Origin of the sequence: Limosilactobacillus fastidiosus, from assembly GCF_014145505.1 — a bacterium.
GTDB classification, from domain to species: domain Bacteria; phylum Bacillota; class Bacilli; order Lactobacillales; family Lactobacillaceae; genus Limosilactobacillus; species Limosilactobacillus fastidiosus.
Window position 1 is genome coordinate 57672 of sequence record NZ_JACIUZ010000011.1, and the last position, 57671, is coordinate 115342.

The window sequence follows — 57671 nt, forward strand, 5'->3', positions numbered from 1 at the left end:
TGGTTGAAAGCTGGCAGGTTAATTACCCCATAGATAACCGCAGCTAAACTAAGGACAACGATGATCGTCCCACCTTTCCATTCACGGTATTGTTGCCATGAATTAGCAAGGTAAAAACCACCCAAGATTAACATTAAGCCACCAAAAACAATCAAGAAAATCATTAATAATTACCCCTATTTTTGACACTAGAATTCCATTAAGGCCTTCATATCATAGTCCTTGATCTTCTCTCGACCATGAAGATCCTTTAATTCAATTAAGAAGGCACATCCAACAACGATTCCGCCCATTTCTTCTACCATCTTAATGGTTGCGGAAATAGTCCCACCAGTAGCCAAAAGGTCATCGACGACCAAAACACGTTGGCCTGGTTTAATTGAATCAGCTTCCATTTGAAGAGTTGCTTCACCGTATTCCAGGTCATAATTTGCGCTAACGGCCTTTCGTGGCAGTTTACCCTTCTTCCGGGCGGGCGCAAACCCAACCTGCAACTCACGGGCAATTGGGCATCCAACAATAAAGCCCCGTGCCTCAGGACCAACAACCATATCAACTTGCTTATCCTTTGCATAGTCACAAAGTTCATCAGTTGCCTGCTTAAAAGCTGCTCCATTAGCCATTAATGGTAAAATATCCCGAAAAGTTACTCCCTTTTCCGGAAAATCTGGAACACTCGCAACGTATTTGTAAAGGTCTAAAGTCATAAGAAAAAATTGTCTCCTTTAATGTATGTTTAGACAGTTCAATACCCATTTTGCCAGAGACTTACTATCGCTAAATAATAATACTTGTTCAGCTTTATACTGGGCGATGCGCCGCTGATATGGGCTTGTTTTTTTAATGTCAGTTTTATCCACGTCACTGACTGGGGTTAAAATACCATCTTTTATTGTAACAAATCCAGCCGCAGAAAACACTCTTAACATAAAAATTAGTCGCTCTGCATTAATCCTTAACCGCGTACTTAATTGATTCAACTGGCGGTTTAAATCAATCTGCGGTACCTGAACTATGAATCGATATAAGCGGGCAAATTCGTCCCGAACTGGCATCCCGTTTAGGTAAACACTGTGCGGTTGGAACAGAAATAAGCGGATTAATGCTGGGGCATCCTGGTCATTACTAAATAATTTTTCAAATTCTTCCAGACTGGGCGGACAGTCCACTAATGTTACTTGTTGCCCAGAAAAATCAGTCTCGAATGCTTCTTCTGGTGATAACGCCTGTCCGTTAGGAAGATGGGGTTGGATATTATCCCGCAACTTGTTATCAAAAGCAATGTAATAGCCTTGTTCATTAAAAAGTCGAGGGTTGAGTTTATTGGTTCGTTGATCGAGGATTACCGGACCATCAACACAAATATCCGCTAGCATTAACTGGACAGTCCGCTTCCCCCGCCACTCATTAATTGAAAGCTTAACTGCCAGATTAACTTGACTTGCAACTGTGGATTTTAGGATTGGAGCTAATTTCCCCTTTCCAAAAGCAATCACCGTAACTTTCGTCTGGCTATCACTTACCGTAAACTTTAGGTGTGAATTATCCTTTCCCATCGTTACAATATCATCAATCTGATCAGGTGCTAACTCAAAGATTGGTTGCTCGTTCCCCGGTCCAAATGGCGAAAGAGCCACCAATTGTTCATACAACTGCATATTGATCTCTACTGGACTAAGCTGACTAGCAATCTCTAATGGCTGTTTTTCCTGACCATCAAATTCCTGCTTCTGTGCTTCTTCAACTAGTACATTCTGCAGGGCTTCTAGATTACTAATATCAAAACTTAAACCACACGCAGCCGGGTGACCTCCAAACGATGTCATCAACTCCCGGTGACCATCCAATGCCGCATAAAGGTTAAAGCCATCAACACTCCGCCCCGAACCCTTGACAATTGAATGATCATCATTCGAACTAGCAACGATTACCGGCTTCCCAGTTTGTTCCATCAAGCGACTAGCAACAATCCCTAGCACTCCTTGATGCCATTCGTGACCAACTATTAAGAAGGCTGGTTGATCTGGGTCAAGTTGACTTAGTTGTTGTTGAGCCTCAACCATAATTTCATTTACTAATTCCTGGCGCTGATTGTTTGCCTGATCAACCATTTTGGCTAATTCTCCTGCCTGGGCTTCATCGAGGGTGGTTAAGAGCTTAACACCATCATTGGCATCCGCAATCCGACCCAGTGCATTTAGCCGAGGAGCAATCACAAAACCAATATCCTGATCAGTCAAATATTGCTCACTGACCCCAGCTTCCTTGATTAGAGCATGCAGTCCTGGTCGCATTCCCTGACGAAGCTCCTGAATCCCAGCCATAATCAACGGTCGATTTTCATCAGTCACCCTAACCACGTCAGCGATTTCACCAATAGCAACCAGATCAAGAAATTCTTCCGGAAATTCATCCATCAAGGCCCAAGCAACCTTAAATGCTACCCCTACTCCAGATAGATCAGCAAATGGGTAATCACTCCCTGGGTAACGAGGATGCACAATTGCATAAGCATCGGGTAGTTCTTCTGGCATTTCATGGTGATCCGTTACAATCACATCAATTCCCTGCTTCATCACTGGGTCAATCACCGCTTTACCACTGACCCCATTGTCAACGGTGATAATTAGCTTGGTCCCCTGCTCAATGATTCGCTGGTATGCGTCTGCATTGGGCCCATAGCCATCACGAAAGCGGTTAGGAACATAGTAATTAACATTTGCTCCGGCATCCCGAAGGACTTCATACATTAAAGCGGTACTGGTGATGCCATCCGCATCATAGTCACCATAAACAGTGATTTGTTCTTCATTTTCCACTGCTTGCAAGATTCGTTTAACTGCCCTATCCATATCATGAAGTTGATGTGGATCATGGATCATATCCATTGACGGCTGCAGATAGCTATGTGCCGCTTCTAAACTAGTAATCCCTCGCGCAACTAATAACCGCGCAATCACCGGGCTCACCGAGAGTCCTTGACTCAGCTGGCTAACTAGCTGCTTATCTGGTGCGGTTGCCTGTTGCCAATCATACTGTGCTTTTACCATTCAAACCACCATTCATTTTTAAAATCAAGAAAGAAGCTGGGAAAAACAAGCCATTTTTTCCTAGCCTCCCATTACCACGAGAGTCAATTACAGTTCTCGCTTATTTTGTTGAAAATCAAAGAACTTTTTAATCGCCCAGTCACCAATTCCCGGAATAATGCTATAGATCCAACTAAGACAACCCATGTAACCAGGAAGATTAATTTCGCGCGTTTTATAACCAACGTTATTCCAAATCTGTTTGGCAAGTTCATTAGGTGAAACAAACATCCACCTTGGCAGATGGGCCCGGTATTTTCCTTGTACATCAGCCTTCTCGAAAAATGGCGTATCAATTGGACCTGGATTAACCGTCAAGACCTGAACTCCATAATCAGCAACTTCCATCCGTAAAACATTATCAAATTGGTTTACGCCTGCTTTAGTTGCCGAATATGCAGCACTATTAGGGGTTGGAATCTTCCCGGCAATTGAACCAAGGTTAATAATTGCTCCATAGCCTTGATCCATCATTTGTCGGGCGACACAACGACTAATGTACATAAGGGCAAGGAGATTAACATCAGTCATTCTTTTAAAGGTGGTAAATGATTCACCGGTTGCTGGTGCAAAATCACCTAATCCCGCGGAATTAACAAGGACGTCAATTCCACCAATTTCATGTTGGATCCGGGATAATACAGTATCAATTTGATCAGGATCAGTAACGTCTAATTCATAAGAAAATGATGGACGACCAGACAAAATCAAGCATTGGTTAGCAACCTTTTCTAGACGCTTCTTGTTACGTGCGACCACAATAACAATCGCACCCCGACGAGCAGCTTCAAGGGCTAATGCTTTACCAATCCCACTGTCGCCACCAGTAATCAATACCACCTTATTTTTTAAGAATCGCAGTTGTTTGAACCTCTTTTTCATCTTAAAGGCCTCCTTGCCAATTATCTACTTTTTAAATGGTATATCAATAACATCAAAGTCGTTTACTACCCTAGTATCTCGCACAACGTCACGGACCTGGTATGCCAACTGGTAAGCAGCCTTCCCGGTATAACGCGCTGAAATATGCGTTAGTAATAATTTCTTTGCTCCCGCTTGCTTAGCAACTTCTGCCGCTTGAAGACTTGTTGAGTGGTAGTAATTATGAGCCATCTTCGCCTCGTTCTTGGCAAAAGTTGCTTCATGAACAAGGACATCTGCCTGATGAGCCAGCACGACTGCATTCGGTGTCTGGCGAGTATCACCAAGAATGGTAACGATGCGTCCTGGTTGCGGCTTACCAATGTAGTCTTTCCCGTCAACTACTCTACCATCATCAAGTTTTACCGTTTTACCCGCTTTCAACTGACCATAAACTGGTCCAGAAGGAATATGAGCTTGACGTAATTTTTCAACCTGTAATTCACCAGGGTGATCTGGTTCCTCGATCCGGTAACCATAGCACGCAATCTTATGGTCAAGTGACATGGCTGCCACTCTAAATCCACGTTCATTAAATAGCTCTTGATTATGATCGATCTCCACAAACCTTAATGGATAACTTAACCGTGACTCACTTACCTGAAGGGACGTCGTGACAAAGCGCTTAATCCCAACGGGTCCGTATATTGTGAGTGGTTCATTTCCGCCTTGGAACGACCGTGAGCTTAAAAAACCTGGTAGTCCAAAGATGTGATCACCATGAAGGTGGGTAATAAAAATCTTTGTAACTTTTCGTGGCCGAATAGTGGTATGGAGAATTTGATGTTGGGTTGCTTCTCCAGCATCAAATAACCAAATCTCATTTAGTTCTTCCAAAAGTTTTAAGGCAACACTAGTAACATTTCGCTGTTTACTCGGTGAGCCGGCTCCAGTTCCTAAAAATTCAAGCTGCATGCTCTTTCCTCAATTCCTTCTGATTTTTATTTATTATTGTACAAATTCAAAGACAAACTTATCAATTCGAACGGTATCGCCATCCTTGATCCCCTTAGCTCGTAATGCTTCATCAACACCCATATGGCGGAGTTGACGAGCAAACCGTAATTGACTTTCTTCATGGGTCAAGTCGGTCATCTTAAACAAGCGCAGAAGCTTTTCTCCACCAAGGACCCAAGTGCCATCTTCATCACGACTAATCGTAAAGGCGGCTTGATCCTTCTCTGGTGCTTCCGCCTTGTAGATTGCTTCAAGTTGTTCGTCATGACTCTCACTATCGAATGCTGGCGTCTTATCTAGCAGGTCAGCAGTTAATTGCATTAGCTGTTGAACCCCCTGATGAGTAACTGCAGAAATTGGGAAAATCTCAGGCTGCTTTTCGAGGGTATCATCAGCGGCTAGTTCTTTCTTAAAGGCAGCTAAATTCTTCTCGGCATTCGGTAGATCCATCTTTGTCGCAACAACAATTTGTGGACGTTTTAATAGTTCAGGATCATAGTTAGCTAATTCATGGTTAATCTTCTTAAAGCGTTCAATTGCTTGCTTAGGATCATCACTACTCATATCAACTAGATGCAGGAGGACCCGGGTCCGTTCAATATGTCGGAGAAACTTTAACCCAAGGCCAACCCCTTTAGACGCCCCTTCAATTAACCCTGGCATATCAGCCATTGCAAAGTCACGGCCGTCCGGTAAGAGTACCATCCCCAAATTCGGGACTAACGTCGTAAATTCATAAGCCGCAATCTTGGGCTTAGCACCCGTGACAACGGATAGCAAAGTAGACTTCCCAACAGATGGAAAACCAACTAGGCCAACATCAGCTAGCATCTTTAATTCAAGCTCAAGATAACGATCTTGTCCAGGTTCACCATTTTCCGCAATTTCTGGTGCTGGGTTTTTCGCACTTGCAAAGTGAATATTCCCACGCCCACCACGGCCACCTTTAGCGACAACTAAAGTCTGACCGTTTTCAACGAGATCACCAATGATCTTACCAGTATCCAGATCTCGAACCGTTGTCCCCTGAGGAACACTAATTATAGTATCCTCAGCACTTGGACCCGTCATTTGCTTGTTCATCCCGTTTCCGCCGTTTTTAGCTTTAAAAATTCGGTGGTAGCGGAAGTCCATCAGGGTTCGTAATCCCTCATCGACTTTTAAAACAATATTACCTCCATGGCCACCATCACCACCGGATGGCCCACCATTAGGTACGTACTTTTCACGCCGGAAGGAAACCATTCCGTTACCGCCTTTTCCAGCGTGAGCTTCAATTTTAATTTGATCAACAAAAGTGTTCATAAGTTGGTTTCTCCGTTCCTATGTTCTAAATACAAGTATATTGGAAAAAATTACCAGCGTCAAAATCAATCGTGACTACTACCCTTAGCCACGTCCGCATTTCCTTGAAGTGAAACCTTAATTAGTTGGGCTGTCTTCATGTTGATTCCTAATGAACGGATCTCTTCGACCGATGCCGCAGCTATTTTAGGAATTGAACCGTAATTCTGCAGTAACTTTGTCCGCGTCCGTGGACCAACACCCTTAATTGCGTCAAGTCGGGAAGCCATTGAATGTCGAGCATGAACGCGCCGGTGGAAGGTAATTGCAAAGCGGTGAACCTCATCTTGGATCCGCTGGACTAGGTAAAAGCCCTGACTTCGTGGATCAAGGTTAATATGTTCATCATGCTCACCAAAAAGAAGATCAGCTGTCTTGTGCTTATCATTTTTAACCATTCCAACTACTGGAATATCGAGGCCAAGTTCATTTTCCAGGACGTCCTTAACGGCATTCATTTGAATTTCACCACCATCCATAAAAATCATATCTGGCATCGGTTTATTTTCCTTCAACAGACGCGAATAGCGACGCCGAATTACTTCACGAGTACTTGCTGCTTCATCCGCGTGATCAATCACACTTTTCAATTTATACTTCCGATAAAGCTTCTTTGCTGGCTCCCCATCGACAAAAACAACCATGGCACTGACCGGATCTGCCCCTTGAATGTGTGAATGATCAAATGCTTCAATCTTGTGACCCTCCGGTAGACCAAGTGCATCTGTGATCTCTTTCATTGCCCCCGTTGTTTTACGGGTATCTAACTCAAGAAGACGGAACTTTTCATCAAGGGACAATTGCGCATTTTCACGAGCCATTTCCATTAGATCCCGCTTTTCACCACGTTCCGGCGTTCTTACTGGCACTCCTAAAATTTCACTAATTTCCTTATTTGGCAACCCCTTGGGTAGTAAAACTTCTTTAGGCAAGATATTATTTCGTCGATTGTAAAACTGAAGGATAAAACTAGTCATTTCTTCCACGTCAGTATCAACTACCGGGAATAATCTTTTTTCCCGTTTTATGAGACGGGCCTGTCGGATAAAGAATACTTGGATAGAAAGCCAGCCCTTATCCATATAAAAGTTAAAGAGATCACGGGGAGTCTGATCATTAGAAATAATCTTCTGCTTTTCAACGGTTACCTTTATGTAATGAAGTTGATCACGAATTTCAGCAGCACGCTCAAATTCTAAATTTGCGGCTGCATCATTCATTCGTTTTGTCAACTGCCGCTTCACATTGGCAGTATTTCCATTCAAGAAGGATTTGATTCGTTTTATCTGTTCATCATATTTTTCTTTTGGAACCATCTTAAAACATGCCCCCAAACACTGCCCCATATGATAGTACAGGCACGGACGATTTTGGAAGCCATTGCATCGCCGTAATGGGTAAACCTTTTGAATAAAATGCAAGGTTTCTTCAGCCGCATACACATTTGGATATGGTCCAAAGTAGTAAGCGCCATCCTTTTTCACTTGGCCAGTAATCATTGTTCGCGGATCACGTTCATTTGTGATCTTAATATAAGGATAGCCGGTTCCTCGTTTTAACTTGATATTAAAATAAGGCTGGTGCTTTTGGATTAACGTGATTTCAAGCAGAAAAGATTCCTTATTTGTTGAAGTAACAATCGTTTCAAAATCTGCCACCTCAGAAACCATCTTGGCAACTTTTCCTGTATGTGAACTCTTAAAGTAAGAACGGACCCGATTTTTTAAGTTTTTGGCTTTGCCGACATAGATAATCTGATCATTGATGTTTTTCATTAAATAACAACCAGGTTTATCTGGTAATAATGCCAGTTTATGTTCAAGGTGTTCACTTGCCATAAAGATTCCTCCACTTAAATTGCTAGGTATTAATTATACGTTAAATTACGGAGACAACGCAAAGGATCTGTCCACATAATTGTACTTTCTGGCCTTTTTATGCTAGAGTATGAAAAAACTAGAGGGAGTGTTAATAATGGGACTTGTTACTCGCCGAAGTACACAACTAGATAAGCTTTTTGATCAGTTTGCGGTTGACCCTAAAAAGACGAAGAAACAGCCAAAAGATTCCGCAAAGGATAAAGATAAAGCTGATGAAAAGGACGATAAGAAGGATTAAGAAAAAACATTACTATTAATATTAGAGGCCGGAAAACGAATTGTTTTTCCGGCCTCTTTCATATTAGTTCTGCTTTTTAAACCCCTGCGGATAACGCTTATTCAATTCCTCAATATTTGTCGTTGCCACTTCGTCAAAGGGAATATCAGCCCATTCTGCGACCTGTGAAAGGTACCAGAGAACATCTCCCATTTCATGAATCAGTTGCTGACGATCAAGTTTCCGTCCACGGAAAGTATAGTTTTTAACTAGATCAACGACCTGACCAGATTCACCAGCTAGTCCTAAAGCACAATTAGTTAACACCTGTTCATTACCGTAAAGCGTTCGCTTTGCCGCATCTTGATATTGATTAAAATCCATTTAGCATTATTCCTTCCTAATTTGCTGTTCAATCCAATCCCAAACTTGATCTTTCCCCTGCTTTTTTACCGCAGAAAAGAGAACCAATGGCGTTTTAGGCGTTAGACCTAATGTTTTAACAATATCATTTTTTACCCTATTTCGAGCATTAGGCTTAATCTTATCTATCTTTGTCCCAACAATTAATGTTGGAATACTATAATAGGCAAGCCATTGATACATTGAAACATCATCATCTGTTGGCTTATGGCGACCATCAACTAACTGAATTACTCCCCGTAATTGCTGCCGCGTTGTCAAATACTCTTCAATCATCTTTCCAAAGCGTTCCCGTTCTTTCTTAGAAACTTTGGCATAACCATAGCCAGGAACATCCACGAAGTATAATTGTTCTTCGACATTATAGAAATTCAAAGTTTGCGTTTTACCCGGTTGACTAGATGTATGAGCAAAGTTACGACGATTAATAAGGACGTTTGTTAATGACGATTTTCCCACGTTAGAACGGCCCACAAGTGCAATTTCTGGATAATCAGTTGTGGGATACTGTTTGGGTTCAACGGCACTAATTGTTAAATCAACATTATTGACTTGCACTAGCTTACACTCACCTTTCTCTAAATTATGAAGCTTCCTTTTCACCCTTCATAATATAACGTGGTTCTGTGTGTTGAGTTACGCAACGTTTATCGATGATTACCTTTTCAACATCCTTACGACTTGGTAAATCAAACATGACATCACGCATTACATCTTCAATAATTGAACGAAGACCACGAGCACCCGTATTACGCTCGATTGCTAATTGAGCCATTGCTCGTAAGGCACCATCAGTAAAGTTTAATTCACTTCCATCTAGACGAATCAACTCTTGATACTGCTTAACAAGCGCATTCTTTGGTTCGGTTAAAATCCGAACAAGGTCTTCTTCATCAAGTTTTTGCAATGCTGTCATTACTGGGAGCCGTCCAATAAACTCTGGAATTAACCCAAACTTTAACAGATCCTCAGGGATAACATGTTGCAAAATGTTCTTTTCGGTGACCTCGGCTGCCTCGTCCGAGTTAGTACCGAATCCGATGGTCTTATCCCCAAGACGTTCTTTAACGATCGTTTCAATTCCGTCAAAGGCACCCCCAACAATAAAGAGAATATTCTTTGTGTCGACCTGAATAAATTCTTGTTGAGGATGCTTTCGTCCACCTTGAGGCGGAACATTAGCAATTGTCCCTTCAAGGATCTTTAAGAGGGCTTGTTGAACCCCCTCACCGGAAACATCACGGGTAATTGAAACATTCTCGCTCTTTTTAGCAATCTTATCAATTTCATCAATATAGATGATCCCTTTTTCAGCTGCTTCAACGTCAAAGTTTGCGGCTTGAAGAAGCTTCAAAATGATATTTTCAACGTCTTCCCCAACATAGCCGGCTTCAGTAAGAGTGGTAGCATCCGCAATTGCAAAGGGAACATTCAAAATCCGCGCTAATGATTGGGCCAGGTAGGTCTTCCCCGAACCAGTGGGCCCAATTACTGCGATGTTACTCTTTTGTAATTCGGTATCGTTATTATCACCAGTTGTCATTGCGTTCACCCGCTTATAATGGTTGTACACTGCAACTGATAATGTCTTTTTGGCGTCAGATTGACCAATTACATAGTCATCCAACTTACTCATAATTTCTTCAGGGGTTGGCACCTTGAACGTACTGTTCTTCCGGTCTTCTTTAAGCTCCTGATCAATAATTTCTTGACATAGGGCAACACATTCATTACAAATGTATACCCCAGGTCCTGCAACAATTTTCTTTACTTCATCCTGTGACTTCCCACAAAATGAACAGTGGACTGAATCCATACCACTAGTATCTTCAAACATGGATTGTAGCCTCCCTATTAAATCTACTGGTCTTATAATAACAAATTTATATGATTAATTCGAATTATTAATTAACGAACACAGTCAAAGTTAAAAGTTAGAAGAAGGGACTGTAATGGAATACTCCACTACGGTCCCTTTTCTAAAAGTATTTAGCTGATAAGAAGAGATTACTTATCTTCCTTCTTGTCGTCAGCCTTTTCAACTTGCTTTGCAGAATCAGCAACCAAGTCAACGGCCTTCCGGATCTTAATATCATGGGTAAGCATGTCTTCAGACAAAGCATTCTTAACTTGGTCTTCCTTCATACCATATTGCTTAGCAAGATCACTAATTTCGTTCTTGATTTCCTCATCAGTAGCAGTCAACTTAGCATCGTCAACGATTGCTTCAAGAACAAGATTAGTCTTAACCCGTTGTTCAGCATCAGCAGCAAATTGCTTCTTCAAATCATCTTCCTTAGTACCAGTAATTTGGAAGTACATTTGTGGACTGATACCTTGTTGTTGCATACCAGCTAAGTATTGTTGCATTTGACGGTTAGTGTCTTCATCCAGCATTGATTGTGGAATGTCTTGGATTTCAGCATTTTCAACCGCTGCGTTAATAGCTGCGTCTTCAATTGCAGCCTTAGCTTGGTTATCCTTGTTATCTTGTAATTGCTTCTTAGTCTTATCCTTTAATTCGGCAAGAGTATCAACGTCTTCGTCAACATCCTTGGCAAAGTCATCGTCAAGTTCTGGCAACTGTTTTTCCTTGATTTCGTGAACTTTTACCTTGAAGATAGCATCCTTACCAGCTAATTCTTTAGCATGGTAGTCTTCTGGGAAAGTTACCTTAACATCAACATCATCATCAGTATTGTGACCGATTAATTGATCTTCGAAACCAGGGATAAATGAGCCTGAACCTAATTCAAGGGAGTAGTTGTCAGCAGATCCACCGTCAAACTTCTTACCATTAACACTACCCTCGTAGTCAATAACAACGGTGTCACCCTTTTCAGCTGGCTTTCCTTCCTTCAATACAAGTTCAGCTTGTTGTTGGCGCTTCTTTTCAAGTTCAGCATCAACATCAGCATCACTAACAGTAGTATCTTGCTTTGGAACTTCCATTCCCTTGTAGTCGCCAAGCTTTACTTCTGGCTTAACATCAACAGTAGCAGTCAATACCCAAGGTTGGCCCTTTTCCATGCTCTTAATGTTAATTTGTGGTTGAGCAACTGGTTCAATTCCAGCTTCCTTAACTGCATCACTGTAAGCTTGTGGCAATACTTTGTTTAAAGCATCTTGGTAAAGAGATTCTTCACCGTACATTTGATCAAAGATTTGACGAGGTACACGACCCTTACGGAAACCAGGAACAGTAATCTTCTTCTTGGTTTCTACGAAGGCTTCGTCAAGTCCCTTCTTAATAGTGTCGACATCAATTTCAAATGTCAAAGTACCTTTACTGGCGTCGCTATCGCGTTCCCATTTTGCTGACATTTTATTTCCTCCAATATACATCAGATTGACCAAACGCTAATCAGGCTGGTCTTTACATACTCTACTAGTTTACCGTACGTAGGTAGTAATTGCAACTAATCCAAGGATTCGATCAGATTAAAATTTAAAAAAAGAAAAAGGTCCGGAAATCCGAACCTTTTTCACTGAAACTAATAATTAAATTAGTCTAAGATGTCGGATACAACACCGGCACCAACAGTGTGTCCACCTTCACGAATAGTGAACTTAAGACCCTTTTCAAGGGCAACTGGCTTTTGCAATTCAACAGTGAATGTAACGTTATCACCAGGCATAACCATTTCTACACCTTCTGGTAATTCAATAGTACCAGTAACATCAGTTGTGTGGAAGTAGAATTGTGGACGGTAGTTTGAGAAGAATGGAGTGTGACGGCCCCCTTCTTCCTTGGTCATAACATAAACTTCACCCTTGAACTTCTTGTGAGTTTGGATGGAACCTGGTTCAGCAAGAACTTGACCACGTTCGATTTGGTCGTGTGAAATACCACGAAGCAATACACCAACGTTATCCCCAGCTTCACCAAGATCAAGAGTCTTGTGGAACATTTCCAAACCAGTAACAGTTGACTTAAGGATATCTTCAGTCAAACCAACGATTTCCACTTCGTCACCGACCTTAACAGTACCACGGTCGATACGACCAGAAGCAACAGTACCACGACCAGTGATAGTAAATACGTCTTCGACAGGCATCATGAATGGCTTGTCAGTAGGACGCTTTGGAGTTGGAATGTAGTCATCAATAACATCCATCAAGTGAAGGATAACCTTTTCTTGTTCTGGGTCACCTTCAAGGGCCTTAAGAGCAGAACCACGAACAACTGGAACATCGTCACCAGGGAAATCGTATTCGCTAAGCAAGTCACGAACTTCCATTTCAACCAAGTCAACCAATTCATCATCGTCAACCAAGTCAGTCTTGTTCAAGAATACAACGATGTATTGAACACCAACCTGACGGGCAAGAAGAATGTGTTCACGAGTTTGTGGCATAGGACCATCAGTTGCGGCAACAACAAGGATAGCACCATCCATTTGTGCAGCACCAGTGATCATGTTCTTAACGTAGTCCGCGTGACCTGGAGCGTCAATGTGAGCATAGTGACGCTTTTCAGTTTCGTATTCAACGTGGGCAGTGTTAATAGTGATACCACGTTCCTTTTCTTCTGGAGCTGCATCGATATCAGCGTAGTCTTCAGCCTTAGCCAAGCCCTTTTCTGATAATACCTTAGTGATAGCAGCAGTTAAAGTAGTCTTCCCATGGTCAACGTGGCCAATAGTACCAATGTTTACATGGGGCTTTGTACGTTCATAATGTTCTTTTTCAGCCATTAATGAAAACCTCCTGTGAATTTACAAGTATAATGCCAGTCATTTCAGAAAAACAACTGACACACCTTTATGGATATTGTACTACTTCTTTTCGCCAATGAAAAGATTAATCAAATGGCTCTCAAGAAGAATTCTATAACATAATATCAACTATCTGCCGATTTGTAAATAATTTAAATCATGTTTTTATTGTAATTTATCAATGAATTTGTTTAATTTCTTTTGCCAATGAATAATATGCTTGTTTTCACTAGAATATTCACCAGTTGTTGCTCTTTTTAACATTACCTTAACCCACTCACTAGGATCAGTAATTACTTCATCTATCAGGGGATTCAGAAGAATAGACTGGAGATCTAATTGGATTAACAAGGCCCGTAAAATCTGCGGATCAGTTTGCTCCAGTTGAGCTTTTAATATTTTTTGACACTCAATGATCAGTGAATTTTGATAAGCCGTTGGTAATTTTGCCGGAATAACCTGGTGTTCCTTTTCATCAATACAGAGCATTGCGATTTTTTCTTGACATTTAATCTGTTGCAAAATATTTAAAATATCTGCCTTAACCAGTTGCTGGGTAAATGGATCGCGAAGCAAGAATTTAGCACCAACTATAAAATCAGCTAGTGGAAGTTGGTCAGCTGCTAATAGTCGTTTCTGTTGTTCTACCAGTGGGTAGTCGCCAAGATGGTAAAAAGCACGAAGCTGATTTTGAACTGTCGCTTTAAATTCTTGGCGATACTTTGACTCGGTTTCTTGGACTAGGGGGAGAAGCTTATTAACAACTTCTTCAGGATAACGCAAAATCAGCGCTCGAGTGGAAATAAAATGCTGGGCTTTCAAACAAACTTGCACGAGAAAATCTAAATCGTTCGCAAATACCTGTGCAGATTGGACAGCAACCTGGTAGGCAAGCTTAAACTGATTCGAATTATAAAGTGCCTTGGTTGCCCCCATTATTATTTTTTCATCATCCACCTGGTCGCGCAGGTCAAGAAAAATTGCTGCAGCATCACGCCACTTATTTTCTATAGAAAGTTGTTTTGCTTTTTCGAATTGTTTCATTTGTTCAGAATTCATACTTTTTCACCTTTAAATTAAGAAATCAGGGAATCCAGCCACTAATGCCCAACTCCCTGATTTTAAGTTTCACCTATTCATTATTTTTGTTAGCTTGGTGCTTCCGTCCACGACCCCGACCATGACTTGAATGTCGCTTAACCTTTTTCTTGTTCTCTGGTTGGTTAGAACTATTTTCTTCAGTCTTTTGAGTTCCGTTCTTCTTTCGTGAATGTTGATTAACTTCCATAATCACCGGAAGAATTACCGGGTGTCGTTTAGTTTGGTCAAACAAGAATCGGTTTAACTTTTCACGCACATCTTGTTTTAAATGACCCCAATCAAACTCTTTTTGGTCTAGATTATCTTGAACAACCTTTTCAACCAGATCAGCACTTTGCTTCATCAATTGCCGATTCGTTTTAACGAAAACAAAGCCACGAGACGTAATTTGTGGACGCGCAACGATCTTTTTGTTCTTCCGGTCAATAGTTGCCACCACTACAAAGATCCCATCTTCTGATAAGACACGACGATCCCGTAAAACGATATTACCAATATCGCCAATTCCAGTACCATCAATCATAGTATTAGCAACATCAATATGTTCGCCAACATGAAACTTACCATTCTTATAAGTTAAAATATCTCCCTTATTAACAATAAAGATGTTTTCCGCAGGAATTCCAACTTCTTCAGCTAATTCAGCATGTCGATCTAATAATCGATATTCACCTTGAATGGGGATAAAGAACTTTGGCTTCATAAAATTAAGCATCAACTGTTCATCATTTTGATTAGCGTGACCAGATGGATTAAGGTCATCTGAGATAAACTTAACTTCTGCCCCAGTACGGTAAATCATATCCTTAGTCTTTTGTACTTCTGTTTCCTGTGCATATGAAGGAGTAGTTGTAACAAAAACTAAATCACTATCTGAGAGGCGAAGCTTAGGGTTATCACCATTAGCAATCTGTTGAAGGGACTTAATCGGTTCACCCATCTTCCCTGTTTCTAAAATGACAACCTGGTTTGGTTCTAGTTCATCAGCCTCTTCCATGCTAATTAACAGATCCTTAGGTAACTTCAACTTACCTAACTGCATTGCCGTATCAATAATCTGCTCGATATCTTCACCAGAAAGCACTAATTTACGACCAACCTTAACTGCAGCATTAATAATCTGTTGAACACGCATAATGTTTGAAGCAACACTTGCAACAATAATGCGACCCTTTTGATATTTGAAAGTCTCAAGAATATATTCACCAATATCCTTTTCTCGTGCTGAAGCACCAGTAATTCCAGCACCAGCAGAATCGCTTAACAGGGCTAACACTCCTTGAGAACCGATTTCAGCTAACCGTGCCAGATCAGTTTGGTACCCCGCACTCGCAGTCTGATCAAACTTAAAGTCACCAGTATAGACAATATTACCTTCGGGTGTTTCTAATACAATTCCCAAAGTTTCTGGAATCGTATGAGTTGTAGAGAAGAAAGAAACGGTAACATCATTGAAGTCAATTGCAGTTGATTCATCTACCACATGGAAGTCGTTAAACTTCTTAACTTCCTTATGGTTCTTTACCGCTAACTTAGCAAGGGCAATTGTCATTTCACTACCAAAGACCGGAACATTAAAGTCCATTAAGAAGTATGGCAATGCCCCAATTGCATCAGCATGACCATGAGTAAGGAAGACACCCACAATATCGTCTTTCCGCTTCTTAAGGTATTCCCAGTCAGGAATAACCACATCAATCCCCATTAATTCGTTTTCGGGATACTTTAGACCAGCGTCAAGAATGAAAATTTGATTTTCAACCTCAACCGCATACATATTTTTTCCATTTTCGCGTACTCCACCAAATGGAATCATTTTTATACTACTCATTTAGCGAGCTCCTTTGTTTAGTTTTACCTTAATTAGGCATTTTATCGTACAAAATCACTATATAATATTTTACCACAGAATCAGTAAAAATTGGAATAAGAGTAAGCGGAGCAAAACTTTAAAAAGAAAAAGACCAGGGATATATCCCTAGCCCTTCTTGATGTCTTACCGACGAAGACCCAACTTTTGGATAAGGTCACGGTAAGCGTTCAAATCAGTCCGACGTAAGTAAGCCAAAAGGTTACGACGGTGACCAATCTTCTTCATCAAACCACGTTGTGAGTGGTAATCATGCTTGTGTGTACGCAAGTGGTCGTTTAATTCGTTGATATCAGCAGTTAAAACAGCAACTTGTACTTGGGTAGAACCAGTGTCACCTTCATGAGTTGCAAATTCCTTGATAATTTGATCCTTACGTTCTTTAGAAATAGCCATGCTATTTTCCCACCTTTCAATTATTAATGCGCCAAGTTCTAAGTATTACGTCGGTGAGGATCGTAAAACTGAGAAGAGGCATAGTTTAAGTAAACCTTTAACAATATAACTAATTTTACATCAAGATGCAAGTCAATTATTCGAAATTCTTCTTTACTATTGCATTGAGCACCAGTCTTTTGTATAATGATAAATGTTGAAAATTCTGGTCAACTGAATATTGGGTAACGGAGGTGAAACTCATGCCAATTATTAAATCAGCAATTGAACGTGTTCGTACTAGCGAAAAGGCTGAAGCACGTAACGCATCCCAATTAAGCAAAATGCGTACTGCTATCAAGAAGTTTGACAAGGCAAAGCTTGCTGGCGCAGACAACCTTGATGATCTTTACAAGGCTGCTATCTCAGCAATTGACCGTGCCCACTCAAAGGGTCTTATCAAGGCTAACAAGGCTGCTCGTGATAAGTCACGTCTTTCAGCACGTTACGCTAAATAATTAATAAAATGAGAAGCAGGATTTATATCTTACTTCTCATTTTTTAATACTCAAAAACTCCTGAGCTTTAAAAGCATCAGGAGTTTTTTTCGATCTCAATTAAATACCAATATTTTGATTTTACTGTTGGCTATATTGGAGCATAAACAATTGGAATAACAGTCTGGGATCCCGTTGGGTTGTCTTTAACGCCTTTTCAATGTTGATTAATCCTAAATAAGCATTCTGTAAGGCAAGCAAACTAAATTGCCGAACAGTTCGCAATCCTAACTTTACCCTGTAAGGATGAACCCTTAATTTTTGTGCTAAACTCCCCTGACTCAGGCCATGCGAACTTAACACTTTAATTTGTAACAATAACCGGAACTGACTAATCAAGACCGCGTTAATTCTCAGTGGCGGTTGTTGGCCCGCAATTAGCTGATCATATAAATCAATTGACTGGGTTTGATCATGCCGAAGGACTGCATTAACTAAATCAAATACATTTTCATCGAGAGATTGTGGTACCAGATTTTGAACCGCTTGTTTAGTTATATGGTGGTCTTGGTATGTCAATAATTTCAACTTGTTTAAATTAGCATTCATTAATTCATAATCAGCATTAGTTCGCTGGACAAGTTCATCAATCGCTTCGTCATCAATCGTATACTCATCATCAGCCAAGCTATTTTGAACCTGTTGCCGAGCATGAACTTCATCTAAAGGAGCAGTATCAATCATTACCGCCACTTTTTTTAATTCTTTAACAATTTTTTTACGACCGTCTAGTTTTTCATACGGTGCGAGGAAAACTAAGATAGTTGAAGGCTCGGGATGCTGTAAATAATTACTTAAGGATTCTAGATCGTGATCAATTTTCGCGGGCCCCTTCTCCCCCGTAAAGAAGTATGGCTTATTAATCAAGACCAAGCGTCGTTCACCAAAAAACGGGGTTGCCATCGCATCATCAAGTGCTACGGCAAGTGGCGTAGTTTCCATGTCATAACTACCAACGTTCATCACACGTTCTTCTTCAGGAATTAAATTAATAAACATCTCCCGCACCTGTTGCAAAAGCACTTGTTGTGTTCCTAATGCAAAATAAACCATCGCAGGTGTCTTACTAGTTATTTGTTGTTTAAGCGTGGTAACATCCACCTGTACTCATCTCCCTTTAATTTTGTCTGCCAATGGCCATTAATCTTAGAATAACGGTACCGGATCATTCCATATTGCTGAGTCGAAATTGCCTTAATATTGTTTTTATGTAAAGTAAGTAACGTCTCCTGATTGGGATGACCATAACGATTTTGGCGACCAGCAGAAATAATCCCAATTTGGGGTGCTACTTGTTTTATAAACCGAGGATCACTTGACGTTTTACTACCGTGATGGCCTAACTTTAAGATATCTACTCGTAGTTCTGGATAATTACGAATTATTTCCCGTTCCCCATGACGATCAAGATCGCCCATAAACATAAAACTTAATTGACCAAAAGTACCTGCTAAAACCATCGAATCTTCATTATTCCCCTCTCCCTTATTAAAAGGATGAAGAACGTAGAGCTTTGACTTTGAAATCACGTCATCATTTTTTACCGGTATTATCTGTGGAACCTGCAAACTGTCCGTAGGCACTAGTTTAAGTAAAGTTCTTTGACGCTCCATTCCACTTGGTACCACCACTTTTTGCACCTTAAAATTCTGTAAAATTGTTGTTAGGTACCCAATATGGTCCACATCATGGTGACTAAGGTAAATTGTATCAATCTTGCTAATTCCACAGCTTTTCAAATAATTAACACTCGTTCTCATCGCATAATCACTTTGGGAACGCACACTCTGCCGACCAAACCGTAGTTTTCCACCCGTATCAATCATCTCTACCCGATTACTAACCGGGTAGCGAATAATCGCACTATCTCCCTGACCAATATCAACAAAGGTTACCTCACCAGATAACGGAACATGAATTCCCATAAACACAAGTAGATATAAACCACCAAGAACTAACAGGGGCTTTACTCGATAATGATCAATTAAAAATAGCGTCGCAAAAAATAATAACCAAGTAACAGCAGTCGTTGGTTTACCAAAACTAATCATTCCTGGCCAGTAACTAATTTCACCCAACAGCCACTCAAATCCCCTCAGAATATTATTAATTAATAACGGAAAAAGAGGTAAATAGTGAAATAAAAGTGCGCTAATAATTACTGCTGGAAAAATAAAAGTTGAAAAGACAGGGATAATGAGAAAACTACAAATAAACGTTAAAAGATGCACCTCATAAACAAATGCCAAAATAGACGGTAAACTGATTAAATTTAACAATAATGACTGACGAAAGCCATGGATATTATCTGGAATAACTTGCAATGCAAATGATAGTAAATAGCTCAACTGACCACCTAACGTTAAGAGGAGCCAAGGATCCACTATCAACCCACCAAGAAGACTGGTTGCCCAACCATCAAGCGAACTTAGGCGTGTTAGCCGTTGAAGCAATCCCATTTCAGCCATAATGATCGCTCGAACCAAACTAACGGAGCCGCCACCAATAATTAGATAAAAGGGTAGTACAATCATCAGCAGCCATTCAATATCCTCACGATTAAAGTGTAATCGGATCAAAACTTTTCTTAAGCAATCAGTCAGCAATACTACATGCATCCCCGAAATACAAAATAAATGTAACAGTCCCAAACGCTTAACATTTTTCATCAATTCTGCAGTTTGCGTATTTTTCATCCCCAGAATCAACTGCTGACAATAACCGGCAAGTGGGTGGGGAAAAGATTCAAAATAGTGATACAAGCAAGCACGTAAAATGTGGCATTTTTGAAAAAAATTTGCTTCTTGTTCAATTTCAATTTGGAGTTGTTTACACCTTACTTGATTATAGATATGAAACTGGTGATAATAACGTTGCGAATAAAACTGATTAAAATTCGTTGCCGGTTCAATTGGTCGTTCATCACCCGAAATCATCCATTTCATCGTGTTTGAGCACTGACAAATCTTTTGGGCTTCTCGCTCACTTTGCGGAAAGTAAACCAAACTTACTCGCTCACCAGTTTGGCAATCTGTTGCCTGAGCATTAATTAGGTTTGCTTTGATTGTTACTTGGTCGGGCAAGACTGTATATGCCTTACCGTTTACCTCACTTTGTTGGTTAACAGTTGTCACGGTACTCTTATGTAATTCATAAAAACATAGAAGAGACATTAGAACTATAGCCAAGCAAGTCACAATCAATACTAGCCGCTCACTCAAGCTAATAATTCGATATAAACACAAACAAAGAACAAGCAACAGCCAATAATAATGGTTAAGGATAATCACCGTTACTAATCCAGCAGTAATTGCTGGAAAAATAATCCGGTTATAAATCGTTACTCTTGCTCTGGATGAATGTACTGATCCAGAGCAACCTGTTCAAGGATATTATCGTCTAATTTAATTTGATTAAGGCTGATATTCTTTAACTCAATTAACTGCTTCGCATATTCGTCATTATGGTAATTACGAATATAGTTAATCTCTTTTATTCCAGCTTGCAGAAGGCTCTTTGTACATTGCAGACAAGGAAAATCAGTAACATACAGGCTCGCGCCATCAGTAGAAATCCCAAATTTAGCGCACTGCAAGATCGCATTCATTTCGGCATGAATTGTTCGTACACAATGGTCATTACGCAAGTAGCAACCAACATCAATGCAGTGAGTATCACCAGAAACGGAACCATTATACCCACCGGCAATTATCCGTTTATCACGAACTAAAACTGCACCGACAGATAAACGATTACAGGTGCTCCTTGAGGCCAGTAAAGCTGCCTGGATCATAAAATACTGATCCCAATCAATTCTCTTTTTCATTCTATCCACACTTTCCAAATACATTTGATGACTAGTATAACAAAATTAAAATCAAACTAAAAATTAGACTGCCAACATTGGCTTTAATTTAGCAACAGTTTTTTCGCCAAAACCATTAATATTTTTTAAATCATCGACAGAATTAAAATTACCATGTTCTTGCCGATATTGAAGAATCAAGTCTGCCTTTTTATTACCGATTCCTGTAATTTTACAGAGTTGTTCTTTCGTTGCAGTATTAAGGTTAGTAATTTCTTGACTACCACTATTCATATCATTATTTACCGTTGAGGCAGTACCCATCCCGCCCGCTAAAGTTGTTGGAACCTGCTCGCCTTTTCGCGGAATGTAAATAACCTGAGCATCCACTAGCTGTTTAGCCAAGTTTACTTGGTTCATATCTGCATCTGGTGTTTCGCGACCTGCTGCAGATAAAGCTTCATTCACTCGCGATCCCCCCGCTAAACGATAAACCCCAGGATGAGTAACAGCTCCCTTAATATCAACGCAAGCATCCTTTTTCCCTCTTACCGGCAATTCTCTTTGAGTCGATAAAGATTTTTTATTGGTAGTTGTAAAGGGATCCTCAATCTTATTTGATTGAGGTTGGCAGAGCTTTCCGCCAACAATAAGAATGCCCACCAAGGCAACTACTGCAATAATGATTTGCTTTCGATAATTAAGCCAGATTTCTTCTAAGCGTTCCATAATAACCTCCTACTAATAAAGAACGCAAAAAAGTATCTTCTGCACTTTATAAATCAAAAAAGGAATGTAATTATATTTCCCTTACATAATTAAAAATGCTACAACGCACTACGCAAAGAGGGCTTTAACGTTCGGAAAAATCCAAACGCTAAAGCCCTCTTTGTGCTTGCGGTAGTTCGAAAACAAACTAGCAAGCCAGTTCTGCTTCACTCTCTTTTCATATTTATGGATGGGTCTCTAAATACTTAACTGCATCAGTAAACGATGATACTGGAATAACTTTCATCCCTGGTGCAGCCTTCTCAGCTGTTTTCTTTGCCATTTGGTAATTTGTCATATGTTGTTCTTCATATTTAAGGAGTAACTTTGATGGTTTAACATACGGGGCAAAGAAAATTTTAGCGCCAGCCTTATGAGCAGCAATCACTTTCTTATCAATCCCGCCAATTTCGCCAATAGAACCATCCGGATTTATTGTCCCTGTCCCAGCAATCTTCCGACCGTGACGTAAGTCATGACCTGTCAATTGTTGATATATTTGTAAAGTAAACATTAATCCACCAGAAGGTCCACCAAGCTGTCCAGGATTTACCTTAATCGGAATCTTAGTATGAACTTTGACATTATCAGTCAAAACAATCCCAATTCCTGCCCGAGAACTAGCAATCTTTACTAAAGGCTTAGTAACTGTATGCTGATGCCCATCATGAAGGTAGGTAACTGTTAACGGAGTACCAATTTTTCGTTTAGCAATGTACTTCTGGAATCCTTGAGCAGTATCGAAGTGATGACCATTCACCTTTGTAATCGTGTCACCAACCTTAATATCATTCTTGAATTTTGAATTTTTTTCAACTTCAAGAACATAAATTCCCAAATAGCGTTTACTTACTTCTTGATGAGCAGCCTTATAGGCATTTGCAATCGCTTCATTAATCGCACTTTGCATATAAAAATCTTGAACCTTATTAAAAGTGGCGTTACTTTGGCCACCAGTAACATCTTGCTTATTTTCAATTGTGTTATAAGGTGTCATCTTAGCCCAAAGGTAAGTTATTGGACGCGCTTGTTGAAGGTAAACCGAGGTAATCATAAAACTCCCCTTCTGCCTATCAGGATGTCCCTTAATTTTAACGTAAGAACGTAAACTATCAGCAGTCCCTGGACTCTCAATATACTTGTTAAGCGGCCAAAATAAGAACCAGCCAATAAATAAAACGGCAAATAGTGTAATCAGTATTCGCCGCATAATTATCTTATCTTGTTTTTTCATTATGCTCCTTAACCCGCTTTAATTTTTCTTCCTTAATTCGTTGTTTTAATGCTTCGTTAATATTCTTCGGCAGGTAAGCAGAAATGTCACCACCAGAAGAGGTTACTTCCTTCAGGATACTACTAGAAAGGTGCTGATATTCTGGTTTTGCAAGGAAGAAAACCGTTTCACACTGATCATCTAAGAAGTTATTCATTGCAGCGATATCTCGTTCATATTGAAAATCAGTGGTATTTCTCAAGCCACGCATCAAGTAATCGGCACCAATCCTATTCATCAAGTCGACAGTTAGCCCCTCAGTTGTAATTACCGAGACATTATCTAAGCCAGAAACAGCCTCCTTAATTTGTTCAACTCGCTCCTCCACAGTAAATAATGGTTTCTTATTTTGGTTTGTCATTACGGCAACGGCTAATTGATCAAACAGAGCGCTTCCTCGCTTAATCAAATCCAAATGACCTAATGTTAGTGGATCAAATGTTCCAGGAAATACTGCAACTTTCATCTTATTTACCCTCTTTCAAATCGATAGAAATTTAACACTGTAATACCATAACTTTGTTTTTTTATAAACCTAAACGAATCAATGTCAATTGGCAAATTTGCTTCTTGGTTAGTTTCTGCAACCACTAACGCGTTATCATTCAAAAGGCCAAGTTCAGCCAACCGAGCCATATCCTTAACAATTTGCTGTTTAGCATAGGGAGGATCAAGATAAATCAAGTCAAACTTTTTCCCCTGTTTTTGGAGAATCGTGAGGGCCTTCCGTGAATCCATTTTTAAAACAGTAAATTTTTCAGGATGTTTTGTTACCTCAATATTACCCTTAATAGTCTTAATTGCTGGATAAGCACGATCAACCAAAACTGCATGTTCAATCCCTCGAGAAATTCCTTCGATACTAAGGCCACCACTACCGCCATATAAATCGAGACTAATCCCACCATTAAAGTAAGGACCAATAATATTGAACAACGCTTCTTTCACTTTATCGGTTGTTGGCCTAGTTGCCATTCCAGGAACAGCACTTAGTCGACGCCCACCGAAATCACCAGCAACAATTCTCATTTATAATCATCCTCATCATGTTGTTTATATAGTCCAGTTTGTTCTAGATCGGTTAATGTTGGATCAAGATCAGGACGGGCGGAGTCAACCACTCGCTTAATTGAACGAAGATGCTGAATCCGCTTTTTGACGTCCTCATAGGAATCCTGATTAACATATAGAACAGCATAGTGAAAGTGCTTTGAGGTATACCGCAATTGTCCGTAATGGTGCAGATTACGTAATACCCGATGTCCACTATAGTAAACGATCAGGGACCGTCGCTTAGTTAAGTTAAACACTGACTTTCCCTCCTTGACGAACACTTTTCCGTAATACTTTACGCTTATTCTGACGAATGCTAATATTCATGATCAACCCAACAGTAAATGAAAGAATCAACATACTTGAACCACCATAACTAATAAAGGGGAATGTCACACCAGTAATTGGCAGCAAACCAAGAACCCCACCAATATTAAAAAATGTTTCAATTAAGATGAACGTTGCTGAACCATAACATAATAGCATTTCATACATTGAATTGCTACGAACGCCTACCTGGATCATTCGACAAATAATTAACATTAACAATATCAAGATTACACTAACCCCAACTAGGCCTAGTTCCTCACTCGTAATCGACATTATAAAGTCAGTATTGGGTTCGGGAAGATACCCCATTTTCTGAACACTATTACCTAAACCAGAGCCAAAAACGCCCCCATTACTAATAGCGTAATAAGAATTAACTAACTGGCTTCCTGAACCAGAAGCATTCCCAAATGGATTTAAAAAGGCAACAAACCGTGCCATCCGATATCCGTGAATCAAACCATTTTCAACGGCTTTTTCAATCAATAAATAACCCATAATTGGAATAAACAGTAAAACACTAATCCCAAAACTCCAGCGAAAATCACAGGCTAAGAAGAGAACCGCAACGATCATAATATTAATAGCCATCCCACCAATATCGGGTTGAAGGGCTATCAGAAGTAAGCACAGAGCTACCACCAGCCACGGTCCCCCACCCGAACTAATAAAGTGAGTATTTCGCGCACGTACTCGTGCCATCCGATCTGATAAGTACAAAATGAAATAAACCTTACAAATTTCGACTGGCTGAATATTAATAACTCCAAGATTAATCCAACCCTTTGCCCCATTTACCGCATGACTCAACACGAGAACAAATAAAAGCATCCCTACCACAGCAAATGTCGAATCACGCAAAAAGCGTGGCGTTCGATAATGCTCTAACGAATAATTAGCACCAAAAACCAAACAACCAAGCCCTATTACGACATAGACTATTTGTTTAATCAGGTACGCAGTAGGCGATCCACCGTTCTGCATTTCAATTGCTGCACTGGAAGAATATACCATCACAATGCCAATCATACAAAGAACTAAGTAAGGCACCATTAAATAATAATCCCAGTAATGAAAGTTTTTCCAAACCTGAGAAAGATGAATTTTACGAATATGCTTAACTTTCACTATTGCACCCACCTAATTGAAAAAATTCTCTTTTATTATACACCAAAAACAAAAATAGTCCTGAAGGTGGTGCAAGAAGTCATCTTCAGAACTATTTTTAAAATAATATTATTAACTTACTTCCGTGAGGCAGCGCGACGACGCTTAGCATCCTTTTCACGGGCGTTAGTATTCAAAATCTTCTTCCGCAAACGAATATTTTCGGGTGTTACTTCACAGTATTCATCTTCGTTTAAGAATTCAAGGGATTCTTCAAGGGAGAAGTGGGTAGGAGTCTTAATGTGGGCCATTTCATCAGAACCAGCTGCACGAACGTTAGTCAAGTTCTTACCCTTAGTAATGTTAACCGTAATATCATTTTCACGGCTGTTTTCCCCAACGATCATTCCTTCGTAAACTTCTGTACCTGGATCAATTAATAATTGTCCCCGACTTTCAATTCCCATCATGGCATAGGTGGTAGCTTTACCAGCATTCATCGAAACAAGAGTACCCTTTTGACGACCAGGGTTCCAGTTCTTAATAACCGGAGCGTACTTTTCAAAAGTATGGCTCATAATTCCGTAACCACGAGTCATTGTCATGAATTCAGTTGAGTAACCAATCAATCCACGTGAAGGTGCCAAGAAGATCAAGCGGGTTTGACCATTGTCTCCTGGTTCCATGTTCTTCATTTCACCCTTCCGCTTGGAAAGACTATCAATCACTGAACCTGTGTATTCATCAGGCGTATCAATTTGAACTTCTTCGTATGGTTCACACATTACCCCATCAATTTCACGATAGATAACTTCCGGACGTGAAACTGATAATTCGTATCCTTCACGCCGCAAAGTTTCGATCAAAATTGAAAGGTGTAATTCACCACGACCAGAAACTGTCCAGGCACCTGGATCATCAGTATCTTCAACCTTTAATGATACATCGGTTTGTGTTTCACGCTTTAAACGATCTTCAAGTTGACGGGCAGTAACAAACTTACCTTCACGACCAGCAAATGGTGAATCATTAGTCCGGAAAGTCATCCGCAATGTAGGTGGATCAATCCGCAATGGTGTAATGGCTTCTGGATGTTGTGAATCAGCAACAGTTTCACCAACATTAATGTCTTCCATTCCTGAAACAGCAATCAAATCGCCGGCTTCGGCTTCCTTAATTTCCAACCGCTTTAGACCGAAGAAACCAAAAAGTTTAGTAACCCGGAAGTTCTTCTTAGAGCCATCAAGCTTCAATAAAGTAACGTTATCGCCGACCTTGATCTTACCACGGAAGACACGACCAATACCAATCCGACCAACAAAGTCATTGTAATCCAAGATTGCCACTTGGAATTGAAGAGGTTCATCAGAATTATCAACTGGTGCTGGAATAGTCTTAACAATAGTATCAAATAATGGCTTCATGGTATGTTCTTGGGTAGAAATATCAGAGTCATAACTTGAAGTACCGTTCATAGCCGAAGTATAAACAACAGGGAAGTCAAGTTGATCTTCATCAGCCCCCAATTCAATAAAGAGGTCAAGGACTTCATCAACAACTTCTTCAGGACGTGCACCCTTACGGTCAACCTTGTTAATAACTACAATTGGTGTTAAGTGTTGTTCAAGAGCCTTCTTTAAAACAAACCGTGTTTGCGGCATTGTCCCTTCAAAAGCATCAACAACTAGAAGAACACCATCAACCATCTTCATAACCCGTTCAACTTCACCACCGAAGTCCGCGTGTCCTGGGGTATCAAGGATATTGATTTGGTACTTACCATACTTAACAGCAGTATTCTTAGACAAGATGGTAATACCACGTTCACGTTCAATAGCGTTAGTATCCATTGCCCGATCTTCAATTGAGAAGTGCTCTGGCAAGGTGTCTGATTGTTTCAACATTTCGTTAACTAAGGTAGTCTTACCGTGGTCAACGTGGGCAATAATCGCAATGTTCCGAATGTCGTCACGAGATTTCAAGATTCGATCTTCCTTTCATCTTAACTCTACTCTAACAAGTTCAGTATACACTGTCCCGCGAGTGATTTCATAAAAAAACTGCGACAAATTAGTCACAGCTTCGACAACTATTTAGTAATTTGCCAAATATCCTGACAAACTTTTTTCGTTGCTACTAATACAGTGTTTGATGATAGCACATTAATCGGCTGGTCGTCAATTGTTTTCACTATCAAACCAAGTTCTTCTGCAATTACCCTTCCAGCAGCAATGTCCCACGGCTTTAACCTTGATGTATACCCACCAAGTTGACCTTTTAGGACATGAACAATTTCTATTCCTGCACTTCCGTACATTCTTAATCCAGCGGCTCTCCTTGCAATTTCCTGCTGTTGAAAATTATTTTTCATTAACTGCCAACCATTAATCGCAATGAGACTTTCATCAAGATGCGCATCGACCGGTTTTGCCAGCCGTTTATTATCCACATATGCTCCATGCCCTCGCCAAGCATGGTATAAATGCTTATTCATTACGTCCATAATATAGCCCAGTGTTGGTTGTCCATCACAATATAGAGCTAACATAATTGCAAAATGATCTCGTTGCTTAACAAAATTTAGTGTCCCATCAATCGGATCAATTATCCAAATATTGCCACTCAAATTTTGATCAAGTTGGTGCCGAAAACTCTCTTCTTCACCAACAATGCGTGCTGATGGATCGATATTCATAAGTTGGCTTCTCATCAGTCGTTCATTTTGCTGATCAACATTAGTCACTAAATCATCACTAGAAGATTTGGTATCAACTACCAGTGGAGCATTCATTCGTTTAATCGTCTGGTCGCTGACTAACCACAAAAGATTCTGTACTTTACGGTCAAATTCTTCTAACTCTTTATTATTTGACATCTCCATTTACTCCTATCTCCCCAGCCTGGTTCTTCTTTGTCATTTGCATAACTTTATATAATGAATAACCCGACACATCTTCAAAACGCTTTCCCAGTTGTTTTTCGTATGCTTTCGAATTTGCGACCTGCTTAAACTTTTTATACTGTTCAATCACGGTCTGACGATTAACACCCACTTCGTAGGCGTCCTCAACGATACGAAACATTCCAACTACTTCACTAATTTCTTTATTTGTCCAATCCGGATCAATTGGATAGGAATAGTTATTTTGTTTTACAGTCATTTTTATCACACCCTTTTCGTCGATCATAATTTACCACATATCTTATTTTAGCTTTAAACCCACAAAACACGCTACCTTAATGATAGCGTGTTTCAGGATTTTAGATGCTTTACAACATTCTAAATGTGAGTTGGCAATCCAAGGGCAACATCAGCCGCTTCTTGAATTGGTTCATTCAATGTTGGGTGAGGGTGAATTGTCAAAGCAACATCTTCAACATTCATACCGCAGTTAACAATTAATGAAAGTTCACCGGCTAAAGTACTTGCTTCTGGGCCGACAACTTGTGCACCAATGATATTCTTCTCATCTTTAGTGTAGATAAGACGAACAAAGCCTTCCGCTTCATCAAGCGAAACGGCACGTGCATTACCAGCAAATGGGAATTGTGAAGTAGCAACTTCGATTCCCTTTTCCTTAGCTTGTTCAGCATTCATACCAACCTCAGCTAATTCTGGATCAGCGAAGCAAACTGCAGGAACACCAACCCAATCGTTAGCAGTATTCTTACCAGCAATCGCACCGGCAGCAGTCTTACCTTCAAAGAATGCCTTGTGTGCTAAAGCAGGACCAGGAACAATATCACCAACCGCATAGATATGATCAACAGAGGTCTTCCCTTGCTTATCAACAACAATCTTGCCATGATCATCTAACTTAACTTTGGTCATTTCAAGACCAAAGTTATCAGTATTTGGCTTCCGACCAACTGAAACCATACAGTAATCAGCCGTCAAACTTTGTTCTTTACCGTCAACTTCATACTTGACAGTAACGCTATTATCATCTTGTGTGGAACTCTTTGCCATGGCATTAGTAATAATGTCAATGCCCTTCTTCTTCAGGTTCTTTTCCACAATCTTTACCATATCCTTGTCAAAGCCACCAAGAATTGAGTTGGAGCCTTCAAGGATGGTAACATGTGAACCTAAGTCAGCATATGCACCGGCTAATTCGGTACCGATGTATCCACCACCGATAACAACAAATTCTTTAGGAATTTCAGGAAGATTTAAACCACCAGTTGAGTCAATAACCCGACCTTCAAATTTAAAGCCCTTAATTTCTACTGGACGTGAACCGGTTGCTAAAATCAAATTATTCCACTTGATTACCCGACCGTTATCATTGTCCATAAATTGCTTTGGCCCGGTCTTCATTACTCGTAGTTGAGAATCACTGTCCATTACAGCTTCTCCATCAATTACTTCAACCTTGTGCTTCTTCAACAGCATTTCAACACCACGGATCATCCGGTCAACGACCTGTTTCTGCTTCCACTCCTGGGTCTTCTTAAAGTCAATTGTTGCATCCGTCTTAGAAATGCCATAAACAGATGAGTCCTTAGCCTCTTGTAAACGATGACCAGCAGCAATTAAAGCCTTTGATGGAACACATCCAATATTAAGACATACCCCACCCAGACCAGGTTCGCCTTTTTCAATTAAGGTGACCTTTTGTCCGAGTTCTGAGGCACGAATAGCAGCAACATAACCACCAGGTCCGCCACCTACAATTACAGTATCTTTTTGTTCAACATCAGCCATACTAATTATCCCTCCATCATTAATAATTCAGGATCTTCAAGGAGCTTCTTCAAGTAGTTCAAAGCTTCCGTAGCAAGGGCACCATCAATCAAACGGTGATCAACAGTTAATGACAACTTCATGTTGTGACCAACTACGATTTCGCCATCTGCATTAACAATTGGTTCAGTAGCAATGGTACCCATACCAAGAATAGCAACTTCTGGTTGGTTAATAATTGGGGTGAACCAACCACCACGCATTGAACCAATATTAGAAATTGTCATTGAGCCGTGAGCCATGCTATCTGGACTAAGCTTGTTATCCTCTGCTGCTTGAGCATTTTCAGAAATTTCCTTTGCAATTTCAAACATACTCTTAGAATCTGCATTCTTAATGTTAGGATTATACAGACCATGATCAGTACTTGTAGCAATTCCAATGTTGTAATAGTGCTTTTGAACTAATTCTTGAGTACTATCATCAATTGAGCAGTTGAATTCTGGGTACTTCTTCATCATCGCAATCAAAGCTTTAACAACATAGGGTAAGAATGTCAAGTGAATACCTTGTTCCGCAGCAATGGCCTTGTACTTCTTCCGGTTAGCCATCATTTTAGAAACTTCTGCGTTAGCGAAAACAGTTACCATTGGGCTAATCTCTACTGAATCACGCATGTTTTTCGCAATGATTTTCCGCATGTTAGACAATGGTTCCCGAGTTTCAGCGTCTTTACCAGCACCTTCATAAGGCTTGATCGTATTACCGGCCGCTGGAGCACTAGCAACAGCAGCAGAAGTGTTAGAGGCTGAAGCGGAAGCAGCCTTACCAGCATTACCGTTGAAGTTATCAATATCAATCTTTAGTACTTGACCGTGTTTACCAGTGGGTTGTACCAAGGAAATGTCAACACCCTTATCACGAGCGTATTGACGTACTGAAGGCATTGCCATAACTAGCTTGTTTGGTTTAGCTAATGGCGCTACCCCGCCCTTCTTAGTGGCTGACGCCGGAGCGCTTGAAGCTACAGAAACTTCACTTCCAGCTGAAGCACTTGATTCTTCGGCCGGTTCATCTTCAGCATCATCAGAACCGTCTTCTTCAACGTTAGTGCTTACGCCATCCTTGCCATCATCAATGATTACAAGATCGTCACCTTTTTCAACGTGATCATCTTCCTTTGCTTCAATCTTCTTGATTGTACCGGAAACGGGAGAAACAAGTTGAGTGGTTGATTTATCAGTTTGAATTTCTACTAATGGGTCACCATCTTTGACTTTATCGCCTTCCTTTACTAAGAAAGAAGCGATGTCCCCTTCGGTCAAACCTTCACCCATTTCAGGTAGTCTAAATTTATAAGCCATATTGATTTAACTTCCTTTCTTAATCAGTAGTGTATCCACTGCGATTAATAATTAACAGCTTGTGTTGCGGCATCTTCAATGTCATCAGCACCAGGAAGCCATACATTTTCTGCTTGTGGGAATGGGTAAACAGAGTTTGGAGCAGCTACACGAATAACTGGAGCATCCAAGTACATGATGGCACCTTCAGAAATAGCAGAAGCAACTTGTGCGCCAACACCAGCCATCTTTTGTGCTTCTTGAACGATTACTACACGGTGAGTTTTCTTGATTGATTCAAAGATAGTATCAGTATCAAGTGGATAAAGTGAACGAAGGTCGATAATTTCAGCAGAGATATTCTTCTTAGCAAGCTTCTTAGCTGCTTTTTGTGCTTCAGAAACTTCACCACCATAAGCGATAATAGTTACATCGCTACCTTCTTGAACAACATTAGCCTTATCCAACGGAACAGTGTACTTCTTGTCAGGAACTTCGCCTTTAACAGAACGGTAAAGACGAAGGTTTTCAAGGAAGAGAACTGGATCATTATTTTCGATAGCGGAGATAATAAGTCCCTTAGCATCATATGCTGAGCTTGGTGCAACAACACGAAGTCCCGGAATACCTATGAAGAAGTTTTCAAGATCATCCCCGTGCAATTCAGCAGTATGAGTACCACCACCGTATGGAGTACGAATAGTGATTGGCATATTTTTGGTACCATCATATTGGAAACGTACACGTGACATTTGTGCAGCAATTGAGTCCATTGCTTCAAACGTGAAGCCCATGAATTGAATTTCTGGTACGGGACGCCAACCAGTTGCGGCTAATCCAATGGATAACCCTAAAATACCAGATTCAGCTAATGGTGTACTAAACACCCGATCCTTTCCATACTTTTCTTGTAAGCCGTTTGTAGCACGGAAAACACCACCATTTTTACCAACATCTTCACCAAAGACCAAGGTCTTAGGATCTTCAGACAAAGCAATGTCAATACCTTCAGTAATAGCTTTGATATAAGTCTTTTTAGCCATGATTACTTCGACTCCTTTGCTTCGTACTTCTTAATTTGTTCTTTAATATCTGGAGTTGGAACTTCAAAGGTCCGCTTAAGCATATCAGTAACTTTTTCTGGTTCTACAGAATCAGCTTCCTTCATAGCCTTCTTGAAGTCTTCCTTACATTCTTCAGCATACTTAGTTTCCTCATCTTCAGACCAGAGACCCTTCTTAATTAAGTACTTACGAAGTCGAATCAACGGATCCTTATCGAACCATGAATTTTCTTCTTCCTTGGTACGGTAACGACTAGGATCGTCACCAGCGGAACTGTGAGCACCAAACCGGTAAGTCAAGGTTTCAATTAGTACTGGACCATTCCCGGCAGCAGCAAATTCACGTGCTTCCTTAGCAACTTCGTAACATGCCAAAACATCCATTCCATCAACCTGAACACCTGGAATACCAGCTGCAACACCTTTTTGGGCAATAGTTTGGGCATACGTTTGAAGCTTCCGAGGAAATGAAATTGCCCAACCGTTATTTTGAATGATAAATACGGCAGGAGCTTGGAATGCCCCTGCAAAGTTCATCCCTTCATAAGTGTCACCTTGGGATGAACCACCTTCACCGGTATATGCATAAGCAACGGTATCCTTTTCACCATTCTTCTTAATACCAAGCGCACCACCGGCCATTTCAACCATTTGGGCACCGATAATAATTTGTGGACGTAATGCACGAGCATCGAATAGGTTACCCTTTAGGTGCCCCTTTGACCAAAGGTACATTTGAGCAACAGTTGCACCATGTTGAATTAATTGAGGCAAGTCACGATATGCAGGGAATAAGAAGTCATTCTTCTTAAATGCAGCCGCTGTCCCCATTTCTGAGGCCTCTTCACCCCAAGTTGGAGCATAAAATCCTAAACGACCTTGCTTAGAGAAACTCATGGTTTGTTCGTGAAGTGCACGTTCCCAAACCATCTTTTTCATTAAATCAACTAGCAGATCATCACTGAAGTTAGCCATTAAATCCTTGTTAACAACATTCCCATCATTATCGAGGATTTGAACAGGTTTTGCATACGGAGCGCCTTCTTCAGCCTTAATCTTTGCAAAGTCAACAGCTTTGGTATTGGCCATTATCAAACATCCCTTTCCAAATCTAATTAACATTATCGTAAGCGATCACTTACCTTACTTACATTATTTAGTATAACGCTCTTTCAATATTATACAATCGCTTTCATTCGCTTGTTTTAAATAATCAGACTAAAATTTTATTAATTTGTATATGCTTATATTTAAGATGATTGGTTTAACTTTACTTGTTTTATATATTCTTTTACTTTTGGGTGAAATTTTTATTCAATATTAGTTTGTGATAAACTACTACTTGTTTGAATTATAATAGTAACAATAACAATTAATTTGGAGGATGATCATTGTGTATTTAATGAAAGATATCGTTCGCGATGGTGACCCTGTCTTACGTAAACGTGCCGCAAAAGTTGAATTTCCATTATCAAAAGAGGATCAAGAATTTGCTAAGCGTGCTATGAAATATCTTGAAGTAAGCCAGGATCCAGTATTGTGTGAAAAATATAAACTCCGAGCTGGTGTTGGTTTAGCCGCTCCCCAAGTTGGCATCTCAAAACAAATGGCCGCAGTTCTCGTTCCATCTTTAGATGAAGATGACGATAAGCCTTCTTTTAAAGACGTTATTATTAATCCCGTTATTGTTAGCGAATCTGTACAGTACGGAGCACTAACAGAAGGTGAAGGTTGTCTTTCTGTCGATAAGGATGTTCCTGGTTATGTTCCTCGTCATGACCGAATCACGTTACGTTACCAAGACGTTAATGGAGAAACCCACCAAGTTCGGCTAAAGAATTACCCGGCAATTGTTTGTCAACATGAAATTGATCACCTTCATGGCGTTCTTTTCTACGACCATATCAATAAGGAAGATCCATTCAAGGCGCCTGACGATACTATTATGATTAGCTAAAATAAAGAGAACGATAATTTTAAAGTACCCTAGAATTGTTAGACATAATCTAATAATTCTAGGGTTTTTTTGAAATATTCAGCTAACTTCAAATTTAAGGTTACACAAGATTATTTAGACAATTCACTAATTGAAAGTTTCTTTAATCTTTTGAAACGTGAATGTTTGAATCGATTAGTAATCACTTCAATTGATCAGCTTAAAAAAGTTGTCAGAGACTATATACAATGATTCAACAGTAAACGAATTTCATTAAACAAAAATGGAATGACACCGAACGAATATGTTCAATCTCATTCCACTTATTAAAATTACATAAAACTTCTAACTTTTTAATGGCACTTCATTTCACCAATCTCTTTAATTTTATTAAAAATCAATTTTAAGTTTCCGACTTATTTGTGCTGATCTAGGCGCTGTAAATCTGCAATGTACTCACGAGTTGCTTCATTTAAAACATAAGCAACATCAATATGCAAAATATTTTCATAAGTCCACCAATCAGTTACCTTAAATATGGTTGAATTCTCTTTATATGCCGAAATTTTATTCTTTTTCGCATACTCAATTAGCTTTTGCTCAAGAATATTCTTACTAAGTTGCTTTTTTGTTAGGTGGTATTTTGCCGGATCAAAATGAAATTCAAACGCAAGAACACCCTTTCCCCAAACATCTGCAACAATCTCAGAAGAAAGGTTAAACGTTTGACCGCTTAATTGACCGAGACAATCGTTTACTGCCTCATTAGTTACTGACTGTGCTCGTTTTTTTAATATCAGAGTTGCACGATTAATTAGTAAGCGATGAACAACAACATAAATAATAATTACGGCAACAACCACTAAAAGAACTAGCCAAAAAAATGACATAAGCTCATCCCATTTCTTAATTATATTTAACTTAATCATACCATTTTCCAATTTTTAGTAACACAATTGATTAGATGTGCTAAAATAATTTAAGTAACTAAAGTTTAAATTAAATAATAAGGAGCATTTTACAGTATGACTTTTAAAGTATACTATCAACCCGATGCAACTAAGCGACCGGTTCGTGAAAATACTCAATCATTGTATATTGAAGCTGACTCAGAAGCCCAAGCTTTACTATTGGTTGAAGAAAATACTGACTACAACATCGAATTCGTCGAGCAATTAGACGATAAAGCTTTGGAATATGAAAAACAAAATCCAAACTTTAAGATTACTAAATTCTAATTGCTAATTAAGACAGTCGGGAATTCTCTCGGCTGTCTTTTGCTTGATATTAAGGGAGGTCTAATTATGCATTATGAGATAATCCTAAATCCGACTGCAGGAAATGGGAAAGCTCAAAAAACTTGGAACATTCTCCGTCCTTCCATCGAAGGACAGTTAGATTATTCCCTCCATCAAACTAGCTACTCTAAACACGAAGTATTTTTAGCAAAGAAGATTTCCACAAACTCAAATAAAAATACTGTTGTTATCGTGATTGGTGGGGATGGTACTCTTCATAACGTTCTAAATGGCCTAATAAATGCCGGAGCATCATTTCCTTTATCATACATTCCTGCTGGTACTGGTAATGATTTTGCACGGGGCTATGGAATTTCATTAAATCCTGAAAAGGCTCTTCAGCAGATTCTCTCTACAACAGAAGCGCGAACCATTACGATTGGTCATTATTTTGAGTCAATCAAAAAAGAAGAAGGCTTCTTCTTAAATAATATTGGAATTGGTTTTGATGCCGCAATTGTTAGTCGGACTAATTCATCTAGTACAAAGAAAAGGTTAAATAGGATCCGCTTAGGTAGCCTTTCATACTTAAGTAAGGCCTTTGGTGTCATATATGACCAACAACCTTTTCAGTTAACTCTTCAGGAACAAAACCATCATTATATCTTCCCTAAGGCTTTTATTGTTGTGGCAACTAACCACCCTTATCTGGGAGGCGGTTTTCAAATCGATCATTCCGCAAAGATTGAGGAAGATGCTATTAATATGGTTATCGCTGAACGAAAAAATTGGCTTCTTACTCTTTGGGAAGTAATTCAGCTTGCACGGGGTAAACTAGCTGAATCACGATTTGCACAACGATTTCATGCTAATAAGCTCCACTATTCTACGACTTCTTTAGAGTTTGGTCAGATTGATGGTGAAAACATGGGAAATCGTTTTTATGATCTAACAATTAACACTAGTCATTATCGGTTTTGGCAGGATCCATTAAAATAAGTTAGTATACAAAAAATTACTGCATAGTTGATAACACTATTAACCTGTTGTTAGTATAGACAAATATTCCTCTGTATCAACGTAATAAATAAAAAGAAACCAGGCAAAACCTAGTTTCTTTTTTACTATTATAATTAATCTTACTTAACTGTACCAGCAAAACTTGGTGCAAAGTTAGGACTTAAATTATATACAGCCACATTTGTTCCTGGTTTAGCGGCAGCAGCATATTGGTTATTTCCCACGTAAATACCAACGTGGTATGTGCTCCCATGATTACCCCAGAAAAGAAGATCTCCTGATTGAGCTTGACTAGCTGGCTTTGAGTTAACATAACTTTCCATTGCAACGGTGTTATGTGGTAATTGCTTACCTTCAGCGTTTGCGTATACATATTGAACAAAGCCTGAACAATCCATTCCACTTAATGAATTACCACCCCATTGATATGGAACGCTATTTGAATTAGCAATCTTGCTTGCCAAACTTACCACTGAACCTGAATGTAAATCAACGTTATTTTGAGTGGTAGTTTGAGGCTGTTGTGAAGCTACTTGGCTTTGTTGTGGCTGTGATTGTGTTTGAACAGTAGCTGAACTGTTAGAAGTTTGGTTCTGGGCATATGCCACTTGTTGAACAGCAGGTTGTTGTGAAGCAGTACTACTATTTGCGGTTACTTCTTGACTAGCACTAACTGCTGAAGCTTGACTTGCCTGTTGGTTATTAGTGACAGGAGCCACTGAACTTTGTTGACTAGTAACAGCTGCTGAATTATAAGCTGCTGCATTTGTATCACTTGTGTAGGCAGTTGCAGTAGAGTTGGCAGCTACTGTTTGTTGACTAGCTACCGGTTGGCTTGCAACCGCAACCGTTGAACCTTGCTGACTAACAACTGCTGAGTTATAAGCTGCTGCATTTGCATCACTCGTGTAAGCAGTTGTAGTAGGGTTAACAGCTGTTGCTTGTTGGTAAGTCCCTTGTTGATATACGGGCGTTACTTGTTGTGAAGCAGATTGTTGAACTGGGGTTGTTTGCTGTGGTTGATCCTGTTGAGCACCATTTCCTGCGACAGTGTAAGACTGCGGTTGAGCGCTTTCTGTACTTGACTGGATTGTTGCTGAATCAGCACCCTTTCCTTCAACCAATAGTTGTTGACCAACATAAATTAGGTCTGGATTCTGAATATGATTCCAGGAAACAAGATCATTAAGAGTAACATTAAAGTGAACCGCTAATTCGCTTAAAGTATCACCACTCTTAACTACATAAGTACCATTATGTGCTGTTGAAGCAGACTTAGCTGCAGATGATGAAGACACCATTGGAGCCAATGATAACTGGTTATTGTTCCGAATAGCACTTGCTGAAGAACTCATTGATTCAGGTTGTTCAGTGCCTGCATTATTATTCTTAGCCTTTGCTTCAACAGTATTATTTGCTTGGGCAGTTAAAGCAAAAACACTTAATGCCCCTACTGTCCCAGCAACTAATCTTTTTGATGAACTATACTTATGTACCTTTTTTACCATACAGAAACATCCTCTCAAATAAACGAAAAATAATTGCTAATTACTAATATTAGATTCAAACTTCTTTAACCATATCATTTTTTTAGGAATTCTTGTACTAATTTTAACATTTTTAAAGATTTTATTTTTTTATTAAGGCAAAATAATGTGATAAATATTACAAAAAAGTTATTTTACTTAAGTTTTATTAAAGACGAGCGTAAATTCAAGCTGTTCGTCTTAATTCATTGATAGAATAAAAATAGTTATAGAAGGAAGTGATTGCATGGTTTGGATATACTATCACACTAACGACCCTTCAAAACGAAAAGCAGTTAAATGGCTTACCGCTCACCGACTATCTGTAAATGAACGGAACATTGAAAAGCAATCATTAACTCAATCAGAGATTTTTAACTTGCTGAGTAAATCAATTAACGGAACTGCGGACTTAATTTCCAGTCGTTCTCGAGATACCAAAGCTCTCAAGTTAACTTCTGAAAACCTAACAATTAACCAACTTGTAAAAACGATTCAGAAGAATCCCCACGTTTTGAAAAATCCGATTATCTGTGATGAAAACAAGTTAGTAACTGGTTTCGATCAAGAAAAAATGGGTATCTTTGTTTCACAACAAGAGCGTAGAGATGAGCTTGCAAACCTATTATTGAAACACAATCTCCAAACAAGCCATTTTGCGTTTCCTTTTTAATCGAAATGGTTTAAATATGCAATTATAATAATATTTAATTACATTGGAATATATAAAAGAGATCACAAGTATTCAAAAATTGAATACTTGTGATCTCTTTTACTTTTAGGACGATATACTAGCTTGAAATTTCTCCCAAGTTATCCGCTCTTCTAAAATAATGCATGAATTGACTGGTGATTATGAACCCGCACTATTGCTTCCTTTAAGAGCTCTGCAACAGAAAGACGCCGAAGCTTCTTAAATTCTTTTTCAGCAGGTAAATTGATTGTATCTGTAACCCACATCTCTTCAAGCGGCGATTCTTCTAATACTCGAGGAGCATTTCCAGATAAGACAGCGTGGGTTGCAATTCCATAAATCTTCTTCGCTCCAAACTTTTGCAACGCCCTTGCAGAAAGATTCATCCGAACCCCAGTATCAACTATATCATCAACGATAATTGCGACCTTATCTTTAACATCACCAATAACATATTCAGGAACTTCCTGATCAGTTCGTTCGCGAACTTCATCATTCCGATTATCAACAATCGCAATTGGTGCCTTAATTTCTTCTGCAAATTGTCGGGCCAAACTAACCCCAGCATGATCAGGTGAAACGACAACAATGTCATTACCAAGTTCTCGCTCTTGGACATACTTTGCAAACAATTTGGTAGCCTGTAAATGGTCAACTGGAATATCAAAAAAGCCTTGAACTTGAGCAGCATGCAAGTTAATCGTAATTAGCCGATCAATGTTATCCATTTCAAGCAAGTTAGCAATTAATTTTGCGGTGATTGGTTCCCGACTCCGCGCTTTGCGGTCTTGCCGCGCATAACCATAATATGGCATCACAACATTAATCTTTTTGGCACTCGCCCGACGTAAGGCATCAACCATAATCAATAATTCCATCAGGTTAGTATTAACTGGATTAGAAACTGATTGAATCACGTAGGTTTCACAACCACGAACACTTTCATCAATCGTAACTTTGATTTCCCCATCAGCAAAATGACTAATTGAAGCCTTGCTAAGAGGTAACCCAATTTTATCAGAGACACTTTTAGCTAGTGGTTCATTAGAGTTTAAGGCAAATAAGCGAACATTTTTCGCATCTTTTATTTCAGTCATCGTTATTCTCCTCAAGATAAAATCAACAATACATTGTTATTATCGCAAGTTTTTCTATCCGGTGCAAGCTGAACTATTTTTTAAAATCAGTTGGTCTTATTCCATCCATCCCGATCATCGGATCAATGGTCCCTGCTTTAATTAATGTGGGAGTAAGGATCTTTTCCTTCACCTTACCAGGTTCAGCTATTTTCACTGACCCTGGGTGTTCATTATCTTGTTCTTTACTTTGATCAGTTTTAAATTGATCTTCCGTCCCTTGCTCAAGGGGTGATTTTAATTCTCCATGATGATTCCAAACATCTGTTAATCGTCTCACCAAACTAGTTTGCCGGTTAACAGATTGGTTGTTAATTGCTGTCACAAATGCATAAGTTTCACCAACCATAATCAATTTATCCGCAGCGCGGGTAATGGCAGTATACAAAAGATTTCGTTGGAGCATCCGACCAAATTCGTGTACTAGGGGTAAAATTACGATCTTAAATTGACTCCCCTGAGATTTATGAATTGAAATACTATAAGCTAAGCGAATCTGTGACCACTCTAACCGACCATAATTAACCTCGTTTCCGTCAAAGTCAATTGTTATTGAGGAATTCTTTTTACCCTTAGTTCTACCATTTTCAATTGAAGTAATTCGCCCAATATCTCCATTAAAAACATTATTTTCTGGACTATTAACTAATTGCAGGACTTTATCACCAACCCGAAAAATCTGACCACGAAATTCAATTTCTTGTTTATCAGGAATTGCAGGATTATAAACTGACTGTGAAAGGTCATTAAGACGATCAACCCCTGCTGCCCCACGATACATTGGCGCAAGAATTTGAAGATCATTTGCGTCATACCCACGTTTTTGGCTCATCTCAATAATTTGCTTTACAACTTCTGGAACCTGTTGTGAATGACATGCAATAAACGATCGATCTGCCATTTTAACTGTCAAATCACTAGGGATTTTTCCCTCACGAATGGCGTGAGCTAGCGGAATAATTGTTGAATCAGCTGCCTGTCGGTGAATCTTTTTCAATTCGATCCGTGGTAAATCAGTAAACGCTAACAAGTCATGAAATACCTGACCAGGACCGACTGACGGTAACTGATCCTTATCACCAACAAAAATAACATGCATTGACGTTGGGATCGATTGAACCAGGACCTTAAATAGTAAGGTATCGACCATTGACATTTCGTCAACAATTAATAACGAACCTTCAAGATCCTTTGCATTTAGCTCAGTTGGCATTTCACGTCCATTTAATCCCAATAACCGGTGAATTGTGCTGGCTGGTAAATCAGTTGCTTCACTCATTCTCTTTGCAGCACGGCCTGTTGGGGCGGCCAGTAAAATCGGAAATGCTTTTTCTTTATATTGATTTAGATCGAGTGCAATATCATGCATTTCAGCAAATGCTGCTACTACCCCTTTAATGATCGTCGTCTTTCCAGTTCCTGGTCCACCAGTAAGAAGCATTACTTTAGATGTTAGAGCGGTTTTAATTGCTTCGATTTGAACGTCGTCGTATTTGATTCCTGTCTTAACCGGCAACTTTTCTAAAATTGTTGCAACTTGTTGCTTATTTTTTGAATTGTTATGTTTCTGGGAAAGGCGGTGCAGATTTTCAGCAATTTGCCACTCAGCTTTATAAAGGTTCGCCGGATAAATCCGCTTCTCTTCGTATTGAATGGTACCTTCTTTTTCCATAGTTACAATCTGCTGGGTTACTTTAGCTGTCGAAATTGGCTCACTACTACTTTCAGCAAGCAACCGTATGCTCTCTTGAAGCAATGGCTTATCACTTGTATAAGTATCCCCACTTGCCATCGTTAAATCATTAATTGCTTGAATAATAGCAGCTGAGATTCGACGCTCATCATCCGAAGGAATCCCCATTTTAATTGCAACTTGATCTGCTCGTTTAAAACTAATCCCGTCAATATCTTGAACAAGCTGGTAGGGATTTTCACTAATAACATGGAGAGTTTCATCTCCGTATCGGTCAAAAATTGCGCTACTTAGATTACTCCCAAAGCCAAGATCATTCAGTCCAATAATAATTTGGTCCATTCCTTGGTTAGCATTGAGATTTTCTACAAGGCTGGTTCGTACTACTTCACGTAGTTTTAAACCATCCAAAACATGTGGATCAGCATTAATTTTATCAATTGCTTGAATTCCTAAATGATCAACAATTTTTTCTGCGGTCTTTTTCCCCACTCCGGGAAACTGCTTACCAGAGAGAAAGTTAATAATTCCTTCTTTACTCGTTGGTTGATTGGCATGATATGAACTTGCCTGAAATTGACGCCCATATTTCGGGTGGTCAACTAGCTTTCCCTCAAATCGATATGTTTGGTCATCACGCAAATCACCAAAGCTCCCCGTAACTGTTATTTCACTTTCTTTCCAGTCAAAATTAGCATCTTCTACCGATACCAAAAGGACCTTATAAAAAGAATCAGGACTATCAAATATGTCTGATTGAACCTGACCAATAAAAAAAGATGACTCTTCTGGCGTCTCAAATAAGTTAATTTCTTCTGCCATGAAAGTCATCCTTTCTCCAATCATTATTTATCATTTTGTGGTTTCTGAGTTGCTTGCAATGTCTTTTCAATTTCTGCAATTCGTTTTTCACTCTTCGTGTAGTAATCTAAATCAAGTTGTCGTGCCTGATTTAGATAATCCTTATACGGTTCACCAAGCACCATTGCTACTAGCCCACGATTAAATTGTGTATCAGCCCGACCAGGATGACGCTTAAGAATTGCATCGTAGTATGAAGCGGCTTGTTTAAATTCCCCTAATGCTAACAATGCGTCGCCTAATGCTTGATTAATCTCCGGATCTTCTGGGCGTAATTCATGAGCAGTCAAGCCATAAGCAACCGCTTGCCTATACTGCTTTTTCTTACTGTAACTTTGGGCTAGCATTAGGTAAGAATCAGCCTTTAACTTCTTATCATCAATCTTGTTATAAAGTTTAATGGCCTGATCAACTTTTCCCACTTCATAATACAAATTTCCGAGACCATAATTTAACAAGTTTTGGGCTTCCTGATCATTTTTCGCTTCAAAAATCCCTAAAGCCTTCATAAAGAGCTCTTCAGCCTGGGCATAATCTTGAAGACGAGTCAGCAATGAACCAAGATCATAGTAATTATTAGCTTTTTCAGGGTGCTCATCAATTGCAGTAATCAACTTATGGACTAAACGTTCAGTTTGCTTTTTTTGTTCTTCACGGTTAGTTTGCTGTTCAGTCATTGAAATTCACTCTCCTCAAATTGTATCAGTTGGATCGACACTGGTTTTATGCAGGTATGATGTATCATTCCATTTTTCCAATTCGAAATTTTCAGCATCATCAGTCGTTAAAATAGTTGTTGAGGTATTACTAAGGCCTCCCCGATCTTTAAGGTGGGCCATTGGAGTACCAATTAATGCATTAATACTAGCATTTAGGGCTGCTCCATGCGAAACAATTAAGATTGACCCGTGCGGATCATTACGACAAAATTCTCTAATCGCTGTGCCCATCCGGTTAATAACTTGTTCGAAACTTTCACTTTCTACAATTGTACTATCATACTTATCAGGGTGATGACGGAAGTTTTTAAGTACCTCAGGCCACTTTTTAGCTACTGCATCAAAATGCATTCCCTCCATCTTTCCCAAATTAAATTCTTTTAATCGACTATCAATTGTTAGTGGGACTGGTCGGTTAAGATATTGTAACAATGTCATTGCAGTCACCCGGGCACGCTTCAATGGGCTTGTATATATATGATTAATTGGAACATTATTCAACGATGCAGCAAGCATTTCAATCTCTTCATAACTTTGATCAAGCAATGGAGAATCACCATTTGCCCCTTGGTAACGAGATTCAAGATTCCATTGAGTTTTTCCGTGACGGATTAAATAAACTTTAGTCATACTATTCGACCTTTTTCCTCTATTTTAACAAAATATCGTCATCATGTTTCAAACTTTTCTAAATATATGTATAGGGAAGTCTACCCTATATATTAATAACGGTAACTCCCCTGATTTGCACTAATTTAATTATGTTTTTTAGACGTATTGGCAAAGGCGATCATGATTGTAAGCTCGATCAATAATTGCGCTACCTAGACATTCTTCATCATTATAGAACACTACTGCTTGACCTGGCGTAATTGCTCGTGCTGGATCATCAAAAGTTACGGTTACCATTTGTTCATCTTCAGAAAGGTGAACTGTCACCCCAACATCTTTTTGTCGGTAACGGAACTTTGCAGTACAGTGAAAATCTCGACCATACCGACTTACAACATCATCAACCCAATGGATATCACTCGCTTCCAAGTGAGTTGCATAAAGATGTTCGTTTTCGTATCCTTGACCGACATAAAGAACGTTCTTCTTAATATCCTTGCCAATTACAAACCATGGGGCATTGCTCTTCTTATTTCCCCCAAGGCCAAGGCCCCGACGCTGACCAATAGTGTAATACATTAAGCCCATATGTTGACCGACAACCTTTCCATCGACAGTTTCCATATTTCCAGGTTGGGCCGGAATGTACTGGCTTAAGAATTCACGGAAGTGCCCATCTTCACCAATAAAACAAATTCCAACTGAATCCTTCTTTTTTGCTGTTGCTAAACCTGCCTCTTCAGCAATTTGCCGAATTTCTGGTTTAGTGTAATCAGCTAACGGGAAAAGGACCTTATCCAATTGGTGGTAGTCCAATTGACTTAAGAAGTAAGTTTGATCCTTATTCTGATCCTTAGCCCGCATTAAATGCATTCGTCCATCACTATCACGCTTTAAATCGGCATAGTGACCAGTAGCAACATAGTCAGCACCAAGTTGGTTTGCATAATCAATAAAGGACTTAAACTTAATTTCCTTATTGCAGACTACATCAGGGTTAGGTGTCCGTCCCTTCTGATATTCAGCAATAAAGTATTTAAATACCCGATCCCAGTATTCCTTTTCAAAGTTTACGGAATAATAAGGGATCCCAATCTTAGCAGCTACCTTTGCAACATCCCGGTAATCTTCTGTTGCAGTACAAACACCATTTTCATCTGTATCATCCCAATTTTTCATGAAGACACCAATGACGTCATATCCTTGACGCTTCAATAACAGTGCGGTGACTGAGGAATCTACTCCCCCACTCATTCCTACAACAACTCGCTTACGGCGCTTTTCGGCCATTATATATCACCATCATTTCAAATAGATTCTGGAACAATCTACGATAGAAGGTCGCATGTTACCAGTATGAACTATTGTATCAAAGCTTGCTAATTACTGCACCTATTTAACGTCATTCTTAACAAAGACATCTCGTTGTAACATTTCTTTAAGAATAAAGTGGTATTGTTCAACAAATTCTACAGAACGTTGGTGGTTAAAAATATTAATTTTTCGTGTTCCGTTACCAGTAATCGTTTCCATCTTAAACCCACTTAGGTCACTATTAATTAGGATCCGTAACTTTGCAACTGGGTTAAATGGGTTCTTGGTATCTACACTACCCACATACTCAAAATTGCCCCGCTTAGTTTCTTCAAAGCCCAAATCTATTAATGTGTAACGTTTTATCTTAGGACTTAATGAATAACGGTCAGGATCGCCCTGAAGTTGAATACTTTTTTCAAATTCCATTATTCCTCAACTCCCTTAACTCTTTTAACTTTGTGGACAATTTCTGCAATTGCATCTGCCAACTCTTTAACATCTTCCTCAGTATTCATAATACCGAAACTAATCCGAATTGACTCACTAATCCGTGGACTTTGCTTACCAAACATAGCGGTTAAAACATGTGACGGTTCAATACTTCCGGCTGTACATGCTGAACCACCAGAAACGGCAAAGCCAGCTAAATCGAGATCCGTTTGTAAAACGTACGTTGAAATTCCCTTAATCCAAAGGTTTAACACATGGTTAAGGGAATTTTGATCCAAGCGACCATTAACTTCAAAATCTACTCCAGCATCCGTTAACCGTTGAATAATCACTTGTTTAAAATGAAAATAACGCTCCTGACGTCGTTGCTTTTCTTCCGGAGTATCAATCGAAACAGCCTTAGCAAAAGCAGCAATTGCTGGAACATTTTCCGTTCCCGCACGCCGTTTTGTTTCTTGATCTCCCCCACGAACAAAACTAGGGAAATTGATTCCTTGACGACGATAAAGGAAGCCAATCATCTTTGGTCCATTAAGCTTATGGGCCGAAGTCGAAAGCATATCGATATGATCCGCCTTAACGTCAATTGGTAATAAACCATAAGTTTGGACAGCATCGGTATGAAACCATGCTTGGTGATCTTTTAAAATTTCGCCGATCTCATGAACTGGCATCCGACTACCAACCTCATTATTTCCCATCATAATTGTGACAAGAATTGTATCCTCACGTAAAGCATTTCGAAAATCAGTTAGTGAGATTTCACCATTTTCATCTACAGGCAAGTAAGTTATTTCAAAGCCTAGTGACTCAAGGTAATGTAGCGGTTTTAAAATAGCTTCATGCTCGATCGCGGTAGTAATAATATGTTTCCCTAACTTTTGCCGGGTTAGTGCAGTTTGGATCACAGCTGTGTTATCACTTTCGGTTCCTCCACTAGTAAAGATAATTTCATCTTCACTTGCATTAATACTTTTAGCAATTACCTGCCGACTTTCATCCATCACCAATTTCGATTGACGACCATATGAATAACCAGTTGAAGCATTTCCCCAGCTAGTAGTCATTTGCCTTGTCATTTCATCTATAACTGGCTTTGTCATTGGGGTGGTCGCAGCATTATCAAAATACTTCTCACTCACTTTTTTCACTACTCCTCATTTAAATCATTAAAAAGTTGTAACAGCATTTTTGCGGATCGCTTACCAGCATCGATAATAAATTCATCAAAACTAACCCCCGCATCTTCATCCCCAACGTCAGACATTGCACGAACAACAACATATGGAATACCATGATCAGTAGCAACTTGACCTACGGCAGCCCCCTCCATTTCACTTGATAATGCTTCAGGGAAGTAATGGAGGATCTTTTGAATTGCATCCTTGCTTGCAACAAACTGATCACCAGAAACAATCAGCCCACGTTTAACAGTTAATCCGGTCTTTTCACCAGCTGCTTCAAGAGCCTTTCCCCACTTTTCAGAAGCCTTAAATCGTGGTTCTTTCCCTGGTAACTGACCATATACATAATCAAAGACTCGTGCATCAACATCATGGTATGCAGTCTCACTTGAAATAACAATATCACCAACATGAAGATTTTCACCGATTCCGCCTGCAGAGCCAGAATTAATCACGACATCTGCTCCACAATCAGTAATTAAGTGTTCAGTTGTAATTCCGGCTTCAACCTTACCAATTCCGGATTCAACCAAAGTAACATTCTGGTTATCAATTTGGCCAGAATAGTACTTTTTCCCACCAATCTCCTTAACAGTTTCGTTTTCCAATGCTGCCGTTAATTCCTTGATCTCTTCTGGCATTGCGCAAATAATTCCAAACTTCATACTTTTCATTCCTTACTTTACAAAAAATAAAATTAAATAAACGATAATAATTGCGATCACTAAAGCAACGATTGCAACGTTTAATCGTCGTCGTAACCGGTGCATTTTCTGTTCACTTGTCAACTGTTCTTCCTCAATCTTTTGGGTAGCCCGTGATTGGGAAGAAAACGTTCGGCGTCTTTCTTCACTATCGTCACCCTTACTCTGTTGACGATACTGCTGACGCGTCATCCGTTCACTATTACTATTTTGCGGATCCATACTCACGATTACTCATCCCTTGCCAATAATAGATTGCCATAATTGTCTTGGCATCTTCAATTTCTCCCACATCAATCATCTTCAATGCTTCGTCAAGAGTAACCTTTTCCAATACTAATTGTTCATCACGATCCTGAGGTAACTTTTCCTTCACAGGAGTTAGATCTGTTGCTAAATACAACGTCATAAATTCATCAAGAACTCCAATCGAGGTATAAAATGAGGAAATCTTTTTGATTTTCCCAGCTTCAAAACGGGTTTCCTCATTCAATTCACGCTTGGCTGCATGAAGAGCATCATCACTGTCACGTGAATCTACTTTTCCTGCAGGAATTTCTAAAGTAGTGTTATGAATTGGTGAACGCCATTGCTTCTCCAATATCATTTTGTGGTCATCCGTTAGAGCTAAAATTGCTACCGCTGGAACATGGTGAATAATCTCCCGCTGCGCCTTTAAGCCCTTTGGTGTTTCAACTTCCTCAACGGCAACTTTAATTACTTTTCCATCAAAAACGGTTTTTTCACTTAAGGTTTTTTCTTCAAAATTCATTTTAAAAACCCCGCTTACTTAAGCGTTGAACATGTGCCGCTTGTGATCCACGTTTTCCTTGAACAATTACTAAGGAAACCTGTTCACCTGGAGTTAAGATTCTTAAACCGCGACCATCAATCCCTGTATAGTGAACAAAGATTTCCCCTTCATTAGGAACGTTGATAAATCCCCAACCTTTTTCACGATCAAAACTTTTGACTGTGCCTTGTAACATTAATTTCACCTACAAACAAAAATACCAAGCAACATAAACGTCACTTGGTATTTTACAACGCTAATCAAGGTTTGTCATTGATACACGACTATTTTTCTAAGCCTTCATCAACTGTTTCTGGGAAGTTTTCCCGAACCACCTTAGCACAACGAGCACAAAGGGTTGGATATGCTGAATCTGAACCAATATCTTCCTTCACCATCCGACAACGTTGACAAGTTTCACCTGGGGCAACACTAACCTTAACGGCGACCCCATCGTTATATTGATCGGCATCTTCACCTGCTTCATCAAGAGAATGAAGAACTAATTTTGAAACGCCAAATAATAATTGAACATCTTCATTCAGACTCTCTAATAATTCCTTATTATGGTCATTAACGTAAAGGTCAATCTGTGCTTCTAGTGATTTACCAATCATTTTGACATTCCGCGCTTCTTCAAGACTCTTTAATACATGAGAACGAACTTCCATAAATTCTGACCACTTATCCAGTAAACCATCTTCACCATCAAAGTGACGAACTTCAGGAATCTCCGTTAATTGAACAAAATCTTCAGGTTCATTCATGTAGCTCCAAACTTCTTCAGCCGTATGAGGGAGAATTGGAGTAAGTAACTTAACCATTGTCACTAGGATGTCGTAAAAGACAGTTTGCATAGAACGACGAGTCTGTGAATTCTTTGGTTCAATGTAAAGAACATCCTTAGCAATATTCATATAGAAGGCTGATAAGTCATTATTAACAAAATTAATTAATAACCGGTAAGCATCAAGGAAGTCGTAGTTATCAAAATCAGCCCGCATCTTCTCAAGGAAGTGGTTTAACTTAACCAGCATGTACTGATCAACTGAACTCAAGTATTCATATGAAACTGTATCTTCACTAGCATCAAAATCACTGGTATTGGCAAGTAAGAACCGGAAAGTATTCCGTAGCTTACGGTAAGCCTCGGAGATTTGTTGGAAGGTTCCCATTGAAACCCGAACATCAGCAGAAGTATCAGCACTCATTACCCAAAGACGGATAATTTCAGCACCCATTTGTTGAACAACCTTGTTCGGGTCAATAACATTTCCTTGGGATTTGCTCATCTTATTGCCTCGCTTATCAAGGGTAAATCCTTGAGAAACAATTGACTTGTATGGTGCATGACCTGAGCAAACAACACTAGTAATCAAACTAGAATTAAACCATCCACGGTATTGATCTGAGCCTTCAAGATAAAGATCTGCTGGATATGTTAAGTAATCACGTTCAGTTAACACTCCTTGGTGAGAAGAACCAGAATCAAACCAGACATCCATAATGTCAGTTTCCTTGGTAAACTTTCCATGAGGTGAATGCTCGTTAGTGTAGCCTTCTGGAAGAAGATCCTTTGCATCCCGTTCAAACCAAACGTTAGAACCATACTTTCTAAAGAGATCAGCCACATGGTTAATGGTTTCTTCTTCCATAATTGGTGTCCCATCTTCAGCATAGAAGATTGGGAGAGGAACACCCCAAACACGTTGACGAGAAATTACCCAGTCACCACGGTCTTTGATCATGTTACGCAAACGAACTTTACCCCATTCTGGGTAGTACTTAACGTTTTCCAAAGCATCTAAAATATTTTGGCGCATCTTTTCGATGGAAACAAACCATTGATCCGTTGCCCGGAAAATAATTGGTTTCTTTGTCCGCCAGTCAAATGGGTAGCTGTGCTTTAGTGGTTCTTCAAGGAGGAGAGCATTGTTATCTTCCAACTTTTGAAGCGAAATATCATCAGCCTTTTGATAGAAGACACCATCAAAGTCATCACCATTTTCCTTTGTTAATACCCCTTGATCATTAATAGGAGCAAAAATTGGTAAATCATACTTCTTCCCAAAGTTGTAGTCATCATCACCATAACCTGGGGCAGTATGAACTAATCCAGTACCTGCATCAGCAGTAACGTAGTCTGCCACTCCAACTAATAAATCGCGATTAAGGTATGGGTGTTGAGTAGTTAAACCTTCAAGTTCCTTACCCGCTAAGTGCTTAACTACTTTATAATCTTCCCAGCCAAGCTTTTCAGCTAAACCATCAAGTAAGTCAGTAGCAACAACAAATTGTCGTTCATCATTTGCTGGCTTAATAACAGAATAATCAAACTTAGCATTCACGGCGACCGCTTCTGAAGCTGGAATAGTCCATGGAGTAGTCGTCCAAACTACTAAGTAGGTATTATTATCAAGAACGCCCTTACCATCCTTCACTTGTTCAGCAAAGAAGGCTGTTTTAGCAGTAACATCATGATATTCAACTTCCGCTTCAGCTAATGCTGATTCAGATGACCATGACCAATAAACAGGTTTCTTAGCTTGATAAAGAAGTCCCTTCTTAGCAAATTCACCGAAAACATGAATTTGAGCAGCCTCAAATTCCTTATTCAATGTTAGATATGGGTGATCCCAGTCGGCACTAACACCTAACCGCTTAAAGTCAGTTCGTTGTTTATCAACTTGTTCCAAAGCGTATTTTCGACAAAGATCACGGAACTCAGTTAAACTCATCTTTTTCCGGTCATAACCAGCCTTAGTCAATTGGTGTTCGATCGGTAACCCGTGAGTATCCCATCCTGGAACATATGGTGACCGGTACCCACTCATTGATTTATAACGAACGATAAAGTCCTTTGAAATCTTATTCATGGCGTGGCCAATATGAATATTACCGTTGGCGTATGGAGGACCATCATGAAGAATAAACGTTGGTTTCCCCTCATTTAATTTTTGCCGTAATTCATATACTTTATTTTCTTCCCAGACACTTTCACGTTGTGCTTCTGTGACTGGTAATTTCCCGCGCATTGGGAATTTGGTTTTACCCAAATTTAAGGTATCTTTAACCCGCATATGCAATTTCTCCTTCCATCTTTTTTATAATTAGTAAATAAAAAAACTTCATCCCTAATTGGGACGAAGTTTTTTCGTGGTACCACCCGTTTTCAGGATATTTGACTTTCCAAATACCCCCTCAATCATTGATTAACGGTAATGAACCGATCTAACTTAAAAATATCAGCTAGATTACTCAGGACCGATCAAGCAACGCAGTACTAAATGTTAGCCTCACACCTTTTGCTAACTCGCTGAACCGTTCGTGCCTTGCTAATGCCCATCAACGTTTTACTAATTATTTCTATTTAATTTTCAACAACTAGTTATTATCCGGGAAGACAACAACCGTATCTCCCTCATCTTGATTACTAGACTTTGTAGAAGCAGAATCAATACTTGTAGACGATGAAGCTTCACTACCTTGTGCCAGCATCGAATTAAGATCGGTTGTAGAATTGAGAGATACTGTTTTCGCTGAATCAGTGGACACGTTTTCAGTATTCTCCTCTGGTTGAACCCCAGCCTCAAGATCTGATGTAGCAACTGATTCTGAATTCTCACTTTCTTCAATTGCAACACTTTCTGAAGTAACTTCTGTAGAGCCAAGTGTGCTTTCCGGTTCAAAATTACTAGTTGTAATTGAGGTTGATTCTACACTCTCACCCGAATTATTGTCAAGACGAGTTCCTAAAATATTTTGAATTTCACCATATTTGTTAATATCATCATTAGCTAATAGCTTATCCCATTCAGCACTCTTAACAACTTCCAACTGTGACTCAAGCATTACCTGTAAACGTTGACGGAAGATTCGGGTTTGTTTCTTTAGATCACTGGTCTCAGTGGTTAACTTACGAGTTCCTTCTGCAGTATCTTCAACGATTTGATTAGCTTTTTCATTAGCAGTTGAAACAATATCAGTTGCTTGCTTTTGTGCTTCACGAACCATAATATCCGCTTCACGTTTAGCATTATTTTTTACCTTATCCGCGGCTTCCTGAGCAACTAAGATTGACTTATTCAATGAGTCTTTTAACTCACTAAAGTACTTTAACTTACTTTCATAGGCCTTTACTTTTTCCTGTAATGTCCGATTCTGTTCAGTTAATTCTTGAACTGTTTTTGCGACCTCCTTAATGAAGTCGTTCACTTCAGTTGGATTATAACCGCGCATCTTAGTATTAAATTGAATTTGATTAATTTCGTCTACAGTTAAACTCATCAGTTTTTCCTCCATCATGTGATCTTAATTAAGCATGAATTATTGATAAGGTAATTCGGTGCTTATTTTTCCTAGTAACGTTCCCAATTTGATCTATTCGCAAACGCCCCGCATGCCTTACGGATAACATATCATGCTCACCAACTAGGTAATCCGGCTTTTGCATCATTTCCCAATTAATTTGAACAAACCCGTGTTCCAACAATTGTTTTGCCCGATTACGAGAATAATTGAATCCAGCAGCAATTATTGAATCAATTCTTAACGATGAAACTGTTGTTGTTAATTGTTCCCAATCATCTTCTGGCTCGATTAATTGTGCAAAAGAGATTAGATTCCACTTAACCTTAATCTTACCAACATGATCAATGCGCTCACGTACAAAACGAGCCATTTGATTAGTTACTACTACTTGCCACTGACTCCCATCAGTAACAATATCTCCGAACGTCGCCCGCTCCAATCCTTCACCTAATAGCGTACCCATTATCTGCCGATGGTGTAACTCAGCAAATTTTTGTGGGTATATAACTTCCAGACAAGTTATTTCAAAATCCTCTGCTTTGGGCTCATAGTAAGGGGGAAAGAAGAGTACCCGCTTCATTTCCGCATTTTGCCAGCCTCCAACCGATGTCATCTTAACATCCTCATTACCATTAACAAGTGTTTGGGCAATATATCGCTGTCGTGGGTTAAGAAATGGCGTAAGTACAGGACGATATTGATCCCCAGCTTGGACTAGCCAATCGTTAATTTGATCAATAATTGGTCCTTCATCAGTCCGGAAATGTTGTTTTATATTTAATTCATCCATTTTTCCTCAAAGCATTATGGTAATTGCTTTCAAACCATATTGAACAAGATAAAGGACAAAGATCGCAATAATTGGCGAAAAATTGATTCCTCCTAGTAGTGGGATAAAATCAAACCACCTCATGTAAGGTTCTACCAACTGATTAACAATCTCGCCTAAACGACTTCCCCGTGCATTCGGAAACCACGATAATAAGCACCAAATGACAATCACCAAAATATAAATATCAATTAGTTGATAAATTACCCAGGCTAAAAAATTAATAATTGCCATTGTAAGCTCCCTTTATATTAAATCTTATCTGTATCATTCTTGAGGTTATCAGACAAGTTACCAGAAACCTCAAAATTCTTTGGTGTACAAAGGAAAATCTCTTTTCCAATCCGTTTAATATCACCACTAATCGCAAATACGGTTCCATTCAAGAAATCGACAATTCGACTCGCTACTTTTGCATCCATCTGGGAAAAGTTAACAATTACTGCCCGATCATTTAATAATTGATCGGCAATCTGTTTAACATCCGCATAAAGTCGTGGCTCATAAAGGGCAATCTTACTTGAACGTTGGCGAATACTATTCATTGAAACGACTTTATTATTATCATTTTGTGAAACTGGTGCTTGTTCATCATAGTATTCATCTTGATTATCAGAATCACTGTCACTGAAGAGACTCTTAAAAAGGTTAGTTGCCATCTTGTTTCCTCTTACTTTCCTAGAATTGCGAAATGGGAGATGCCCTAAAACAGTGCCTCTCCCCATCACTAGCTATAATTATTGACGACGGTTCTTAAAGAATGGTGGCGTTGACAAATTATCATCGTCATCATCAGTTGCAGCAGAGTCATCGTTAAAGACGTTAAATTCTGGCTTCTTAACATGCGAGAACTCATTATCTGTCTTTTCGTTTGAATCATCAATTCCTGCAGTTGGATCATTCCAACCATCAAATGGATCTTCAGAACTAGTAGTCTCCTTTGGCTTGCTATCTTCATTCTTTGGTTCATCACTTACAGGAACTACATGTTGCGCCTTCTGAGCTTCTTTGCTCTTCTTAGCGTCAATCCCTGTAGCAATTACAGTAACCCGTACTTCATCACCAAGAGATTCATTTAATGACATCCCAAATGAAATATCAACGTTCGTACCAGCTGCCTGCTTAATTACATCAGAAGCTTCTTGAGCTTCAAACATTGAAAGATCTTTACCACCAGTAATATCCATTAACACATGTTGAGCTCCAGAAATTGAAACTTCAAGAAGTGGTGATGAGATAGCCTTCTTAGTTGCTTCGGTAGCACGGTTCTCGCCAGTTGCACTACCAACACCCATCAAAGCAGAACCTTGATTAGACATTAAGGTCTTAATATCAGCAAAGTCCAAATTGATATAACCTGGAGTAACAATTAAATCAGAAATCCCTTGCACACCTTGACGAAGAACATTATCTGCTTCCTTGAACGCCTCCATCATTGGGGTCTTTTTATCAATCATTTCTAATAAACGATTATTAGCAACAATGATTAAAGTATCAACATTTGCCTTTAACTTAGCTAACCCTTCACTAGCAAACTTATCACGCCGAGGACCTTCAAAAGTAAATGGACGGGTGACAACACCAACCGTTAATGCACCACTATCCTTAGCAATTTTGGCAACAACAGGTGCAGCACCAGTACCAGTACCACCACCCATTCCAGCAGTAATAAAGACCATATCTGAACCTTCAAGTGCTTTTTGAATCTGTTCTTCACTTTCTTCAGCTGCTTTATCACCAACCTCAGGGTTAGAACCAGCACCAAGTCCCTTAGTCAATTTAGGACCTAATTGGATCTTTGTCTGTGCCTGAGAAGCGTTCAGCGCTTGGAGGTCAGTATTAGCAACGATAAAATCGACACCCTGAACTTTTTCAGTAATCATTCGATTTACGGCATTACCGCCACCACCTCCGACACCAATAACTTTAATCTTAGCTCCGGCAAATTGGTTCTCCATTGAATTCTCGTTATCCATTCGACACCCTCCGTTAATTATTAATCAAATAAATTATTGAAAAGGCTCTTAAATTTACTGCTAAATGAGCCATCTTTCTTTTTTGTAGTCTGTTCTTGGTTAGTACGTTTTTGCACGGAATTATTACTATCCTCAATTGAACGTTGACTCTGAGGTTCACGATTACCAGCATTAGTATCTGGTGTAGTCTTTCCGAAGTCAGCTTCTTGAACTACTTGTTTAATTAATCGATCAATTCCGGATAACCGATCCTCATAAAGTGCAAGTGCATAACTAATGGCGAAACGCGGATGACGAATTCCCATCTGTTCAGGAACAAATACTTTTACATTTCCAGAAAAGTATTGTTTAGCCAACGCTCTAATACCTGGTAAGGCAGCAACGCCACCGATCAAAATCACACCACCTGGCAATTCAGGAGCATTAATTCGGTCAAGCTGGCGAGCAATCCGGTCAAAAATTTGCCGAATCCGTGCCTCAATAACTTCTGAAAGATATTTTTCACTATATTGAACCGGCTTATCTTGACCAACAACTGTAACGTCAATTTGAACATCATCATCAGCCTGCGTACTATCAGCAAATCCATGATCCCGTTTGAGTTGTTCAGCATTCTTCAGGGAAGTATTTAATACTGTTGAAATATCCTTGGTAATATATTGACCACCTTCAGGATCTACATAACTATACTTTAGTTGGTGATCATGAATGATACTTGTCGTTGTCTGACCGCCACCAAGATCGATGACCAATGTTCCAAAGTCCTGTTCACCATCATTAAGTAGGTTAAAACCAGTAGCAATTGGCGTAACTACAAAATCCCGGACTGTATAACCGGCTTGTTGAATTGCCTTTTTTGCATTATGCACAATCGTCTTTGGACCAGTATAAAGAGTTCCTTTCATTTCAAGGCGAACCCCTACCATTCCACGCGGATCTTTTATTCCATCGAAGCCATCAACAGTAAACTCAGTCGGAACTAAATCAATTACTGTTCTCTCAGGCGGAATACTTTGTGTTAACGCTTCTCGTGCTAAATCTAAGACATCTTGATCAACGATTTCACGTGATTGACCATTATTAGCAATGGTAATCATTCCATGAACTCGTTGCATTTGTAAATAGTTTGCTGGCAACCCAACAATTACTTCTTTAATGTCTATATTGGACTTTTCCTCTGCCTGAGCAATGGCACTTGAAATTGCACGAGCGGTTTTATCAATATCAACTATTACACCACGACTCATTCCGGCCGCTGGTTCAACACCGACACCAATAACTCTAATTTGCCCTTTTACATTTTCACATACTAATGCTTTTATCGAGGTGGTTCCAATATCTAACCCAACATAAACCTCAGAATTATCCATTGAGAGGAACCTCCTAAATTTTTTACACTAAATTAATATTTTTATTTATTAATCTAAACTAGATTTTACCACAGTTAATCACTTGAAAAAAAAGATCTTCGCGAGTTTTTTCATAAGATTATTTACTTTTTTCTCCATAATCATATGAATAAGCACCCACTCGAAGGTCAATAACCCCTTGTCCCTTCATCTTAGTTAGAATTGATGGATAATATTTCATCTTATCACCAACATTTGTCAATGTCGCTTTAACAGTATTTCCATCTTTCATATAGAGGATCACTTGATGGGGAGACTCTTTTGTTGGTTGATACTTAATGGAGGAAATCCCGTGATAAATTACCGGCTTTAATTTTCCAAGCTGTTGACCAAGAATTTCAAGCTGCTGACGGTGATTTTCAAACCCCTGAAAATCAATATT

Annotated in this window: 58 protein-coding genes, 1 pseudogene and 1 other annotated feature (2 of these 60 cut by a window edge); of the genes and pseudogenes, 7 read left to right on the top strand and 52 right to left on the bottom strand. The window is 39.4% G+C overall.

Going from position 1 to position 57671, the window contains the following annotated elements; genetic code table 11:
* The 7 genes from H5R64_RS00540 to uvrC form a co-directional block, all read right to left on the bottom strand.
* A protein-coding gene (locus tag H5R64_RS00540; protein WP_182581496.1) for a DUF308 domain-containing protein crosses the window boundary here: on the bottom strand, window positions 1–164 show its 5' portion. It extends 442 nt beyond the left edge of the window; 164 of the gene's 606 nt are visible here — the first part of the coding sequence; it begins with the start codon at window positions 162–164; its stop codon lies beyond the left edge, outside the window.
* Window positions 165–188: 24 nt separating this feature from the next.
* The gene (locus H5R64_RS00545) at window positions 189–707 is read right to left on the bottom strand and encodes an adenine phosphoribosyltransferase (protein ID WP_182581495.1); all 519 of its coding nucleotides are present in this window, start codon (window positions 705–707) and stop codon (window positions 189–191) included.
* 18 nt (window positions 708–725) lie between these two features.
* Window positions 726–3050, bottom strand: coding sequence for a single-stranded-DNA-specific exonuclease RecJ (gene recJ / locus H5R64_RS00550; RefSeq protein WP_182581494.1), 2325 nt, complete (start codon window positions 3048–3050; stop codon window positions 726–728).
* An 87-nt stretch (window positions 3051–3137) separates the two neighbouring features.
* Window positions 3138–3971, bottom strand: coding sequence for an SDR family NAD(P)-dependent oxidoreductase (locus tag H5R64_RS00555; protein ID WP_182581493.1), 834 nt, complete (start codon window positions 3969–3971; stop codon window positions 3138–3140).
* A 24-nt stretch (window positions 3972–3995) separates the two neighbouring features.
* Window positions 3996–4925: a ribonuclease Z gene (rnz, locus tag H5R64_RS00560; protein WP_182581492.1), complete on the bottom strand. Its 930-nt coding sequence runs from the start codon at window positions 4923–4925 to the stop codon at window positions 3996–3998.
* A 33-nt stretch (window positions 4926–4958) separates the two neighbouring features.
* A complete protein-coding gene (obgE, locus tag H5R64_RS00565; RefSeq protein WP_182581491.1) occupies window positions 4959–6272 on the bottom strand; it encodes a GTPase ObgE in 1314 nt (437 codons plus the stop codon).
* Between the two features lie 65 nt (window positions 6273–6337).
* Window positions 6338–8149 carry an excinuclease ABC subunit UvrC gene (uvrC, locus tag H5R64_RS00570; protein ID WP_182581490.1) on the bottom strand — a complete coding sequence of 604 codons (1812 nt, stop codon included), beginning with the start codon at window positions 8147–8149 and terminating at the stop codon, window positions 6338–6340.
* 136 nt (window positions 8150–8285) lie between these two features.
* On the opposite strand from uvrC, the gene H5R64_RS00575 reads away from it, so the two are divergent.
* Window positions 8286–8429 (top strand): SPJ_0845 family protein, encoded by a 144-nt coding sequence (locus H5R64_RS00575; protein WP_182581489.1) that lies wholly within the window; start codon window positions 8286–8288, stop codon window positions 8427–8429.
* 63 nt (window positions 8430–8492) lie between these two features.
* Here H5R64_RS00575 and H5R64_RS00580 read toward each other — a convergent pair whose 3' ends face one another.
* The 8 genes from H5R64_RS00580 to rpsO form a co-directional block, all read right to left on the bottom strand.
* Window positions 8493–8792 (bottom strand): nucleoside triphosphate pyrophosphohydrolase family protein, encoded by a 300-nt coding sequence (locus tag H5R64_RS00580; RefSeq protein ID WP_182579926.1) that lies wholly within the window; start codon window positions 8790–8792, stop codon window positions 8493–8495.
* 6 nt (window positions 8793–8798) lie between these two features.
* A complete protein-coding gene (gene yihA / locus H5R64_RS00585) occupies window positions 8799–9389 on the bottom strand; it encodes a ribosome biogenesis GTP-binding protein YihA/YsxC (RefSeq protein WP_182579927.1) in 591 nt (196 codons plus the stop codon).
* Window positions 9390–9414: 25 nt separating this feature from the next.
* Complete coding sequence (gene clpX / locus H5R64_RS00590; protein WP_182579928.1) at window positions 9415–10668, bottom strand: ATP-dependent Clp protease ATP-binding subunit ClpX; 1254 nt, start codon at window positions 10666–10668, stop codon at window positions 9415–9417.
* A gap of 170 nt (window positions 10669–10838) precedes the next feature.
* The gene (tig, locus tag H5R64_RS00595; RefSeq protein ID WP_182582510.1) at window positions 10839–12155 is read right to left on the bottom strand and encodes a trigger factor; all 1317 of its coding nucleotides are present in this window, start codon (window positions 12153–12155) and stop codon (window positions 10839–10841) included.
* Between the two features lie 182 nt (window positions 12156–12337).
* A complete protein-coding gene (gene tuf, locus H5R64_RS00600) occupies window positions 12338–13528 on the bottom strand; it encodes an elongation factor Tu (protein ID WP_182579930.1) in 1191 nt (396 codons plus the stop codon).
* A 186-nt stretch (window positions 13529–13714) separates the two neighbouring features.
* Window positions 13715–14608 carry a hypothetical protein gene (locus H5R64_RS00605; RefSeq protein WP_182582512.1) on the bottom strand — a complete coding sequence of 298 codons (894 nt, stop codon included), beginning with the start codon at window positions 14606–14608 and terminating at the stop codon, window positions 13715–13717.
* 73 nt (window positions 14609–14681) lie between these two features.
* Window positions 14682–16481 (bottom strand): ribonuclease J, encoded by a 1800-nt coding sequence (locus H5R64_RS00610; RefSeq protein ID WP_182579932.1) that lies wholly within the window; start codon window positions 16479–16481, stop codon window positions 14682–14684.
* A gap of 165 nt (window positions 16482–16646) precedes the next feature.
* On the bottom strand, window positions 16647–16916 hold the full coding sequence (gene rpsO / locus H5R64_RS00615) for a 30S ribosomal protein S15 (RefSeq protein ID WP_040531070.1): 270 nt from the start codon (window positions 16914–16916) through the stop codon (window positions 16647–16649).
* Window positions 16917–17158: 242 nt separating this feature from the next.
* On the opposite strand from rpsO, the gene rpsT reads away from it, so the two are divergent.
* Window positions 17159–17413: a 30S ribosomal protein S20 gene (gene rpsT / locus H5R64_RS00620; protein WP_003716879.1), complete on the top strand. Its 255-nt coding sequence runs from the start codon at window positions 17159–17161 to the stop codon at window positions 17411–17413.
* 120 nt (window positions 17414–17533) lie between these two features.
* Here the strand turns inward: rpsT and holA are convergent, their stop codons facing one another.
* The 16 genes from holA to pdhA all read right to left on the bottom strand — a co-directional run bounded on the left by holA (window position 17534) and on the right by pdhA (window position 33970).
* On the bottom strand, window positions 17534–18553 hold the full coding sequence (holA, locus tag H5R64_RS00625) for a DNA polymerase III subunit delta (RefSeq protein WP_182582514.1): 1020 nt from the start codon (window positions 18551–18553) through the stop codon (window positions 17534–17536).
* Window positions 18523–20586, bottom strand: a complete 2064-nt coding sequence (locus H5R64_RS00630) for a DNA internalization-related competence protein ComEC/Rec2 (protein WP_231797885.1) — start codon at window positions 20584–20586, stop codon at window positions 18523–18525. Before H5R64_RS00630 ends, holA begins: the two co-directional genes overlap by 31 nt.
* Before the next feature lie 206 nt (window positions 20587–20792).
* Window positions 20793–21278: a ComE operon protein 2 gene (locus tag H5R64_RS00635; protein ID WP_182579934.1), complete on the bottom strand. Its 486-nt coding sequence runs from the start codon at window positions 21276–21278 to the stop codon at window positions 20793–20795.
* A gap of 63 nt (window positions 21279–21341) precedes the next feature.
* Entirely contained in the window at window positions 21342–21986 is a 645-nt protein-coding gene (locus H5R64_RS00640; protein ID WP_182582518.1) for a helix-hairpin-helix domain-containing protein, read from the bottom strand.
* A 223-nt stretch (window positions 21987–22209) separates the two neighbouring features.
* Window positions 22210–23259 (bottom strand): SepM family pheromone-processing serine protease, encoded by a 1050-nt coding sequence (locus H5R64_RS00645; protein ID WP_182582520.1) that lies wholly within the window; start codon window positions 23257–23259, stop codon window positions 22210–22212.
* The gene (gene coaD / locus H5R64_RS00650) at window positions 23243–23764 is read right to left on the bottom strand and encodes a pantetheine-phosphate adenylyltransferase (protein WP_182579937.1); all 522 of its coding nucleotides are present in this window, start codon (window positions 23762–23764) and stop codon (window positions 23243–23245) included. The genes H5R64_RS00645 and coaD overlap by 17 nt, the downstream gene beginning before the upstream one ends.
* A 5-nt stretch (window positions 23765–23769) precedes the next feature.
* Entirely contained in the window at window positions 23770–24327 is a 558-nt protein-coding gene (rsmD, locus tag H5R64_RS00655) for a 16S rRNA (guanine(966)-N(2))-methyltransferase RsmD (RefSeq protein WP_182579938.1), read from the bottom strand.
* Window positions 24324–24608 carry a DUF2129 domain-containing protein gene (locus H5R64_RS00660; RefSeq protein ID WP_182579939.1) on the bottom strand — a complete coding sequence of 95 codons (285 nt, stop codon included), beginning with the start codon at window positions 24606–24608 and terminating at the stop codon, window positions 24324–24326. Before H5R64_RS00660 ends, rsmD begins: the two co-directional genes overlap by 4 nt.
* Window positions 24601–25809 (bottom strand): FtsW/RodA/SpoVE family cell cycle protein, encoded by a 1209-nt coding sequence (locus tag H5R64_RS00665; RefSeq protein ID WP_407657557.1) that lies wholly within the window; start codon window positions 25807–25809, stop codon window positions 24601–24603. The genes H5R64_RS00660 and H5R64_RS00665 overlap by 8 nt, the downstream gene beginning before the upstream one ends.
* Before the next feature lie 116 nt (window positions 25810–25925).
* The gene (gene typA, locus H5R64_RS00670; protein ID WP_182579940.1) at window positions 25926–27770 is read right to left on the bottom strand and encodes a translational GTPase TypA; all 1845 of its coding nucleotides are present in this window, start codon (window positions 27768–27770) and stop codon (window positions 25926–25928) included.
* Between the two features lie 107 nt (window positions 27771–27877).
* On the bottom strand, window positions 27878–28663 hold the full coding sequence (locus tag H5R64_RS00675; RefSeq protein WP_182582522.1) for an inositol monophosphatase family protein: 786 nt from the start codon (window positions 28661–28663) through the stop codon (window positions 27878–27880).
* Window positions 28653–28949 carry a UPF0223 family protein gene (locus tag H5R64_RS00680; protein WP_182582525.1) on the bottom strand — a complete coding sequence of 99 codons (297 nt, stop codon included), beginning with the start codon at window positions 28947–28949 and terminating at the stop codon, window positions 28653–28655. Before H5R64_RS00680 ends, H5R64_RS00675 begins: the two co-directional genes overlap by 11 nt.
* Window positions 28950–29068: 119 nt before the next feature.
* Window positions 29069–30496 (bottom strand): dihydrolipoyl dehydrogenase, encoded by a 1428-nt coding sequence (lpdA, locus tag H5R64_RS00685; protein ID WP_182582527.1) that lies wholly within the window; start codon window positions 30494–30496, stop codon window positions 29069–29071.
* 5 nt (window positions 30497–30501) lie between these two features.
* Window positions 30502–31839 (bottom strand): 2-oxo acid dehydrogenase subunit E2, encoded by a 1338-nt coding sequence (locus H5R64_RS00690; RefSeq protein ID WP_182582529.1) that lies wholly within the window; start codon window positions 31837–31839, stop codon window positions 30502–30504.
* 44 nt (window positions 31840–31883) lie between these two features.
* Window positions 31884–32861 (bottom strand): alpha-ketoacid dehydrogenase subunit beta, encoded by a 978-nt coding sequence (locus H5R64_RS00695; RefSeq protein WP_182579944.1) that lies wholly within the window; start codon window positions 32859–32861, stop codon window positions 31884–31886.
* A gap of 2 nt (window positions 32862–32863) precedes the next feature.
* Window positions 32864–33970, bottom strand: coding sequence for a pyruvate dehydrogenase (acetyl-transferring) E1 component subunit alpha (gene pdhA / locus H5R64_RS00700; protein ID WP_182579945.1), 1107 nt, complete (start codon window positions 33968–33970; stop codon window positions 32864–32866).
* Between the two features lie 304 nt (window positions 33971–34274).
* Between pdhA and def the strand changes: the two genes are divergently transcribed.
* The gene (gene def / locus H5R64_RS00705) at window positions 34275–34838 is read left to right on the top strand and encodes a peptide deformylase (protein WP_182579947.1); all 564 of its coding nucleotides are present in this window, start codon (window positions 34275–34277) and stop codon (window positions 34836–34838) included.
* 69 nt (window positions 34839–34907) lie between these two features.
* Window positions 34908–35069, top strand: a complete 162-nt coding sequence (locus tag H5R64_RS08685; RefSeq protein ID WP_182579949.1) for an IS3 family transposase — start codon at window positions 34908–34910, stop codon at window positions 35067–35069.
* A 164-nt stretch (window positions 35070–35233) separates the two neighbouring features.
* Here the strand turns inward: H5R64_RS08685 and H5R64_RS00715 are convergent, their stop codons facing one another.
* Window positions 35234–35707, bottom strand: a complete 474-nt coding sequence (locus tag H5R64_RS00715; protein ID WP_231797886.1) for a hypothetical protein — start codon at window positions 35705–35707, stop codon at window positions 35234–35236.
* Window positions 35708–35842: 135 nt separating this feature from the next.
* On the opposite strand from H5R64_RS00715, the gene H5R64_RS00720 reads away from it, so the two are divergent.
* Both H5R64_RS00720 and H5R64_RS00725 read left to right on the top strand, forming a co-directional pair.
* Window positions 35843–36055: a DNA-directed RNA polymerase subunit epsilon gene (locus H5R64_RS00720; RefSeq protein WP_003716860.1), complete on the top strand. Its 213-nt coding sequence runs from the start codon at window positions 35843–35845 to the stop codon at window positions 36053–36055.
* 66 nt (window positions 36056–36121) lie between these two features.
* On the top strand, window positions 36122–37054 hold the full coding sequence (locus H5R64_RS00725) for a diacylglycerol/lipid kinase family protein (RefSeq protein ID WP_182579953.1): 933 nt from the start codon (window positions 36122–36124) through the stop codon (window positions 37052–37054).
* A gap of 140 nt (window positions 37055–37194) precedes the next feature.
* Here the strand turns inward: H5R64_RS00725 and H5R64_RS00730 are convergent, their stop codons facing one another.
* Complete coding sequence (locus tag H5R64_RS00730; RefSeq protein ID WP_182579955.1) at window positions 37195–38583, bottom strand: NlpC/P60 family protein; 1389 nt, start codon at window positions 38581–38583, stop codon at window positions 37195–37197.
* A gap of 265 nt (window positions 38584–38848) precedes the next feature.
* Between H5R64_RS00730 and H5R64_RS00735 the strand changes: the two genes are divergently transcribed.
* Complete coding sequence (locus H5R64_RS00735; protein WP_182579957.1) at window positions 38849–39274, top strand: Spx/MgsR family RNA polymerase-binding regulatory protein; 426 nt, start codon at window positions 38849–38851, stop codon at window positions 39272–39274.
* Between the two features lie 152 nt (window positions 39275–39426).
* On the opposite strand, the gene H5R64_RS00740 is transcribed toward H5R64_RS00735, so the two are convergent.
* The 19 genes and pseudogenes from H5R64_RS00740 to H5R64_RS00830 all read right to left on the bottom strand — a co-directional run.
* The gene (locus H5R64_RS00740) at window positions 39427–40392 is read right to left on the bottom strand and encodes a ribose-phosphate diphosphokinase (protein WP_182582533.1); all 966 of its coding nucleotides are present in this window, start codon (window positions 40390–40392) and stop codon (window positions 39427–39429) included.
* 73 nt (window positions 40393–40465) lie between these two features.
* Window positions 40466–42946, bottom strand: coding sequence for an SF1B family DNA helicase RecD2 (gene recD2 / locus H5R64_RS00745; RefSeq protein WP_182579961.1), 2481 nt, complete (start codon window positions 42944–42946; stop codon window positions 40466–40468).
* Between the two features lie 23 nt (window positions 42947–42969).
* A complete protein-coding gene (locus H5R64_RS00750; protein WP_182582535.1) occupies window positions 42970–43662 on the bottom strand; it encodes a tetratricopeptide repeat protein in 693 nt (230 codons plus the stop codon).
* A gap of 15 nt (window positions 43663–43677) precedes the next feature.
* A complete protein-coding gene (locus H5R64_RS00755) occupies window positions 43678–44334 on the bottom strand; it encodes a histidine phosphatase family protein (RefSeq protein ID WP_182579965.1) in 657 nt (218 codons plus the stop codon).
* 138 nt (window positions 44335–44472) lie between these two features.
* The gene (mnmA, locus tag H5R64_RS00760; RefSeq protein ID WP_182579967.1) at window positions 44473–45606 is read right to left on the bottom strand and encodes a tRNA 2-thiouridine(34) synthase MnmA; all 1134 of its coding nucleotides are present in this window, start codon (window positions 45604–45606) and stop codon (window positions 44473–44475) included.
* A gap of 102 nt (window positions 45607–45708) precedes the next feature.
* Entirely contained in the window at window positions 45709–46059 is a 351-nt protein-coding gene (locus H5R64_RS00765; RefSeq protein WP_182579969.1) for a cysteine desulfurase, read from the bottom strand.
* Window positions 46059–47225, bottom strand: a complete 1167-nt coding sequence (locus H5R64_RS00770; RefSeq protein ID WP_182579971.1) for a cysteine desulfurase family protein — start codon at window positions 47223–47225, stop codon at window positions 46059–46061. The genes H5R64_RS00765 and H5R64_RS00770 overlap by 1 nt, the downstream gene beginning before the upstream one ends.
* A gap of 8 nt (window positions 47226–47233) precedes the next feature.
* Window positions 47234–47932 (bottom strand): 5'-methylthioadenosine/adenosylhomocysteine nucleosidase, encoded by a 699-nt coding sequence (locus H5R64_RS00775; protein WP_182579973.1) that lies wholly within the window; start codon window positions 47930–47932, stop codon window positions 47234–47236.
* Between the two features lie 12 nt (window positions 47933–47944).
* Window positions 47945–48193, bottom strand: coding sequence for a hypothetical protein (locus H5R64_RS00780; protein WP_182580071.1), 249 nt, complete (start codon window positions 48191–48193; stop codon window positions 47945–47947).
* On the bottom strand, window positions 48177–48743 hold the full coding sequence (locus H5R64_RS00785; RefSeq protein WP_182579975.1) for an NUDIX hydrolase: 567 nt from the start codon (window positions 48741–48743) through the stop codon (window positions 48177–48179). The genes H5R64_RS00780 and H5R64_RS00785 overlap by 17 nt, the downstream gene beginning before the upstream one ends.
* A gap of 1 nt (window position 48744) precedes the next feature.
* Window positions 48745–48960 carry a cold-shock protein gene (locus tag H5R64_RS00790; RefSeq protein ID WP_182579977.1) on the bottom strand — a complete coding sequence of 72 codons (216 nt, stop codon included), beginning with the start codon at window positions 48958–48960 and terminating at the stop codon, window positions 48745–48747.
* Between the two features lie 88 nt (window positions 48961–49048).
* Window positions 49049–51844: an isoleucine--tRNA ligase gene (gene ileS / locus H5R64_RS00795; RefSeq protein WP_182579978.1), complete on the bottom strand. Its 2796-nt coding sequence runs from the start codon at window positions 51842–51844 to the stop codon at window positions 49049–49051.
* A 56-nt stretch (window positions 51845–51900) separates the two neighbouring features.
* Window positions 51901–52122 (bottom strand) — a binding site (T-box leader).
* Between the two features lie 340 nt (window positions 52123–52462).
* Window positions 52463–53051, bottom strand: a pseudogene (locus tag H5R64_RS08580) (DivIVA domain-containing protein); the annotation flags it as partial.
* Between the two features lie 28 nt (window positions 53052–53079).
* Window positions 53080–53865 (bottom strand): YlmH family RNA-binding protein, encoded by a 786-nt coding sequence (locus H5R64_RS00805; protein ID WP_182579981.1) that lies wholly within the window; start codon window positions 53863–53865, stop codon window positions 53080–53082.
* 6 nt (window positions 53866–53871) lie between these two features.
* Window positions 53872–54138 (bottom strand): YggT family protein, encoded by a 267-nt coding sequence (locus tag H5R64_RS00810; RefSeq protein ID WP_220476638.1) that lies wholly within the window; start codon window positions 54136–54138, stop codon window positions 53872–53874.
* A gap of 17 nt (window positions 54139–54155) precedes the next feature.
* Entirely contained in the window at window positions 54156–54563 is a 408-nt protein-coding gene (locus H5R64_RS00815; protein ID WP_182579982.1) for a cell division protein SepF, read from the bottom strand.
* A gap of 78 nt (window positions 54564–54641) precedes the next feature.
* Window positions 54642–55880, bottom strand: a complete 1239-nt coding sequence (gene ftsZ, locus H5R64_RS00820) for a cell division protein FtsZ (protein WP_182579983.1) — start codon at window positions 55878–55880, stop codon at window positions 54642–54644.
* 20 nt (window positions 55881–55900) lie between these two features.
* Window positions 55901–57250: a cell division protein FtsA gene (gene ftsA / locus H5R64_RS00825; protein ID WP_182579984.1), complete on the bottom strand. Its 1350-nt coding sequence runs from the start codon at window positions 57248–57250 to the stop codon at window positions 55901–55903.
* A 118-nt stretch (window positions 57251–57368) separates the two neighbouring features.
* Window positions 57369–57671 carry the 3' end of a cell division protein FtsQ/DivIB gene (locus H5R64_RS00830; protein ID WP_231797887.1) on the bottom strand. Its footprint extends 525 nt past the window's final position, so 303 of the gene's 828 nt are visible here — the last part of the coding sequence; its start codon lies off the right edge, out of view — the gene reads right to left on this strand; its stop codon occupies window positions 57369–57371.

Bases quoted from the DNA above. Each gene is read 5' to 3' on its own strand.
- H5R64_RS00575 (WP_182581489.1), top strand. From the start codon at position 8,286: ATGGGACTTGTTACTCGCCGAAGTACACAACTAGATAAGCTTTTTGAT.
- H5R64_RS00750 (WP_182582535.1), bottom strand. From the start codon at position 43,662: ATGACTGAACAGCAAACTAACCGTGAAGAACAAAAAAAGCAAACTGAA.
- coaD (WP_182579937.1), bottom strand. From the start codon at position 23,764: ATGAAAGTTGCAGTATTTCCTGGAACATTTGATCCACTAACATTAGGT.
- H5R64_RS00640 (WP_182582518.1), bottom strand. From the start codon at position 21,986: ATGGAACGCTTAGAAGAAATCTGGCTTAATTATCGAAAGCAAATCATT.
- H5R64_RS00555 (WP_182581493.1), bottom strand. From the start codon at position 3,971: ATGAAAAAGAGGTTCAAACAACTGCGATTCTTAAAAAATAAGGTGGTA.
- H5R64_RS00680 (WP_182582525.1), bottom strand. From the start codon at position 28,949: ATGACTGTAAAACAAAATAACTATTCCTATCCAATTGATCCGGATTGG.
- H5R64_RS00730 (WP_182579955.1), bottom strand. From the start codon at position 38,583: ATGGTAAAAAAGGTACATAAGTATAGTTCATCAAAAAGATTAGTTGCT.
- recJ (WP_182581494.1), bottom strand. From the start codon at position 3,050: ATGGTAAAAGCACAGTATGATTGGCAACAGGCAACCGCACCAGATAAG.
- pdhA (WP_182579945.1), bottom strand. From the start codon at position 33,970: ATGGCCAATACCAAAGCTGTTGACTTTGCAAAGATTAAGGCTGAAGAA.
- H5R64_RS00645 (WP_182582520.1), bottom strand. From the start codon at position 23,259: ATGAAAAAACAAGATAAGATAATTATGCGGCGAATACTGATTACACTA.
- H5R64_RS00610 (WP_182579932.1), bottom strand. From the start codon at position 16,481: ATGAGTAGTATAAAAATGATTCCATTTGGTGGAGTACGCGAAAATGGA.
- H5R64_RS00580 (WP_182579926.1), bottom strand. From the start codon at position 8,792: ATGGATTTTAATCAATATCAAGATGCGGCAAAGCGAACGCTTTACGGT.
- H5R64_RS00720 (WP_003716860.1), top strand. From the start codon at position 35,843: ATGACTTTTAAAGTATACTATCAACCCGATGCAACTAAGCGACCGGTT.
- ftsA (WP_182579984.1), bottom strand. From the start codon at position 57,250: ATGGATAATTCTGAGGTTTATGTTGGGTTAGATATTGGAACCACCTCG.
- tuf (WP_182579930.1), bottom strand. From the start codon at position 13,528: ATGGCTGAAAAAGAACATTATGAACGTACAAAGCCCCATGTAAACATT.
- H5R64_RS00690 (WP_182582529.1), bottom strand. From the start codon at position 31,839: ATGGCTTATAAATTTAGACTACCTGAAATGGGTGAAGGTTTGACCGAA.
- H5R64_RS00605 (WP_182582512.1), bottom strand. From the start codon at position 14,608: ATGAATTCTGAACAAATGAAACAATTCGAAAAAGCAAAACAACTTTCT.
- H5R64_RS00675 (WP_182582522.1), bottom strand. From the start codon at position 28,663: ATGTCAAATAATAAAGAGTTAGAAGAATTTGACCGTAAAGTACAGAAT.
- uvrC (WP_182581490.1), bottom strand. From the start codon at position 8,149: ATGGCAAGTGAACACCTTGAACATAAACTGGCATTATTACCAGATAAA.
- H5R64_RS00765 (WP_182579969.1), bottom strand. From the start codon at position 46,059: ATGGAATTTGAAAAAAGTATTCAACTTCAGGGCGATCCTGACCGTTAT.
- H5R64_RS00805 (WP_182579981.1), bottom strand. From the start codon at position 53,865: ATGGATGAATTAAATATAAAACAACATTTCCGGACTGATGAAGGACCA.
- H5R64_RS00715 (WP_231797886.1), bottom strand. From the start codon at position 35,707: ATGTCATTTTTTTGGCTAGTTCTTTTAGTGGTTGTTGCCGTAATTATT.
- rnz (WP_182581492.1), bottom strand. From the start codon at position 4,925: ATGCAGCTTGAATTTTTAGGAACTGGAGCCGGCTCACCGAGTAAACAG.
- H5R64_RS00810 (WP_220476638.1), bottom strand. From the start codon at position 54,138: ATGGCAATTATTAATTTTTTAGCCTGGGTAATTTATCAACTAATTGAT.
- H5R64_RS00635 (WP_182579934.1), bottom strand. From the start codon at position 21,278: ATGAAAAAGAGAATTGATTGGGATCAGTATTTTATGATCCAGGCAGCT.
- H5R64_RS00775 (WP_182579973.1), bottom strand. From the start codon at position 47,932: ATGAAGTTTGGAATTATTTGCGCAATGCCAGAAGAGATCAAGGAATTA.
- rpsO (WP_040531070.1), bottom strand. From the start codon at position 16,916: ATGGCTATTTCTAAAGAACGTAAGGATCAAATTATCAAGGAATTTGCA.
- H5R64_RS00735 (WP_182579957.1), top strand. From the start codon at position 38,849: ATGGTTTGGATATACTATCACACTAACGACCCTTCAAAACGAAAAGCA.
- H5R64_RS00545 (WP_182581495.1), bottom strand. From the start codon at position 707: ATGACTTTAGACCTTTACAAATACGTTGCGAGTGTTCCAGATTTTCCG.
- obgE (WP_182581491.1), bottom strand. From the start codon at position 6,272: ATGAACACTTTTGTTGATCAAATTAAAATTGAAGCTCACGCTGGAAAA.
- rpsT (WP_003716879.1), top strand. From the start codon at position 17,159: ATGCCAATTATTAAATCAGCAATTGAACGTGTTCGTACTAGCGAAAAG.
- H5R64_RS00695 (WP_182579944.1), bottom strand. From the start codon at position 32,861: ATGGCTAAAAAGACTTATATCAAAGCTATTACTGAAGGTATTGACATT.
- rsmD (WP_182579938.1), bottom strand. From the start codon at position 24,327: ATGAGAATTGTTGCTGGTGATTTCGGTGGGCGTCGACTAAGTGCTGTT.
- H5R64_RS00815 (WP_182579982.1), bottom strand. From the start codon at position 54,563: ATGGCAACTAACCTTTTTAAGAGTCTCTTCAGTGACAGTGATTCTGAT.
- H5R64_RS00780 (WP_182580071.1), bottom strand. From the start codon at position 48,193: ATGGATCCGCAAAATAGTAATAGTGAACGGATGACGCGTCAGCAGTAT.
- tig (WP_182582510.1), bottom strand. From the start codon at position 12,155: ATGTCAGCAAAATGGGAACGCGATAGCGACGCCAGTAAAGGTACTTTG.
- H5R64_RS00740 (WP_182582533.1), bottom strand. From the start codon at position 40,392: ATGACTGAAATAAAAGATGCGAAAAATGTTCGCTTATTTGCCTTAAAC.
- recD2 (WP_182579961.1), bottom strand. From the start codon at position 42,946: ATGGCAGAAGAAATTAACTTATTTGAGACGCCAGAAGAGTCATCTTTT.
- H5R64_RS00785 (WP_182579975.1), bottom strand. From the start codon at position 48,743: ATGAATTTTGAAGAAAAAACCTTAAGTGAAAAAACCGTTTTTGATGGA.
- ftsZ (WP_182579983.1), bottom strand. From the start codon at position 55,880: ATGGATAACGAGAATTCAATGGAGAACCAATTTGCCGGAGCTAAGATT.
- ileS (WP_182579978.1), bottom strand. From the start codon at position 51,844: ATGCGGGTTAAAGATACCTTAAATTTGGGTAAAACCAAATTCCCAATG.
- mnmA (WP_182579967.1), bottom strand. From the start codon at position 45,606: ATGGCCGAAAAGCGCCGTAAGCGAGTTGTTGTAGGAATGAGTGGGGGA.
- H5R64_RS00755 (WP_182579965.1), bottom strand. From the start codon at position 44,334: ATGACTAAAGTTTATTTAATCCGTCACGGAAAAACTCAATGGAATCTT.
- clpX (WP_182579928.1), bottom strand. From the start codon at position 10,668: ATGTTTGAAGATACTAGTGGTATGGATTCAGTCCACTGTTCATTTTGT.
- H5R64_RS00790 (WP_182579977.1), bottom strand. From the start codon at position 48,960: ATGTTACAAGGCACAGTCAAAAGTTTTGATCGTGAAAAAGGTTGGGGA.
- H5R64_RS00725 (WP_182579953.1), top strand. From the start codon at position 36,122: ATGCATTATGAGATAATCCTAAATCCGACTGCAGGAAATGGGAAAGCT.
- lpdA (WP_182582527.1), bottom strand. From the start codon at position 30,496: ATGGCTGATGTTGAACAAAAAGATACTGTAATTGTAGGTGGCGGACCT.